The organism is Streptomyces sp. NPDC058697, from assembly GCF_042715345.1.
Classification (GTDB): Bacteria; Actinomycetota; Actinomycetes; order Streptomycetales; family Streptomycetaceae; genus Streptomyces; species Streptomyces liliifuscus.
In genome coordinates this window covers 115344-161917 of record NZ_JBHXSU010000017.1, presented here as the reverse complement: position 1 = coordinate 161917, position 46574 = coordinate 115344, and the positions used below count along the sequence as shown (strand labels likewise).

37 protein-coding genes are annotated in these 46574 nt (G+C 70.5%); 20 read left to right on the top strand and 17 right to left on the bottom strand.

The window, feature by feature from the left end; all coding sequences use genetic code 11:
- Both ACFWXQ_RS32645 and ACFWXQ_RS32640 read left to right on the top strand, forming a co-directional pair.
- Positions 1-1750 (top strand): tetratricopeptide repeat protein (locus ACFWXQ_RS32645; RefSeq protein WP_386269760.1); only part of this gene is annotated, 1750 nt, incomplete at its 5' end.
- Complete coding sequence (locus tag ACFWXQ_RS32640) at positions 1747-2121, top strand: hypothetical protein (protein ID WP_383943187.1); 375 nt, start codon at positions 1747-1749, stop codon at positions 2119-2121. The genes ACFWXQ_RS32645 and ACFWXQ_RS32640, both read left to right, overlap by 4 nt.
- A 335-nt stretch (positions 2122-2456) precedes the next feature.
- Here the strand turns inward: ACFWXQ_RS32640 and ACFWXQ_RS32635 are convergent, their stop codons facing one another.
- Positions 2457-5858: a S8 family serine peptidase gene (locus ACFWXQ_RS32635; protein ID WP_386269780.1), complete on the bottom strand. Its 3402-nt coding sequence runs from the start codon at positions 5856-5858 to the stop codon at positions 2457-2459.
- A gap of 314 nt (positions 5859-6172) precedes the next feature.
- On the opposite strand from ACFWXQ_RS32635, the gene ACFWXQ_RS32630 reads away from it, so the two are divergent.
- A complete protein-coding gene (locus tag ACFWXQ_RS32630) occupies positions 6173-9529 on the top strand; it encodes a tetratricopeptide repeat protein (RefSeq protein WP_383936521.1) in 3357 nt (1118 codons plus the stop codon).
- 98 nt (positions 9530-9627) lie between these two features.
- Here ACFWXQ_RS32630 and ACFWXQ_RS32625 read toward each other — a convergent pair whose 3' ends face one another.
- Positions 9628-10128, bottom strand: a complete 501-nt coding sequence (locus tag ACFWXQ_RS32625) for a DUF2165 domain-containing protein (protein WP_383936519.1) — start codon at positions 10126-10128, stop codon at positions 9628-9630.
- Positions 10129-10196: 68 nt separating this feature from the next.
- Positions 10197-11048 carry a hypothetical protein gene (locus tag ACFWXQ_RS32620; protein WP_383936517.1) on the bottom strand — a complete coding sequence of 284 codons (852 nt, stop codon included), beginning with the start codon at positions 11046-11048 and terminating at the stop codon, positions 10197-10199.
- 113 nt (positions 11049-11161) lie between these two features.
- Between ACFWXQ_RS32620 and ACFWXQ_RS32615 the strand changes: the two genes are divergently transcribed.
- Together ACFWXQ_RS32615 and ACFWXQ_RS32610 are read left to right on the top strand one after the other, a co-directional pair.
- Positions 11162-11947: an SDR family oxidoreductase gene (locus ACFWXQ_RS32615; protein WP_383936516.1), complete on the top strand. Its 786-nt coding sequence runs from the start codon at positions 11162-11164 to the stop codon at positions 11945-11947.
- A gap of 142 nt (positions 11948-12089) precedes the next feature.
- On the top strand, positions 12090-13634 hold the full coding sequence (locus ACFWXQ_RS32610) for a sodium:solute symporter family protein (RefSeq protein ID WP_383936514.1): 1545 nt from the start codon (positions 12090-12092) through the stop codon (positions 13632-13634).
- 114 nt (positions 13635-13748) lie between these two features.
- Here the strand turns inward: ACFWXQ_RS32610 and ACFWXQ_RS32605 are convergent, their stop codons facing one another.
- From ACFWXQ_RS32605 to ACFWXQ_RS32580, 6 genes are all read right to left on the bottom strand, one after another.
- Complete coding sequence (locus tag ACFWXQ_RS32605) at positions 13749-14675, bottom strand: CU044_5270 family protein (RefSeq protein ID WP_383936512.1); 927 nt, start codon at positions 14673-14675, stop codon at positions 13749-13751.
- Entirely contained in the window at positions 14672-15430 is a 759-nt protein-coding gene (locus tag ACFWXQ_RS32600) for an RNA polymerase sigma factor (RefSeq protein ID WP_383936511.1), read from the bottom strand. Before ACFWXQ_RS32600 ends, ACFWXQ_RS32605 begins: the two co-directional genes overlap by 4 nt.
- Before the next feature lie 74 nt (positions 15431-15504).
- Entirely contained in the window at positions 15505-16659 is a 1155-nt protein-coding gene (locus ACFWXQ_RS32595) for an ADP-ribosylglycohydrolase family protein (RefSeq protein WP_383936508.1), read from the bottom strand.
- Between the two features lie 268 nt (positions 16660-16927).
- Positions 16928-17128, bottom strand: a complete 201-nt coding sequence (locus ACFWXQ_RS32590) for a DUF397 domain-containing protein (protein ID WP_055615876.1) — start codon at positions 17126-17128, stop codon at positions 16928-16930.
- Between the two features lie 296 nt (positions 17129-17424).
- Positions 17425-18294, bottom strand: coding sequence for a helix-turn-helix domain-containing protein (locus ACFWXQ_RS32585; protein ID WP_383936506.1), 870 nt, complete (start codon positions 18292-18294; stop codon positions 17425-17427).
- A 478-nt stretch (positions 18295-18772) separates the two neighbouring features.
- Positions 18773-19528, bottom strand: a complete 756-nt coding sequence (locus tag ACFWXQ_RS32580) for a GPP34 family phosphoprotein (RefSeq protein WP_055615874.1) — start codon at positions 19526-19528, stop codon at positions 18773-18775.
- A 226-nt stretch (positions 19529-19754) separates the two neighbouring features.
- Here ACFWXQ_RS32580 and ACFWXQ_RS32575 point away from each other — a divergent pair, with 226 nt between their 5' ends.
- A complete protein-coding gene (locus ACFWXQ_RS32575) occupies positions 19755-23129 on the top strand; it encodes a D-alanyl-D-alanine carboxypeptidase (protein WP_383936505.1) in 3375 nt (1124 codons plus the stop codon).
- Between the two features lie 232 nt (positions 23130-23361).
- Positions 23362-25362, top strand: coding sequence for an MFS transporter (locus ACFWXQ_RS32570; protein WP_383936503.1), 2001 nt, complete (start codon positions 23362-23364; stop codon positions 25360-25362).
- 82 nt (positions 25363-25444) lie between these two features.
- On the opposite strand, the gene ACFWXQ_RS32565 is transcribed toward ACFWXQ_RS32570, so the two are convergent.
- From ACFWXQ_RS32565 to ACFWXQ_RS32555, 3 genes are all read right to left on the bottom strand, one after another.
- Complete coding sequence (locus ACFWXQ_RS32565) at positions 25445-26344, bottom strand: MerR family transcriptional regulator (RefSeq protein WP_383936501.1); 900 nt, start codon at positions 26342-26344, stop codon at positions 25445-25447.
- A gap of 221 nt (positions 26345-26565) precedes the next feature.
- The gene (locus tag ACFWXQ_RS32560; RefSeq protein WP_383936499.1) at positions 26566-27060 is read right to left on the bottom strand and encodes a glutathione peroxidase; all 495 of its coding nucleotides are present in this window, start codon (positions 27058-27060) and stop codon (positions 26566-26568) included.
- 9 nt (positions 27061-27069) lie between these two features.
- The gene (locus ACFWXQ_RS32555) at positions 27070-28077 is read right to left on the bottom strand and encodes a transcriptional regulator (protein WP_383936497.1); all 1008 of its coding nucleotides are present in this window, start codon (positions 28075-28077) and stop codon (positions 27070-27072) included.
- Positions 28078-28187: 110 nt separating this feature from the next.
- On the opposite strand from ACFWXQ_RS32555, the gene ACFWXQ_RS32550 reads away from it, so the two are divergent.
- Positions 28188-29372: an MFS transporter gene (locus tag ACFWXQ_RS32550; protein WP_383936528.1), complete on the top strand. Its 1185-nt coding sequence runs from the start codon at positions 28188-28190 to the stop codon at positions 29370-29372.
- On the opposite strand, the gene ACFWXQ_RS32545 is transcribed toward ACFWXQ_RS32550, so the two are convergent.
- Complete coding sequence (locus tag ACFWXQ_RS32545; protein WP_383936496.1) at positions 29350-29715, bottom strand: PH domain-containing protein; 366 nt, start codon at positions 29713-29715, stop codon at positions 29350-29352. The genes ACFWXQ_RS32550 and ACFWXQ_RS32545 overlap by 23 nt on opposite strands.
- Before the next feature lie 319 nt (positions 29716-30034).
- On the opposite strand from ACFWXQ_RS32545, the gene ACFWXQ_RS32540 reads away from it, so the two are divergent.
- Both ACFWXQ_RS32540 and ACFWXQ_RS32535 read left to right on the top strand, forming a co-directional pair.
- The gene (locus ACFWXQ_RS32540; protein ID WP_383936494.1) at positions 30035-31318 is read left to right on the top strand and encodes a GNAT family N-acetyltransferase; all 1284 of its coding nucleotides are present in this window, start codon (positions 30035-30037) and stop codon (positions 31316-31318) included.
- Positions 31319-31320: 2 nt separating this feature from the next.
- The gene (locus tag ACFWXQ_RS32535; RefSeq protein WP_383936492.1) at positions 31321-32553 is read left to right on the top strand and encodes a DegT/DnrJ/EryC1/StrS family aminotransferase; all 1233 of its coding nucleotides are present in this window, start codon (positions 31321-31323) and stop codon (positions 32551-32553) included.
- A 58-nt stretch (positions 32554-32611) separates the two neighbouring features.
- Here ACFWXQ_RS32535 and ACFWXQ_RS32530 read toward each other — a convergent pair whose 3' ends face one another.
- Complete coding sequence (locus tag ACFWXQ_RS32530) at positions 32612-32818, bottom strand: winged helix-turn-helix transcriptional regulator (protein WP_383936491.1); 207 nt, start codon at positions 32816-32818, stop codon at positions 32612-32614.
- A 14-nt stretch (positions 32819-32832) separates the two neighbouring features.
- Between ACFWXQ_RS32530 and ACFWXQ_RS32525 the strand changes: the two genes are divergently transcribed.
- Positions 32833-33075 carry a DoxX family protein gene (locus ACFWXQ_RS32525; protein ID WP_383936489.1) on the top strand — a complete coding sequence of 81 codons (243 nt, stop codon included), beginning with the start codon at positions 32833-32835 and terminating at the stop codon, positions 33073-33075.
- A 19-nt stretch (positions 33076-33094) separates the two neighbouring features.
- Here the strand turns inward: ACFWXQ_RS32525 and ACFWXQ_RS32520 are convergent, their stop codons facing one another.
- Together ACFWXQ_RS32520 and ACFWXQ_RS32515 are read right to left on the bottom strand one after the other, a co-directional pair.
- On the bottom strand, positions 33095-34333 hold the full coding sequence (locus ACFWXQ_RS32520; protein WP_383936487.1) for a M20 family metallo-hydrolase: 1239 nt from the start codon (positions 34331-34333) through the stop codon (positions 33095-33097).
- Positions 34334-34384: 51 nt separating this feature from the next.
- Positions 34385-36160 carry a thiamine pyrophosphate-dependent enzyme gene (locus tag ACFWXQ_RS32515; RefSeq protein ID WP_383936485.1) on the bottom strand — a complete coding sequence of 592 codons (1776 nt, stop codon included), beginning with the start codon at positions 36158-36160 and terminating at the stop codon, positions 34385-34387.
- Between the two features lie 380 nt (positions 36161-36540).
- On the opposite strand from ACFWXQ_RS32515, the gene ACFWXQ_RS32510 reads away from it, so the two are divergent.
- The 7 genes from ACFWXQ_RS32510 to ACFWXQ_RS32480 all read left to right on the top strand — a co-directional run bounded on the left by ACFWXQ_RS32510 (position 36541) and on the right by ACFWXQ_RS32480 (position 44120).
- Complete coding sequence (locus ACFWXQ_RS32510; protein WP_383936483.1) at positions 36541-37902, top strand: MFS transporter; 1362 nt, start codon at positions 36541-36543, stop codon at positions 37900-37902.
- A complete protein-coding gene (locus tag ACFWXQ_RS32505) occupies positions 37899-38336 on the top strand; it encodes a RidA family protein (protein WP_383936481.1) in 438 nt (145 codons plus the stop codon). Before ACFWXQ_RS32510 ends, ACFWXQ_RS32505 begins: the two co-directional genes overlap by 4 nt.
- Positions 38333-38977 carry an RraA family protein gene (locus ACFWXQ_RS32500; RefSeq protein ID WP_383936480.1) on the top strand — a complete coding sequence of 215 codons (645 nt, stop codon included), beginning with the start codon at positions 38333-38335 and terminating at the stop codon, positions 38975-38977. The genes ACFWXQ_RS32505 and ACFWXQ_RS32500 overlap by 4 nt, the downstream gene beginning before the upstream one ends.
- A 129-nt stretch (positions 38978-39106) precedes the next feature.
- Entirely contained in the window at positions 39107-40507 is a 1401-nt protein-coding gene (locus ACFWXQ_RS32495) for an NAD-dependent succinate-semialdehyde dehydrogenase (RefSeq protein ID WP_386269778.1), read from the top strand.
- Between the two features lie 42 nt (positions 40508-40549).
- Complete coding sequence (locus ACFWXQ_RS32490; protein WP_383936478.1) at positions 40550-41755, top strand: PucR family transcriptional regulator; 1206 nt, start codon at positions 40550-40552, stop codon at positions 41753-41755.
- 218 nt (positions 41756-41973) lie between these two features.
- Complete coding sequence (locus ACFWXQ_RS32485; protein WP_383936476.1) at positions 41974-43329, top strand: phosphatase PAP2 family protein; 1356 nt, start codon at positions 41974-41976, stop codon at positions 43327-43329.
- A gap of 230 nt (positions 43330-43559) precedes the next feature.
- Positions 43560-44120 carry an AAA family ATPase gene (locus tag ACFWXQ_RS32480; protein WP_383936474.1) on the top strand — a complete coding sequence of 187 codons (561 nt, stop codon included), beginning with the start codon at positions 43560-43562 and terminating at the stop codon, positions 44118-44120.
- A 361-nt stretch (positions 44121-44481) separates the two neighbouring features.
- On the opposite strand, the gene ACFWXQ_RS32475 is transcribed toward ACFWXQ_RS32480, so the two are convergent.
- Positions 44482-45066 (bottom strand): hypothetical protein, encoded by a 585-nt coding sequence (locus tag ACFWXQ_RS32475; RefSeq protein WP_383936473.1) that lies wholly within the window; start codon positions 45064-45066, stop codon positions 44482-44484.
- A gap of 421 nt (positions 45067-45487) precedes the next feature.
- Between ACFWXQ_RS32475 and ACFWXQ_RS32470 the strand changes: the two genes are divergently transcribed.
- Together ACFWXQ_RS32470 and ACFWXQ_RS32465 are read left to right on the top strand one after the other, a co-directional pair.
- A complete protein-coding gene (locus tag ACFWXQ_RS32470) occupies positions 45488-45856 on the top strand; it encodes a type II toxin-antitoxin system RelE/ParE family toxin (protein WP_383936471.1) in 369 nt (122 codons plus the stop codon).
- Entirely contained in the window at positions 45856-46179 is a 324-nt protein-coding gene (locus ACFWXQ_RS32465; RefSeq protein WP_383936469.1) for a helix-turn-helix domain-containing protein, read from the top strand. The genes ACFWXQ_RS32470 and ACFWXQ_RS32465 overlap by 1 nt, the downstream gene beginning before the upstream one ends.
- Positions 46180-46574: the final 395 nt, after the last annotated feature.

Sequence of the window (46574 nt, the reverse complement as noted above, 5' to 3'; positions counted from 1 at the left end):
GATCGCCGACATCTTCGAGCAGCGGGGCGAAGTCGACGAGGCATTGCGGATCCGCCGTGAGGTCGAACTGCCGGTGTACGAGCGGATCGGTGACACCTACTCGGTCGCGATCACCTGGGGAAAAATCGCCGACATCTTCGAGCAGCGGGGCGAAGTCGACGAGGCATTGCGGATCCGCCGTGAGGTCGAACTGCCGGTGTACGAGCGGATCGGTGACACCCACTCGGTCGCGATCACCTGGGGCCAGATCGCCGACATCCTCCAGCAGCGGGGCGAAGTCGACGAGGCATTACGGATCCGCCACGAAGTAGAACTGCCGGTGTACGAGCGGATCGGTGACACCCACGCGGTCGCGATCACCTGGGGAAAAATCGCCGACATCCTCCAGCAGCGGGGCGAAGTCGACGAGGCATTGCGGATCCGCCGCGAAGTCACCCTGCCGGTGTACGAGCGGATCGGTGACCCCCGCTCGGCCGCGATCACCTGGGGCCAGATTGCCGACATCTTCGAGCAGCGGGGCGAAGTGGACGAGGCATTGCGGATCCGCCGTGAGGTCGAACTGCCGGTGTACGAGCGGATCGGTGACACCCGCTCGGTCGCGGTCACCTGGGGCCAGATCGCCGACATCCTCCAGCGGCGGGGCGAGGTGGAGGAGGCGCTGCGGATCCGCCACGAAGTCACCCTGCCGGTGTTCGAGCGGATCGGTGACACCCACTTAGTCGCGGTCACCTGGGGAAGGATCGCCGACATCCTCCAGCGGCGGGGCGAGGTGGAGGAGGCGCTGCGGATCCGCCGCGAAGTCACCCTGCCGGTGTTCGAGCGGATCGGTGACACCCGCTCGGTCGCGGTCACCTGGGGCCAGATCGCCGACATCCTCCAGCAGCGGGGCGAGGTGGAGGAGGCGCTGCGGATCCGCCGCGAAGCCACCCTGCCGGTGTACGAGCGGATCGGTGACACCCGCTCGGTCGCGGTCACCTGGGGAAAGATTGCCGACATCTTCGAGCAGCGGGGCGAAGTGGACGAGGCATTGCGGATCCGCCGTGAGGTCGAACTGCCGGTGTTCGAGCGGATCGGTGACACCCGCTCGGTCGCGGTCACCTGGGGCCAGATCGCCGACATCCTCCAGCAGCGGGGCGAAGTCGACGAGGCATTGCGGATCCGCCGCGAAGTCACCCTGCCGGTGTACGAGCGGATCGGTGACACCCGCGAGGTCGCGGTCACCTGGGGCCAGATCGCCGACATCCTCCAGCGGCGGGGCGAAGTGGACGAGGCATTGCGGATCCGCCGCGAGGTCGAACTGCCGGTGTACGAGCGGATCGGTGACACCCGCGAGGTCGCGGTCACCTGGGGAAAGATCGCCGACATCTTCCAACAGCGGGGCGAAGCAGACGAGGCCCTCGAACTGCAGCTCAAGCGCTTGGAAGTCAATGAGCAGCTCGGCGACGTGGAAGGCATCGCGGCAGCCAACTGGGACCTTGCGCGAATCTATCTGAGTCGCCAGGATCTCGACGCGGCGATGCCGAGGCTGGTCACCTCGTTTCAGCTCCTTCTGAAGCTTCAACGGCCGGATGGCATCGCGGTCGTCGGGGCTACGTTGGGGCAACTTCTGCTGACCGCAGGTGAACGCGGGCAGGCCCGACAGGTGTTTCAGACGAGCCGAGCCGCTGCCGCCAAGATCGGCTTCGCGGACGCTGTTGACCACCTTGATGAGCTACTGAAGGCCACTGGCGACGGAAACGAGGAATCATGATCATCGAGTTTGTCGGAGCGGACGTCGAAGCCGCCGGGAAGAGCGTCGCCGCATTGACCTCGAACTGGGGCTACCAACCCGAACCAGCTCCGACAGCGGAACCGGCGAACGATCCGGACACCAAAGGCGTCGATCCCGTCGCGGTGACGTCCCTGCTCGTGTCCATTCCATCGGCCATGCTCGCGGTCGCAGACATCGCCGACCGTATTCACAAACGGCGCCGCGCCAGCGAGCTCATCGAACGCGCCCAACAGCTCGCGGCTCAGCAGACAGCAGCACGGCTCGTACGTGAAGACCGCTCTGTCGATCTTGCCACTCTCACCCCCGACCAGCTTCTGGACCTCATCGCAGACGAACCTTCAGCAACCTGACCCCAGGGAACCCAGCACGATGGCCCGGATCCGGGCCGCCCGGCCCAACGAACCCAGGACCGCGACAGTCCGCAGGAGAGGGCCGTGTGTCAAGGAAATGGAAGCGCCGCCACAACACCACCCACGCCGAGATCCGCTCCCTCGGCGATTGGTCCATGCTCACCCTCAAGGACTGACGCATCCTGCGAAAGCTCCGCTGCAGCACCAACCGAATCAACAACGTGGTGAAGGCCGTCCTCGTCCTTCACCACGCCTCAGCGTGAGGTTGGAAAATGCTCAATGGTCCGCCGGAGCGTTGAGCACCGGCGGACCATTCAGGGCACGCCGCGTTCTTGCTACTTGCCGAAGTACGCGTCGTACACCGTCACCGACGACTTGTTGCCCTGCCTGTCGGTGATGTTGGCCCGGAAGGAGATGGACTTCGCCTTCGCGGGGTTCTTCACCGTGATGCCTCGGTTCTTGACGGGCGCCTTCTTCCAGGTCGTGCCGCCGTCGTACGAGACGTACACGGCAAGCGACTTGAGGTTGTCGCCCGCCGCAGCGCCCTGGATTGTGACCGGTATGGCCGACTGCCTGTCGGCGGGGGCCCGGCCCGTCAGGTCCGTCTTTGCTGTGAAGCGGGCTGTGGAGATGGGGAGTTGGGTTCGCGCAGTTGACTTCTCCGAGCGGAACGTCCAGGTCGCGTCCACGCGGGTTGATGTGGTGGCGAGGGCGGGGGCCCTGCGGACCGACGTCGTCAGGCGGTAAGTCGCCGCGTCCGACGGGACCGTGAAGCCCTCGCCGTTGCCGTTCAGTGCGTCGGAGTTCTCCGTGAGCCTCTCGCCGTTGCGGTAGAGCGTTGTTGTAACGGCGGAGTATCTCGTCCAGCCCGCATGGCCGTCGCCGTCCGCGTGCAAGGGGAGGTCCCCGGTGATCGTGTCGCCGTCCCTGGAGATGCCCTCGGTCAGGCTGAGGCGCGGGCCAAGTACGCCTGTGTTGAAGCGTGTCCCGTATGTGGCGCCGCCCTTGAAGGTTCGGGGCTCGTCGAAGGCGTAGTACGACTCGGTGGGGGCGGTGCCCTCCTCGTCAGGGGTGCCGGACTGCTCGAAGGCGATGTCCCACTTGGTGTTGTCCAGCGTGGAGAGGTGGACCGTGCGGGTGCGGGGGAGGTCCTGCGGGTCGGTGATCGGGGAGATGCCGCCGAGTTCCGGGAAGTAACCGGCCACGTAGAGGCGGCCCTGCTTGCCCGGTGCCGACGCGCCCATGCCGACCTTGACCGTGGCCAGGTCCGCGGGGCGGAGATGCCTGCGGTAACCGGTCGCCAGCTTCCGGGTGTTGCCACCCAGCATGACGTCGTACTCGGTGTCCGTGCCCCCCTGCCACACGCCGATCCACTGCTGGTTCAGCGCGCCGGTGGTGACCTCCGGGCCCAGATGCGCCGTACGGAGGCTGTCGAACGTCTCGACGTCCACGCCGGTCTCTACGTTGTAGCCGTCACCCGCGTACCAGTACCTCGGCGCCACCCACGTCGGCTTCGCCGCGCCGTCCGGCACCGTGATGTCGACCGGCTTCGCCGCGCGCGCGTCCGCCGTCACCGTCATTTCGCCGGTGACGTCCAGCCGTGGCTGGACCAGCCAGTCCGTGCCCGCGCGGGAGTCCTCCGGGTCCTCGGAGATCGTGGTGTCGAAGAGGTAAGTGCCCTTCGGGAGGCGGACCTTGACCGTGCCCGACGCGTCGTGCGGTTCGCGGTAGCTGCCCTGCGCCGCGCCGGTGATGCCGGAGAGGAACGACCAGTAGTCGGGCGTCGGCCGCCCGTCCCGGCCCACGAACTTCAGCGTCACGTCGTACGCCTCGGCCTCCCGCTTCACCACCGCGGCGGTGCGCACGGACTGGCCGCCGTCCGTCGCCACGACGTACGCCGCATACGTGCCGTCCAGCGTTCCGCCGAGCCTCGTGTCCGTCGTCAGGCTCACCGAAGCCCTGCCGCCCGCAGGGACGGCCAGCGTCCTCGCCCCGAGCGTGAAGAAGCCGGCCGGGGCGGGCTCGCCCTCCGGGTCGGCCGCCGTCACCGCGAGGTCGAGCGTGACGTCCGTCGTACCGAGATTCCGGTACGTGATCTCCTTCGCGACCGGGGTGTCGTCGGTGTGCGGCCACTGCTGCTCGCCGAAGTTCACGGACACTGGCTCGGCGACCACCGTCTGCGCGAGGGCCCGGTCGACGGCGATTCGGCCCGAACCCTGCTGGTACGGCCGGTAGTTGGCGCCGCCGATCGTCGAGGCCGTCAGCGCGCCCTTGAGTTCGGCGTACGTCCAGTCCGGGTGCCGCTGCTTCAGGATCGCGGCGGCGCCCGCCACATGCGGGGCCGCCATCGACGTACCGGAGATCGTCAGGTAGCCCTCCGGATTCTGGCCGACCTCCTGCTCGATGACGCTCCCGGGCGCCGCCGCGGCCGTGATGTCGACGCCGGGCGCGGTGACATCCGGCTTGATACCGCCGTCGCCGACGCGCGGACCCCGGCTGGAGAACTCGGCGAGCTTGTCGTCGCCGTCCACCGCGCCCACGGTGAGCGCGGACTCCGCGCTGCCGGGGGAGCCGATGGTCTGCTCGCCGGACTCGCCGTCGTTGCCCGCAGACACGGCGAAGAGGATGCCCTTGTCGGCGGAGAGTGTGTTGATCGCCGTTTCGAGGGGGTCGAGATCGGGGGTGTCGCCGCCGCCCAGGCTGAGGTTCACGACGTCGGCGCCCTGCTCGGTGGCCCACTCGATGCCCGCGAGGATGCCGGAGTCGTCGCCGGAGCCCTCGTCGTCGAGCACCTTGCCGTTCAGCAGTTCGGCGCCCGGCGCGACGCCCTTGAAGGCCCCGGCCGACTTGGCGCCCGTACCGGCGGCGATGGACGCGACATGCGTGCCGTGGCCGTAGCGGTCGGTCGCGTCGGGGGACCGGGTGAAGTTCCTGGCGGCCACCACCTGGTCCTTCAGGTCCGGGTGGGCCGCGTCGACGCCCGTGTCGAGGACGGCGATCCGGACGCCCTTGCCGTCGTACCCGGACGCCCAGGCCTTGTCCGCGCCGATCTGGGGGACGGACTTGTCGAGGCTCGCCCTGCGCACGCCGTCCAGCCAGATGTGGGCGATGCCGGACGCGGTCCGCGCGTTGCCGCCCTGCGCGTCCGTGACCGCCGCCCACAGGCCGGCCGGGTCCCGGGTGCTGACGGCCTCGGCGTTCAGCGACTTCAGCGTGCGGCGGACCTCGGTGTCGTCCGCCGCGCGTACGTCCGCCTTCGCCGCCCTCGCCGTGCCCTGGTAGCCGACGATCACCTTCAGGCCCCGCCCGTGGGAGGCCCGGAGCGCCTTCCCGGTCAGCTCGGTGACGTCGAAGAGCCGCCGGTCGAGCCTGCCCGAGGCGATCAGACGCTGTGCGTCGGCCGGCACGACCAGCGAGTGTCCGGACCCGGACTCCGTGAGCGTGCGGAACGCGATGTGCTCGCGGCCCTCGGCGCGCTCGACGCCGAGGACCCGGCCCTTCGCGTCGACGGCGACCCGGTCACCGGTGATGAGCGTGACGCGATGCGCGACCGGCCCCTTCGAGACCGGTCCTTTCACGGCCGCGCTCGCCCCGGCCTTCGCGGTCTGCCCAACCTCCCCGGCCTCCGTAGCCTGACCCGCCGCCGTGGACCCGCCCGCCGACGCCGGGCCGGTCATGCCCGCCGTCAGCGCCACCGCGGCCGCCGCGGCGACCGTGGTGGCGTACGCCCTCTTCATCTGTCTGTTCACGTCTCCCCCTGGAGATGACAGCACTTCCCCGCGAACTCGGTTTGCAGGGACGGAAGTTGGTACCTCTGAAGGGACGTGAGTGGTCAGGCGGACAGTTGCCTCCCGGGGGGAAAGTCCATCGCGCGTACCGCTCGGTCCCGGTCGCCGGCACCTGAGAGGGACCGGCCCGCGGCTCGCTCCATCGGAAGGCGGATCACCGCAAGGACCACCCCGCCTGCCGACTCCTAGGTCATTTCCGGCAGCCTGAGCCAGACTGGGACCCGTACTGAGAACCGGACCAGAAGCGGCAAGGAGGCGGGCGGGTGGCGCAGGCAGGACCGTCGAGGCAGGAGCTGATCCAGCAGGGCAACCGCGCCGGATTCGTCGGCCGGGACACCGAACGGGCCGTGTTCCTGCGGAACTTCGACCTCCGGCCAGGCGACCCCGGACAGCGCTTCCGCTTCCACGTGCACGGCCCCGCGGGCGTCGGAAAGACCTTCCTGGTACAGGAGTTGCGGCACCTGGCACGCGAACGCGGCGCGCTCACCGCGTACGTCGACGAGCGCGCCGGAAGCGTCCCGGAGGCACTGTCGGAGATCTGCGAGCAATTCGCGGACCAGGGACGGCGGTTGAAGGACCTGGAGCGGCGGCTGACCGCGTATCAGGAGCGGCGGCACGAGGCGGAGGCGGCCGCCCTCGCCGCGCTCGCGGGCGGCCCCGCACCGGAGCCGGAGGCGGCGTCGGCCGGCAGCAGGGCCGCGGTGGGGCTGGGCCTCGCCGCCGTGGAGGCCACCCTGCCGGGCGGGGGCCTCCTCACGAGTGCCCTCCCCGCGGACCGGCTCGCGCTGGGCGCCGACCGCCTGCGGGCCGGCCTCGGCGCCCGCTTTCGCAACCCCGACGACATCGAACTCGTGACGTCACCCGAGAAGGTGCTCACGCCGATCCTGCTCCGCGAACTGCGCGCCGCCGCCACCTCCACCTCGGCCTCCGCCTTCTCCTCCTCCACCTCGGAGTGGATCGTCCTGTTCTTCGACACGTACGAGCGCACAGGCCCGTATCTCGACCCGTGGCTGCACGAGACGATCACGCGCGGCACGGCCGGCAGCGGGCTGCCCGCCACCGTCGTCGTGGTCACCGCGGGACAGCGCCCGCTGGACCCCGCCCGCTGGAGCGCCCTGGACTCGGTGGCGGACGTGCCGCTCGCGCCGTTCACCGAGACCGAGTCGCGCCGGCTGCTCGCCGGGAAGGGTGTCGTGGCCGAGCCGGTCGTCGAGGAGGTGCTGCGCCTCACGGGCGGCCTGCCCGTCCTCGTGTCGACGCTCGCGAACAAGCGCCCCGGCGCCCCGGACGCCGTGAGCGACCCGAGCGCCACCGCGGTGGAACGGTTCCTGCGGTCGGAGCCGTCCGTCCGCCGCAAGGTCGCCGGGATCTGCGCCCTGCCCCGGTGGCTGGACGCCGACGTGTTCCGGGTCCTGGTCGTCGACCGCCCGGACGACGAACTGGACGCGCTGTACGACTGGTTGACCGGACTGCCGTTCGTCGGGGAGCGCGGGGAGCGGGTGCAGTACCACGACGTCGTACGGGCGCCGATGCTGCGCATGGAGCGACGCAGGTCCCCGCGCGAGTGGGCCGGGCGGCACCGGCGGCTGGCGGAGGCGTTCGCCCGGTGGGGCGAGGACGTCGGGGCCGGCCGGGGGCCCGAGGACCTGTGGGAGGACGAGGAGTGGCGCGGGCTGCGCCTGGAGGAGACGTACCACCTGCTCTGCGCCCGGCCGCCCGCGGCGCTCGGCGAGGCTCTGCGGTCACTGGTCCTGACCTGCCGTGAGGACGCGGTCGCCGGACGTCGCTGGGCGCGGATGCTGGCGGAGGCGGGCGACGCGACGGACAACGCGGCCCTGAGGGAGTGGGGCCGGGAGCTGGGCGAGGCGCTCGCGGACGACGAGACCGGGGTGGCGGGAGCGATGGCACTGCTCGTGGCCCGGCCGGGGCTGGACACCGGCGGCCGGGCGGCGGCGCACACACTGCGGGGCAGGGAGCTGCGCCACGGCGGGGAGTACGTGCGGGCGCTGGAGGAGTACGCCCGGGCGCTCGAACTCGATCCGGAGCTGGCCTGGGCCCACTACGGCCGCGGCTTCACCCACCGGCTGATGAACGACCTCCCGGCCGCGCTGGCCGCCTTCGACCGGGCGGACGAACTGGCCCCCGACACCTGGTGGATCATCTCCGAGCGCGCGGAGGCCCATCGGCTCTCGGCCCGCTTCGAGGAGGCCGTCGCCGACTTCGACCGTGCCGTCGCCCTAGACCCGACCAACGACGAGGTCCTGACCGGGCGAGCCATCTGCCGACAGGCTCTCGGGCGGTACGACGAGGCGCTCGCCGACTTCAACCGTGCTCTGAGCATCGACGGGGAGTACGTGTGGGCGCTGGTGCGCAGGGCTCGGCTGCGCCGCACCAGAGGCGAGCTTGACGAGGCATTCGCCGATTTCGACCGCGCGGTGGACCTCGCGCCCGACGAGGCCTGGGTCGCGTCGGAGCGGGGTGACGCCTACCGGCGCGCCGACCGCTACGAGGAGGCCGTCACCGAGCTCGGCCGGGCCCTCTCCCTCGAACCGGACTACGCCTCGGCCCACGCCAGCCGCGGCCAGGCCCTCCATGAACTGGGCAGGTACCAGGAGGCGTTGGCCGACCTGGACCGTGCGGTCGAGCTGGCGCCCGACTATTCCTGGGCACTGGTGATGCGGGCCCACACGAAGCACGAACTGGGCGACCGGGAAGGCAAGTTCGAGGACCTGCGCCGAGCCGTGGACACGGACCCCCACGTCGACTGGACCAGTCACGAACTGGGCGTGGAGTACCGCAACGCAGGCCTGTACGAGGAGGCGGTCACCGTCTTCCGCCGCGTACTGGAACGCAGTCCGGACGACCACGTCACCCGGGGCAGTCTCGGCGGCACCTACCGCGCCATGAAGGAGTACGAGGAGGCCCTGCGCCACCTGGACCGTGCCCTGGAGCTGGACCCGGACTACGGATGGGCGTACGCCTCACGCGCCCGGGTCGGCCTGGCGACCGGCCGGACCGAGCGGGCGCTGGCCGACCTGGACCGGTGCGTCGAGCTGGCGACGGAGGAGGACTGGGCCCGCCGTACGGCCATCGAGCTGCTCATGCTGTGCGACCGCTGGGACGAGGCGCTGACCCGGCTGGCCGACGCCGACCGGGCGCCGACGCACGACGACGACCTGGACGACCTGCGTGTCGAGGCCCACCGGCACGCGGGGCGATGGACCGAGGCCCGCCGGCTGGCCGAGCGGATACGCGAGACGGAACCGATCTCCGGCACCTTCCAACTGGCGCTGACCGTCAGCCGATCCGAGGGACTACCGGCCGCCGACCCCTTCTGGCGAGAGCTGGCCCGGATGATCGAGGAGGGCGGCGGACTGGACGACCCGGAGCGCGCCCAGGGCCGCTGCTTCGTCGCCTGCGCCCTCGCCGACTGGCCCACCGCCGACCGGGGCCTGGCCGAGCTCCTGGCCATGCCCCCCGACTGGGACGACCTGGCGAACCTGGCCTCCATCCTCACCGACATCCTGGAAAGCCCCGGCTCGGACCGAGACCGCCTAACCGCCCTACTGGCAGAGGTCACAACGGTCCGTGACGGGATCCGAACCAACGGCGCCCAATGACGGGCGCAGCCCGTCAGGGGCGCGGGGAACTGCGCGACCAGCCACAGCGGACCGTCAGCCGCCGAACAACCCCCGACACCCCCCCCACGGAGCGACTCCTACACGTCGGCACTCCCGGCCCGCTCCACCGGCAGATGAACAACCACCAGCACAACCCCGCTCAACAAAAACACCCGCATCGCCGCATCCAGCCCGTTCCAGTCCTCCGACTGCCACATCGCAAACCACTCGCCACCAATGGCAAGAAACCCCGCTCCGAAGAGCAGCATCAGCATCAGCAACCCCAGCGTGGACGTCCGCCGCGCCCGGACAGGATCGTGGCGAAGCCACTGGACCGTGCCCAGGATCAGGACGAGCGCGGCGATCGTCTCCCACACGATGATCGCTATGTACACGGCGTCCTGGAGCCCCTTGGACTCGACGGCCCGCCACATCAGGTCGTCGTCCTTGAAGGTGGTGTCCATGGCCAGGACGTGCTGGACGAACTGCTGGTTGGTGCCGAAGTCGGTGATGTTCCCGAACGCCACGAGCGTGATGTAGAGCGCGACCGTGCCGGTGAGCAGGGTCGCGGTGAGCGGAAGCGCGCGTGCTGCGGCCATTCTTCAAGTCCCCTTTCGCGTAGGTGTGTTGGTCAACCGCGAGGGACCTGCGGGTATGCCGCGGCGGGTCACCGCAAGCGGTCGACGTACCGATCCGTACCCGGCACCGTCGGAATGAAGGGCGCCACCAGCTCGACGCGCCCCAGCCCTGTTTCGGCCACGGGAGTGTCCAGCCTCGTGAAGTACGGATCCCAGCACTCCCGCGGATCCGCCTCCAGGAACCACAGCAGCGTCAGCCGCGTGTCGACGCCCTCGACCTGCTTCACGTACGTCATGCGGTCGCCGGGGAGCGGGGTCGGGCGGAAGACCGTGACCATGGCGGCGGGGGAGCCGGCGAGGCGTTTGGGCAGGTGGCGGGAGCGGAGCCACTCCAGCAACTCGGCCCGCTGCGCGGGGGATTCGGCGTCGATCACTTCCACCACCAGGCCCGCGTACGGGTGGTCGAGGGCGTGGAAGTCGCGCGGCCCGGCCGCCCCGTCCCGGTAGACCGTGGCCTCGTGGTCCTGGAAGGCGGTGAAGACGTGCGTGCGGTCCTGGTAGACCCGGCCGTCCCGATTCAGCCGTTTGTTGATGCCGACGGTCCACTTCATGTGGTCGTCGTAGCGGCCGTCGGTGACCCAGTACGTCGAGATGTAGCAGCCGGCGGTGACAGGCTGGGCGACCGCCGACTTCTCGGGGTAACGCAGGAGTTGGAGGTCCCGGGTGGCGACCCAGCGCCGGCCCGCGTACATCCACGGCATGGCCATCGCGCCCGCGTAGTAGTGGTCGTCCTCGTACCAGCGGTTGTACGCGTACTCGTGGCCCGGATGCGGCTCCACCATCGTGATCAGGGCATGGCCGGGGTGGACTCCGTACGGGCCGACGCCGGCCAGTTCCGCGTACACCTCGCTACGGGTGTCGTTCGGCGTGTCATCGAGCATGGCACTCCCCATCCTTCCTCCGGCCTTCCTTCCTCGTCCGGCCTTCCTTCCTCCTCCGGACGGACCTACTCTGACGGACCGTCAGATCAACCGCCAGAGCCGGGAGGCCTGCAATGTCACTGCTCCAGGGCAAGACCGTCGTCGTCTCGGGGGTCGGGGCCGGGCTCGGTCACCAGGTCGCGGCGGCCGTCGTGCGGGACGGCGGGAACGCCGTGCTCGGCGCCCGTACCGAGGCCAATCTCGCCAAGTCCGCCGCCGAGCTCGACCCGGACGGCGCGCACACGGCGTACCGGGCCACCGACATCACCGACGAGGGCCAGTGCGAGGCGCTCGCCGCCCTGGCGAAGGAGCGGTTCGGGCGGATCGACGCCGTCGTCCATGTGGCCGCGTGGGACAGCTACTTCGGCGGTCTGGAGGACGCCGACTTCGCCACCTGGCAGTCCGTCCTCGACGTGAACCTGCTCGGCACACTGCGGATGACCCGCGCCTGTCTGCCCGCGCTGAAGGAGCACGGCGGGTCCGTCGTCGTGATCGGCACGCAGTCGTCCGTCGCCGCCCCGTCCCAGGTGCGGCAGGCGGCGTACGCGGCCTCGAAGGGCGCGCTGACCAGCGCGATGTACTCCATGGCCCGGGAACTGGGCCAGCACCGGATCCGGGTGAACACCGTGCTGCCGGGCTGGATGTGGGGGCCGCCCGTGGAGGCGTACGTGAAGTTCACCGCGCACACCGACGGCGTGCCGGAGGCCGAGGTGCTGGAGCGGCTCACGTCCCGGATGGCGCTGCCGGAGCTGGCCACGGACTCGGACGTGGCGGACGCGGCCGCGTTCCTGGCGTCGGACCGGGCGCGCTCGATCACCGGGCAGTCGTTGCTGGTCAACGCGGGGGAGCTGATGCGGTAACCCGATCCGACCCTGTTCATGGACATGAACCGAGGTCAGTGAGCAGAACTATTTTACCTCCTCTTGACAGTACGGGCTGTTGTCGCAGTCATGCCATCGAACCCACGATGAGCGGGCGTCACACGACCCTGGGAGGGGGCATATGAACGGTCTCGACTGGGCCGTGCTCATCGGCTACTTCGGTGTGATGGTCGCGATCGGTGTCTGGTCCCACAAACGGGTCGACAACGTCAGCGACTTCTTCACGGCCGGCGGCAAGATGCCGTGGTGGCTGTCGGGCATCTCCCATCACATGTCCGGCTACAGCGCGGTGATGTTCACCGGCTACGCCGCCATCGCCTATACGTACGGCATCACTTCCTATGTCACCTGGTCCTTCCCCATCGCCATCGGCATCGCGATCGGCGCGAAGCTGTTCGCGCCCCGGCTCAACCGGGTGCGCTCACGGCTGCACGTGGCCTCGCCGCTGGAGTATCTGAAGAACCGCTACAACCTGCCCACCCAGCAGGCGCTCGCCTGGTCCGGTGTGCTGCTGAAGATCGTGGACGTGGGCGCCAAGTGGGCTGCCATCGCGACCCTGTTGTCCGTCTTCACCGGTGTCTCGCTCAACATGGGCATCCTGATCACCGGCGCCGTGACGGCCGTCTACTGCACGGTCGGCGGGCTCTGGGCCGACGCGCTCACCGAACTGGGCCAGTTCATCATCCAGTTCATCGCCGGTATCGCGATGCTCGTCGCGGTCATGGCCGAGCTGAACGGCTTCAGCACGCTGTGGAGCGTCTGGGACGAGCCCGCGCTCGACGGGCACACCAAGCCGCTGGCCGGCCCGTACATGATGGTCTTCCTGATCGCCTATCTCTTCATCAAGACCTTCGAGTACAACGGCGGCATGTGGAACCAGGCCCAGCGCTACATGGCCACGGACTCCGCGAAGTCCGCCACGCGCTCGGCCACCCTGTCCGCCGTGCTGTGGCTGGTCTGGCCGCTCGTGCTGTTCTTCCCCATGTGGGTCGCGCCGCTGATCATCAAGACGGACGTGCCGGCCGACTCGTACGCGCTGATGGCCGAACAGCTGTTGCCGCACGGGCTGTTGGGGCTGGTCATCGTCGGGTTCTTCTCCCACACGATGGCGATGTGCTCGTCCGACGCCAACGCGATCGCGGCCGTCGTCACGCGCGACATCATGCCCGCCGTCTCGCACAAGGTGCGCGAGTGGGACACCCGGATGGGGCTGCTGGCCGCGCGCTGGGCCACGCTGCTCTTCCTCGGGCTTTCGATGGCCATCGCGACGCAGGTCAACTCCGGCTTCTTCGACGACATCATCACCGTCGTCATCAAGTGGGTCGCGGGGCTCATGGGCCCGATCGCGATCCCGCTGATGCTGGGCCTGCTGCCCTGGTTCCGCAAGAGCGGGCCGACGGCCGCGCTGATCAGCTGGGGGCTCGGCCTCTTCACCTTCTGGCTGGTCAACTACCCGATCAGCTGGAACGTCGACGGCGGCGTACCCCTGCAGTACCAGGTGTCGATCCCGCTCGCGGTCTCGCTCGTCCTCTACATCCTCATCGGGTACGTGAAACCGGAGGACACGCCTGAACGGGACGCGCTCATCGAGAAGATCAACAACGACGACCCCGGCTCGACGTCCACCGCGGTACCGGCTCCCGCTGGGGCATCGGGCGTGGAGTGAATTCCGTACGGTGGTAGGGCAGTTGGGCGCATGAGGCAGGGCGACCGTTCCCTTGGGAGCGGTCGCCCTTCTCGTCGGGCCCTCGGGCCGTCGGGCGTTCGCACTGACGGATCGTCAACTCCTCGGCGTGTCACCGATCTTGTCGACGACTCCGGCACCGAGCAGGGCCACCTCGTCGGAGCCGAGGTAGTTGAGGGACTTCCTGTCGAAGACCCACACGTCGCGGTCGTCGCGATCCTTGAAGCTCAGGCCGATACCCGGGCGTCCCGCGAGGTCCTTGGCGTTCTCGACCACCCTGACGCCCGGGATCTTCGCGGCGGCGCGGTAGAGGGCCGCGTCCACCTCGGGGAGGAGGGTGGCGGTGTCGAGCATGTCGCCGATCGCCTCCAGCGCGGACTCCTCCCGGCTCTGCCCCTCGCCCGCGGCGTCCGCGTAGATCTTCTTCAGCAGCCGGTCGGGGTCGGTGGGCAGTGCCTCCAGCTCGCGGTACGTGGTGACGTTCGGGTCGGGGGACAGCCTCATGTCGGCCGGGGCGCCCTTGGGGGTCCGCTCCCCCGGGAGGTTCGGGCCCGACAGCACCGTGGTCCGGGCCAGTCCGGAGCGCTTGCCGTCGACGGCGGTCCAGTCCGTCCGGCGGAAGACCTGGGTGCCCATCTCCTCCATGTCCATGGAGCCCTGGACGCTGATGTAGACGTACTGGCCGTCGCGGACGGCCACGGGCTTCTTCGCGGCGGCGACCGTGGCGATGCGGTTCAGGAGGTCGACGGCCTCCTGGTCGGTGGTGGGGGCGTCCGGTCCGCCGGTGGCGGTGACCACGGCCGCGGCGACGGCGGCGACGGCGGTCGCGGCGGCGAGTGGTACGGCGAACCGGCGGCGGGCGGCGGTCCTCGGCCGCGCGGTGGCCGCGGTGGCCGTGACGGCGTCCGGGGTGAGCTCTCGCATCAGATGGTCCTTCATCAGGTCATGGCGGTCGCTCGACAGGACCGGCTCACCCGGGCTCGGCAGCAGCCTCGCCAGTTCCTCGCGCTCTTCGGGCCTCATCGGTGCTTCTCCTGTGTCGACCGGGCCGCTTCCGGGCGGCTGCTGGGGACCTGTCCGGTACGGGGATGGGGTCTCGGTTTTTCTTCCAGGCCTTCTTCCGGGCCTTCTTCCGGGGCGGCCCGCTTCGGCCCCCGCCCGGACCCGCGGCGGGTCAACTCCGCCTCCGCCAGGCGCCGCAGCCGCTGCCGGGCACGGGCGAGCCGCGACCGTACGGTGCTCGCCGGCACCCCGAGGGCCTCACCGGCGGCCGCGTAGCTCAGCTCCGACCAGACGCACAGCACGAACACCTCGCGCTCGGACCTGCGCAGCCGCTTCAGCGCGAGCCGGGCCGCCGCGAGCCGCTCGGTGTCCTCCAGGCGCCCGACCAGCTCGTCCGCGAAGTCCGGCACGATGTCGTGGTCCGCCGTACTCGCGTGGAGGCGGCCGAGCGCGGCACCGTGCCGCCGCGTGGTCCGCCGCGTGTTCCGCAGCACGTTGGTGGCGACGCCGTAGAGCCAGGGCCGCAGCCCGTCGCCCCCGGGGGGTTCGGGGTCGGCCGGGGCGCCGTCCTCCTCCGGGGGCCCGGCATCGGGTCTCAGCCTCTCCCGCAGACGCCACGCCTCCAGGAAGGTCAGCGAGACCACGTCCTCCGCGGTGGTGCGATCTCCGGACAGGCGGGCGGCGTAGCTGTAGACGGCCCGCGCGTGCGCGGTGAACAGCTCGGCGAACGCCTCCGGGTCACCGGCCCGTATCCGGGCACGTAGGGAAAGTTCCACGACCAGCCCTGTCCGCCCGGCGGTCCTCGTCCCTGTGGCGCCGGTCACATGGGTGTGTGTGGGGGGGGCGGTGGTCAGCCCGCGGGGACCGGGGTGGCGCCCGCCAGGGCCGCGTAGCCGCGCGGGTAGCGGGCGAGCCAGCCAGGGGAGGAGCCCGCCGGGCCGTGCAGGGCCGGGCCCTGGGTCATCTCCATCGCGAAGTCGTCCGCGAGGACGAGCATGGTGGGGCGGCCCTCCAACTCGGCCAGCCAGGACGGCGGGAGGGCCGTCTCGCCGTGCAGCGAGCCGAGCAGGGCGCCCGTGAGCGCGCCGGTGGCAGCCGAGTCGCCGCCGTGGTTCACCGACAGGCAGAGACCGTGGCGGGTGTCCTCGCCCACCAGGGCGCAGTAGACGGCGACCGAGAGCAGCCCCTCCGCCGTACCGGCCCCGGCCAGGTCCTCGACCCGGGCCGGAGTGGGCATGCCCTGCCGTACGGCCCCCAGCGCCTGCTGCAGCGCGTCCGAGACGGGCTGGTGCCCCGGGCGCCCGGCCAGCAGCTGCAGGGCCCGCTGGACGGCCGCGTCGAGGCTCTCACCGCGCGCCAGACCGTGCACGACGACGGCGTACGCCCCCGCCGACAGGTAGGCCGTCGGATGCCCGTGGGTCTGTGCCGCGCACTCCACCGCGAGCTGCATCACCAGCTGCGGTTCCCATCCGACGAGCAGCCCGAAGGGCGCGGAGCGGACCGCCGCCTCGGGGCCCCGCTCGTCGGGGTTCTTGGGGGCGTCGAGCGTCCCCATCATCTCGTCGCCGAGCCCCACCAGACAGGCGCGCGCGGGCTCACGCCGGGCGTACAGCCACTCCTCGCGGGCCAGCCAGCCGTCCTCCTTGCGCCGCTCGTCCGGGCCCCAGTCGCGCTGTGTGGCGGCCCACCGGAGATATGCCCGGTGCAGGTCCGTCGGCGGATGCCAGGCTCCGGTGTCGCGGCGCACCTGGGCCCTTATCAGCCCGTCCATGGAGAACAGCGTCAGCTGCGTGAGATGGGAGACGGCTCCGCGTCTGCCGTGCCCGAAGGCCAGATCGGTGAGCCCCTGAGCCCCGTGCGCCTCGCGGATCCCGTCCATCGCCAGACCCGCGACGGGCGAGCCCAGCGTGTCCCCGACGGCCGCGCCGAGGAGCGTGCCACGCACCCGGCTGCGGAAGTCCTGCTGTTCGGCACGGCCCCAGACGGCACCGGCTGTCGCACCCACCGAGGCCTCCTACAGATCCCGATCCGATCCCGTGCCGATTCCGTCGGAACGGCCGACAGTCCAGCACTGTAATCGAACGGGAACGGTCGGTTGAAGGTCGGAGCGGTTTGTGAGCAGTGGGAGAGCTGATCACATTTGGAGGTCTTGAAAGACGGGAAATCCGGAAAAAGGCCGAGCCCCCTCGGCCAGGACGGCGGGCCGGTCGAGAGGGCTCTTACGTGGTGCTTGTGAAGTTGTTGATGCGGTTGTTGATGCAGTTGCGGTGAGGTCAGACGGTGCCCCGGCTCACCTCTGCCACGAAGGCGTTCCACGAGCCGGCCGCGAAGGCCAGCGTCGGGCCCTCGTGGACCTTGGAGTCGCGGACGGCCAGCGCCGTCAGGACGGGGGACTTGACCTCGACGCACGCGCCGTTGCCCTGGGAGTACGAGGACTTCGTCCACGTATCCGTGGCGCCTTGCTTGATTGCCATGTTCGCTCCGGTAGCCAGTTGCTGAGTTGCTGTCACCGCACTGCGGGTTCGTTCCGGAACCCACTGTTCGGATTGCGCCAAGGTTGTTGCTTCTTGGCGTGATCGACGCTACTCGCCAACATCGGCTTACGAAGCGACTATTCACTCGACCGGGTGGCATATACCAGTGGAGTCTTCCGCTGAGATACCGCGAGGGTGTATGGTCCGGCGCCCTCTTGCCGGGGGTGGTGGAAATCGGCCCAACACCGCCTCGCGCGCCGCCCGGTGACGCCCTGTCCCACGGGTGACGCCCTGCCTCAGGACAGCGCTTCGGTGGCGTAGTCCTTGGCGACGTCCGCGATGAACTCCCGGGACTGGTCCGCGTTCAGGGCCTGCGCCCGCAGGTGCTCGTACATGACGCTGTACTTCTGGACGTCGTTCGCCTTCTCCAGGTACAGGTCGCTGGTGACGCCCTCGATGTAGACCACGCTGGAGTCGGCCGCGTCCGGGAACTCCAGGATCGCGTACTGCCCGCTGACCCCGGGATGGGCGCCCATCGTGAACGGAATGACCTGGACCGTCACATGCGGCACGTGGGACATCTCGACGAGATGCTCCAACTGCTCGATCATCACCTGCTTGTTGCCGACGGTCCGGCGCAGCGCGGCCTCGTCGAGCACGGCCCACAGCCGCAGCGGGTTCTCCAGGTCGGAGATACGTTCCTGTCGCCGCAGCCGTACCTGTACGCGCTTCTCGATGTCGCCGGGGGCCGCCTCCGGGAGCGCGCCCTGGATCAGGGACTCCGCGTACGGACGGGTCTGCAGCAGGCCCGGGACGACCAGCGGGTCGTACACGCGCAGGCTCGCCGCGTCCGTCTCCAGACCGATGTAGACGCTGTACGGGATGTCGCCGAAGGAGTGCCACCAGCCCTGCTGGCGCGAGTCCTTGGCCATTTGCATCAGCGAGTCGACGATCCGGACGTCCTCGACCTCGTACACCCCGCACAGATCTCGGACGTCGCGCTGGCTGATGCTGCGCCGCCCGTTCTCCAGGCGGCTGATCTTCGACTGCGAGACAAGCAGCCGCTCGGCCACTTCTTCTGCCGTCATGCCCTTGAGCTCGCGGAGCCGGCGCAGCTCCTGGCCCAACCGGCGTCGCCTGACGGTGGGATTGACATTGGACGCCACGGGACGTGCACCTCCGGCTGCGTACTGTCTGTACTTTGCGTATCTGCTGTTGAGCAGATTGCCACCAAGGTGCTTGCTACCGCTGGGAAACAGCGGATATGCCGTGCGTACCCGCCACTTGTCGCCACCTCGCGCCACCTTGCGTGGAAGAGTGGTGAGAAGTGTGATGAGGCGCGCGGTTGTACGTGGAGATACAGGACGTTGCGATACAAGCGACTTGGCGGTACATGCGATGACATGCGGACGCGCGGGGCGGCGGGCCGTGTCGTCGTCCGGACGTACGGCCCACCGCCCCGCGCGGCCCAGCGGCTCCCGAACCGGGTCTTGGGGACGTCGGTGCGGCGCTGACGTGCGTGGCGCGCGGCGGGTGCCGCGTGCTGCACGGTGGGTGCTGCGGTTGTCGGGTCCTGCTGGTCCTACGGGTGCTGCTGGTCCTGCTGTGCTGCGGTCGTGCCGGCGGGTGCCGTGGGACTGCGGCTCAGTGAGCCACGGCACGCGCCATCGAACCGCGGCGCGGTTGCATCGGGACGCCCCTGGCGGGCTCCGGTGCGGGCCTTGCTCCGGGGGCGGCCTGACGGCCGGCCGGTGCCGGGCTGCGGCGTGGCTGAGCGGCCACACCGTTCTGGACGTCCATCACGGCGTGCGCCACGAGGCCGCCCATGGGGTCGTGCCTGATCAGGTCCCGGAGGCGGGAGCGAGACGAACGCCCTTCGTTCCCCGGGTAGAGGTGCTTGCCCAGGCCGACGGCGTGCGCCAGCGCGGCCAGCGCGGCGGTCCGCGGGTCCGGCGGTACGCCGGTGCGGATCGCGCTGTCCAGCCGGGCCCTGATCTCCCGGCTGATCTCCGTGTCCGTCGCCTGATAGCGAGTCGTCGGAAGCACCCCGCACATCTGTCCCGCCACGGCATGCACCATGCCGCACCGCTCCAGATGCGAGAGATATGTCTGGCGCAGCCCCAGTCGGGGTCCGCCGATCCAGTTCACAGCGCGTACTGGAGCACCCCGCCTGCGGAGTAGTTCCAGCGCACAGTCCAAGGTCGGATCTCCGGTCGGCCGTGGTGCCACCACGGCGATACGATCCCCGTCTGGGGCTATCCGTCCGGCCAGCGCCAGCTCCACTAGCTGCGCTCCGGCCAGACCTAGGTCGAGCGACTGCGGCTGTGCGGTGGTACCCGTGGTCGGGTCCAGCGCCAGCAGCAGAAGCTCCTCCGGAAGTGTTCTGCGGCTCCTGCCCATCCATGCCTCCCCGCGTGGATGAATGACAGGGTGACCCCTCTCACATTGGTCTGTCGAGAGTGCGTGACCGGAATGTAGTGGAACCGATAGGTATGTCGTTCTCGTCTACCACGGGGGTTAAGCCCGCACACAGGACACTGGTACATGGTTCGGACACGGGATGTCCGGGCGTGTGTGCATGACTTGGCGGGTTCATGGTTCGGTTGGCCGCACTGAGTTGTGGCGCATGGAGGAGGCACCGGTGGCGGGCGAGTCCCCCGACAGGTCGAAGCAGCACGAGTCGTCGGCAGAACCGACGTCGGGGAGCAAGGCTCCGGTTCCGGATCCGCGGCTGGCGGTCGCCAGGGAGGCCGTGACCGCGGCTGCCCGGGTGGACACGGCCACGGCGGTGTTCTCGACGAAGCGCTCCGCGGGTTCGGCGGGGTCGGAGGGGTCCGCCGCCGGGAGTTCCCAGGGGAGTGACGGTTCTGCGGACCGTGAGTCCGCCGGTGATGGCCCCGCCAAGGGCACCGAGGGCGGTGACGCGCGTCTGCGGGACGTGGTGGCCGCATGGGTCGCGACCACGGACGACGAGGCCCCTGAGGCCGCCTCTGCCGCCGATGGCCCCGATGGCGCGGAAGTTGCCGCTGCCGCGCAGAGGCCCGACGGCCCGGAACCGGCCACGTCGAATTCGACCGGTTCGAACGGGGGCGACGAATCGGCCGGTTCGACTGGTTCGGCCGGTTCGGCCGGGGGTGACGCGGAGGGGTCCGACGGTCCGGAACCGGCCACGTCGGATTCGGCCGGTTCGGCCGGGGGTGACGCGGAGGGTGCCGCTGGTAGCGGTGACTCGGACGGTGAGGATGAGTCCGGGGCGGAGGACGGCGCGGCAGCGTCCGAGGCCGACGACGCCCTCGCAGACGATGACGCCGAGCGGGAGGGCGCCGCTGCCGCGGGGGCCCCGGCCGAGTCTGAAGCCGACGCCGAGACCGATGGCGACGACGTGACGCCCGCTGGTGGCGCCGACACCGACGCCGAGCGGGAGCCCGAGGGCGAGTCGCAGAGCGAGACGGCAGACGAGACGAAGGGCCGGCCGACGGCTGGTGCCGATGCGAAGGCGGACGCAGCGCCCGAGGGCGAAGGTTCCGCCGACGGTGACGCGGGCGCGCAGGTGGCCACCGGGTCCGAGGCCGGTGCTGCTCGCGATGCGGGCGAAGCCGGTGACGAAGTCCCCGCCGAGGCCAAGGCCGACGCCGTGACTGAGCCAGGTGCTGCCTCCGACGTGGACGAACCCGCTGACGAAGCTCCCGCCGGGGCCAGGGCTGACGCCGCGAAGGCCGATGCCGTGCCTGGAGCTGGTGCTGCTCGCGATGCGGGCGAACCCGCTGACGGAGCCCTCGCCGAGGTCAAGGTTGACGCCATGCCTGGGACCGGTGCTGCCTCCGACGTGGACGAACCCGCTGACGAGGTCCCCGCCGGGGCCAAGGCCGACGCCGTGAAGGCCGACTCCGAGCCTGGGACCGGTGCCGCCTCCGACGCGGGCGAACCCGCTGACGAAGTTCCCGCCGGGGCCAAGGCTGACGCCGCGAAGGCCGACGCCGTGCCTGGAGCTGGTGCTGCTCGCGACGCGGGCGAAGCCGGTGACGGAGCCCTCGCCAAGGCCGACGCCGTTCCTGAGGCTGGTGCTGCCTCCGACGTGGACGAACCCGCTGACGGAGCCCCCGCCGAGGCCAAGGCCGGTGCTGTCGCCGATGCGGGCGAAGCCGCAGGTGAAGGCTCCAGGGAAGGTGGCGCCGGCGCCGAGTCCGGTGCGGTTGCCTCCGGTGATCGTGACGCCGGGGCGGACGCGGACTCCGACGACGGCCCCAAGCCTCCCGTCGACCAGCCCACCGCCATCTTCAAGATGCCGGCGCGTGCCGTGGATCAGCCCACCACCATGCTCAAGTGGGGCGGCGCCAAGCCGGGTGCCGGGACCGACGAGAAGCCCACGACCGAGCCGGCAGCCGGACCGGCAGCCGGACCGGATGCCGGAGCGGACAAGGGCACGGCAACCGCCCCCGGCAAGGGCACCGAGCCCAGCAAGGATGCCGAGTCCGACAAGGGTGCCGAGCCCGGCAAGAGTGGCGACCCCAGCAAGGGTGCCGAAGGCAAACCCGCTCCGGCCTGGGCCGCGAAGCCCTCCGCTCCCGTCGAGCCGGAGGCTGAGCGCACCAGTAAGTTCGTGGCTCTCAAGCCGCTGGACGAGCCCGCGCGGCCGCCGGTTCCGCCGGCCGCCGAGACGGCCGCCATTCCTCAGGTCGGTCCCGAGCGGACGACCCAGCAACCCCTGCCGCCGAAGCCCCCGTTGGACCTGCTGGCGGAGCTGACGAACACGCCGCCGCCCCGGCAGACCCCGGTGCGGACCGTCGTGCGGCGGGTCAAGATCTGGACCCCGCTGGTGCTGCTGCTGGCCGTGGTGTTTGCAGTCGTACAGGCCGTACGCCCGCTGCCCACCCCCACGCTCGCGCTGACGGCCGACGAGTCGTACGCCTTCGAGGGGAACAAGGTCTCCCTCCCGTGGCCCGGCGAGGGCCAGGGCTGGATGGACGTGAACGGCATCGGCACCGTCGACAGGTTCGGCGAGCAGAAGCCGGTCGCCATCGGCTCGGTCGCCAAGGCCATGACGGCGTACGTGATCCTCAAGGAGCACCCGCTGAAGCCCGGCGAGGACGGCGCGCAGATCCCCGTCGACGCGAAGGCGGAGACGGAGGGCGGCTACGACGCGCAGGGCGAGTCGACGCTCAACACCGTCAAGGAGGGCGACACCCTCACCGAGAAGGACGCCATCGCGGCCATCATGATCCCCTCCGCGAACAACATCGCCCGGCTGCTTGCCCGTTGGGACTCGAACGGTTCCGAGGAGGCGTTCGTCAAGAAGATGAACGACGCCGCCAAGGACCTCGGGATGACCGACACGACGTACACCGACCCCTCGGGCCTGAAGGAGACCACCGTCTCCACCGCCGAGGACCAGGTGAAGCTCGGCAACGAACTGGTGCGGATGCAGGCGCTGGTGGACATCACCAAGCTGCCGACCTGGGTGGACCCGTCCGGCAAGAAGTGGGACAACTACAACCGCCTCGTGCCGTACAACAACGCCATCGGCATCAAGACCGGCTCCACCACCAAGGCCGGCGGCAACCTGCTGTTCGCCGCCACCCAGGAGGTCGGCGGCGAGAACGTCATCGTCGTCGGCGCGGTCCTCGGCCAGCACAAGCCGCCGATCATCGACACGGTCAACGCGGTCAGCAAGGAGGCGATGATCGCCGCCCAGGAGGCGCTGACCTCGCAGAAGATCCTGAAGAAGGGCGACGTCGTGGGGTACGTGGACGACGGGCTCGGCGGTCGCACGCCGGTCGTCGCCACGAAGGACGTCTCCGCGGTGGGCTGGGCCGGACAGACCGTCAAGCTGAAGCTGAGCGAGGACGGCACGGCCATCCCGCACACGGCGAAGGCGGGAACCAAGGTCGGCTCGCTGAGCGTCGGTGACGGCACGAGCGGCAACGCGGTCGAGGTGCCGGTGGCGCTCAAGTCGGACCTCGTCGAGCCGGGCTACGGGTCCAAGCTCACCCGCGTGAGCTGACGGACAGACGGACAGACGGACAGGCGTACGGACATACGGACGTACGGACTGCAGGGCCGCGGCGGCTTGGGGGCGTAACGCTCCCAAGCCGTGCCGAAACGGTCGTACGCCACCGACGGAGTACCGCCCCGGCGCTCCGGGCCGGGGTGCGTGCTAGCGTCGCGAGAAGGGCAGGTCGCCCGCCGCGGGGCCCGGCCGAGAGCGAAACAACGGGACACGGGAGTGCCTTCACGTGGCGACAGCGGAGCCGACGCACGCCGACGACGCCGAGCCGGGCCAAGAAGCCGGCCAGCGAATACGGCTGCGCACGCGGCACGTTGAACTCCCCGAACCGGACGACACCTCCGACCCCTCCGGGTCGGCCGAGGCTCCGGAGACCTCCGGGTCCGCCGAACTCCCCGACGTCTCCGCGCCGCCCGAACACCCCGAGAGCGGCACGGACTCAGACCGCGGCGAGCAGTGCGCGGACCCCGACGGCGTTCACGGGACCACCCGTCTGCACCGCTTCCTGCGGCACCCCGCGACCCTCGCCACCGCACTCTCCGGCATCCTCCACGTCATCTGGTTCTTCACGTTCGCGAACAGTGGGGGCGACCTCGCGGCGCAGGACGCGTGGGCCGAGTTCGTCGGGCGGAACCCGGGTTCGGCGTACAACCTGGCCTGGTACGGCGGGATGCACCCGGTGTCGTACAGCGTGGTGTCGCCGTATCTGATGGCCGTGCTCGGCGTGCGTACGACGCTGATGATCGCGGGGACGATCTCCGCCGGGCTGCTCACGCTGATCCTGATGCGCACCAGGGCCGTACGGAACCCGGTGTGGCCGTCCCTCGCCGGAGTGTTCGCGCTGCTGTGCAACGCGGCCTCGGGACGCGTGACCTTCGGCCTCGGCATGGTGTTCGCGCTCGGCGCGACCGCCGTCGTCTTCTGCTGGCCGTACCGCTGGCGCTACAAACGCTGGGCCAAGGCCCTGTGCGCCGCCCCCCTCGCCGCGCTCGCGACCGCCGCGTCACCCGTGGCCGGACTCTTCGTGGGTTTCGTCGCGGTGGCGCTCTTCCTGCAGAAGCGCCGCCCGGGCGCGTACGCGCTGGGCCTCGCGCCCGCCGCCGTCGTGGGCGTCTCCGCCTGGCTGTTCCCCTTCTCCGGTACGCAGCCGATGCTGTTCGCCTCGGTCCTGCTGCCCTTCTCGTACTCGGTGTTCGTCTTCCTCCTCGTCCCCAAGGAGTGGAAGACGGTCCGGATCACGGCGGCGGTGTACGGCCTCTCCGTCCTCCTGGTCTGGCTGATCAGCTCGCAGATCGGCTCCAACATCAGCCGCCTGCCCATGCTCCTGGCAGGGGTCGTGCTGATCGCCGCGCTGCCCTTCACGGTGCCGCGCTCGCGCAAGTGGTACGCGATCCTCGTGACCTTCGTGGGCATGAACGCCTGGATCGGCTTCAAGGCCGTGGACGACATAGTGCATACGACGCCCGCGGCCTCCTGGGCCCGCGAACTGGCCCCGCTGGTCAACCAGCTCCAGGTGGCCGGCGCCGAGAAGGGCCGCGTCGAGGTCGTACCGGCCCGCTCCCACCGGGAGGCATCCGCCCTCGCCCCGTACGTCAACCTCGCCCGCGGCTGGAACCGGCAGGCGGACATGGAGCGCAACCCCCTCTTCTACGACGACACCCTCAACTCCGCGAACTACCACGAGTGGCTGCGGCGCTGGGCCGTCCACTTCGTCGTCGTCCCCAAGGGCGAGCCCGACGGCGACGGCGGTGAGCGCGAGCGGGAGCTCGTGCAGCGCGGGATGCCGTATCTCAAGCAGGTCTGGGGCGATGCCAACTGGCAGCTCTTCCAGGTCACCGACCCCACCCCGATGGCCGACCCGCCCGCCGTCGTCGACCGGGCCGAGCAGGGTGAGCTGACCATCGAGGTGAAGCGGGCGGGGCGGGTGCTCATCCGGATCCCGTACTCGCCGTGGCTGGGGCTCGTCGACGCGGATGGCAAGGGCGTGAAGCCGCCTCAGGAGACCGAGGAGTCGAAGCGGCTGCGGGAGGACGACGGTGAGATGCCGAAGGCGTACGAGAACGTCAATGGGTGTCTGATGGAGACGGAGGAGGATGTCAACGGGGACAAGTGGACTGAGCTTCTTGCTCCGCGGGCCGGTACGTATCGGTTGGCTGCGCCTTATCAACTGCCTCGGGGCACGGGGTGTCCTGAGGAGATGAGGGACGCCGTCCGCGGGAGTGGTGGGTAGGGCTTCCGCGGGTTCGTTGTCGGGTGCGGGTTCGTTGTGGCTGGTCGCGCAGTTCCCCGCGCCCCTGACGGGGCGCCCGTCGTCAGCCCGGCTGGATCGGGAAGGCGATGTCGCACACCTCGTCCTCCGGGCCCGACGTGTCCCAATCCGTGAAGTAGATCTCTCGGCAGGGGCCTGCGTAGGTGTGGCCTTGTTCGGTCAGCCAGGCCTCTACTGCCTCGTAGGCCGCGTGGATCTGGGGGTTGGCGACCTGGGCCTTGGTGATGCGGGTGTAGGCGAGGCGGTGGGCGGGTTCGAGGCGGGCCGTTGTGTTCCAGGCGCGGGCGTGCCCCGCCGCCCAGGTGCGGGCGGCCTCCGCGTCGGCCACGGGGACGCAGGACTCCACGGGGCCGTCGCTCTCCTGCGAGACCTCGGAGTGGTACACGACGAACGGGGCGCCCGTCGTGCCGCCGCACTCCTCCGCGGCCGCCTCCAGCCGGCCCAGCGACGCCGGGATCCAGACGGGCAGCTCCTCCACGAGGGTGTGCCGCTTCTCGGTGATGACCCACTGCTCCGGTACGTCCACGGTGTGGACCTCGAATGTCGCGTACAACTCGGAACTCCTTCCGGAAAGCCGTCCACGGAGGTAGTGCGCGAGTGTCCGCTGCCCGGCGAGGCGTTCCTCGACGTCCGCCCAGTAGGCGGTCACGAGGTCCGCGGCCGCCTGCCCGTCGGTCTCCTGGCGCTCGACGACCTCGGCGATCCGGGCTAGCGGCATGTCGAGTCCGCGCAGCAGGGAGACCAGGCGGGCCCGTTCGACCTGGGCGGCGCGGTAGTAGCGGTAGCCGGTCGTGTCGTCGACGTGCGCGGGGCGCAGCAGGCCCAGCCGGTCGTACAGCCGCAGTGCCTTCGGCGAGAGCCGCGCACGGGCGGCGAACGCGCCGATCGTGAGCAGGCCCTCGGCCGGGGGCGACGCGCTGGTCGTGTCGGTCACGGGTTCCACGGACCCATCCTCCGTCACCGGGCGCCTGCCGCCCGGCGGGGAGGACGCTGCTCCTTGCCCCAGGGACAAGGTCAACCGACGGGAGCCGCGGTATCGGGCGCCGGCAGCCGACGCGAGCCGCCGCACCGGGCGCCGGTAACCGACGCGAGCCGCCGCACCGGGCGCCGGTAACCGACGCGAGCCGCTGTACCGGGCGCAGGCCACCGACGCGAGCCGTCGTGTCAGGCGACCAGTGCCTCCACGGCCGCCACCACCTCGGCCGACTCCGGTTCGGTCTGTGGGGAGAAGCGGGCGGCCACCGTGCCGTCCCGGCCGATCAGGAACTTCTCGAAGTTCCAGCGGATGTCACCGCTGTGGCCCTCGCCGTCCGCGAAACCGGTGAGCCGCTCGTACAGCGCGTGCCGCTCGTCACCGTTCACGTCGACCTTCTCGGTCATCGGGAAGGTCACGCCGTACGTCGCCGAGCAGAACTCCGCGATCTCCTCGGACGTGCCGGGCTCCTGGCCCATGAACTGGTTGCAGGGCACCCCGAGCACGGTGAAGCCCTGCGCGGCGTACCGCTCCTGCAGTCGCTCCAGGCCCCCGTACTGAGGGGTGAGCCCGCACTTGGAGGCCACGTTGACGATGAGCACGGCCTGGCCCTTGTACTGGCCGAGGTCCGCGGAACCGCCCTGCAGGGCATCGATGTCGACGTCGAGAACTGAGTCAGTAGTCATAAACGGATGCTAACTCCGCTCCGAAGGGTCACGGGCGGCGCCCCGGTCCCCCTGGGCCCCGACGAGAACCTCGCCCGCGGGGGTGCGGTAGTAGAGGACCGACCGCCCGGAGCGGCGCCGCTCCACCAGCCGGGCGTCCAAGAGGACTCTTAGGTGGCGGCCGACCGAGCCGAGCCCCTGGCCGGTGACGGCCACCACCTGGCTCGTGCTCATGGGGGAGCCGAGCAGGACGAGAACGCCCGCCCGCCCCGCCCCGAGCAGCCGGCTGAGGCTCTCGGGGGCGCCCGCGGCCGTCGGCCCGGTGTCCGCGAGCGCGCCCGAGCACGGGTACACGACCGCGTACCGGTCGGGCTCCTCCCACGACACCCAGCCCTGCCGCTGCGGTGTCACGGGTACGAAGAGGAGCTCGGCGCCCGAGATCTCGCGGGGCGGGTACTCGTGGAGGTTGATCTGCAGCCGGTTCTCGCCGAGCCAGCGCATGCCCGGCCGCATCGAGTCCAGGGCCGCCGCCCAGCCGCCCTGGCTCAACTGGGCGATGCGGGCGACGACATCGGCTTCCAGCACGCGACGGCGACGGGGCCAGTAGGGGCGTACGGCCTCGGTCCAGACGTGGGTGAGCAGGTCGGCGGCGCGGCCGGGGAGGTCGTCGCGGTCCTGGAGGATGCGGGGGAGCGGGCCGCGCAGGGCCACGGAGAGGTGGGCGCGGGCGGCCTCGGGGGACGTTCCGCGCACTCGGGCGACCTCGGTTTCGAAGTCCTCCTCGCCGCGCGGGGTGGGCGTGAGAAAGTCGGCGATCCACTCGGGTCCGAGTCCGGCCCGGACGAGGGCGGCGGTGACGGGATCGGCGGCCAGCCGCCGTTCGTGGTCCGGCAGATGGGCCTGCAGCCAGGTCCGCTCGCCCGGGTGCGTGGCCGTCCCCGCCCGCAGCGCCTTCAGACAGGCGAAGGTCTCGGCGAGCGGCGAGAGCACGAAGCGGCTGCCCGCGAGGGTGTCGGCGTTGACCTGCCACCAGCCCATGTCGGCGGCCTCCCCGGCAGCTGTCCTGTCGTCCGCTGCGCCGTCCGTTTCGCGCAGGCGCGAAACTCTACCGGCCGCTCCGGCCCCGGTCCGAGACTCCGGGCATGCCCATGACGTCGTACCGGTCCCTCTTCCGTACCCCCGAGTTCACCCCTCTCTTCCTGGCCTCCTCGGCGCAGGTGGCCGCCCAGACGATGAGCGGTCTGGCGCTCGGCACGCTGGTCTACCGGGCCACGGACTCGCCGCTGCTGTCGGCCCTGAGCATGTTCGGTCCGTCCCTGGCCCAGGTGCTGGGCGCGACCACGCTCCTGTCGGCGGCCGACCGGCTGCCGCCCCGGGCCACGCTGACGGGCACCGCGCTGGCGTTCGCGGCGGGTACGGCGGCACTGGCGGCCCCGCTGCCCCTGTGGGGGATCTTCGCCCTGATCCTCGTACTGGGCCTGGTGGCGTCCCTGGGCGGCGGGGTCCGCTGGGGCCTCCTGAACGAGATCCTGCGCGAGGACGGCTACATCCTCGGCCGCTCGGTCTTCAACATGGCGAACGGGATCACGCAGGTCGCGGGGTTCGCGACGGGAGGCGTACTCATCGCGTTCCTGTCCCCGCGCGGCACGCTCCTCACCGCGGCGGCCCTGTACGTGACGGCCGCCGTGGTGTCCCGCCTCGCCCTGACCGCCCGCCCGCCGAGAACCACGGGCCGCCCCTCTGTGCGCGAGACCCGGCGCACGAACGCGGCCCTGCTCGCCTCCGGCCCCCGCCGCCATCTGTTCCTGGCCCTGTGGATCCCCAACGGCCTGATCGTCGGCTGCGAGTCCCTCTATGTCTCGTACGCTCCCGGCCACGCGGGCCTGCTCTTCGCCTGCGCGGCCCTGGGCATGCTGGCGGGGGATGTCACGGTGGCCCGCTTCGTGCCGCCCCGCCTGCGCCCGCGACTTGGGGTTCCGCTGCTTCTGCTGCTGGCCGCCCCGTACGTCTTCTTCGTTCTGCGCCCGGGGCCTGCCCTGGCGGCGGTCCTCGCCGCCGTGGCCTCGGCCGGTTTCGCGGCGAGCCTCCTGCAACAGGAGCGCCTCATGGCCGTGACCCAGCCCGAACTGTCCGGCCACGCACTGGGGTTGCACTCCTCCGGAATGCTGACGATGCAGGGAGTGGGAGCGGCCCTGGCGGGCGCGACGGCCCAACTGACGTCACCGGGCACGGCGATGACGGTGATGGCGCTGGTGTCGATCGCCGTGACGGTGAGCCTGGCGCCGGGGCTGCGTCCCGGGCCTCGCGTGGCTAGCGCGCCACGAACTGCGTGAGGACCGCCTGCACTTCGTAGATGTCCACGCCCTTGGTGAAGGTCTTCTCGATCGGCGCCGGGGTGCCGGAGATCCAGATCTTCAGCTCGGCGTCGAGGTCGAAATGGCCCGCGGTCTCCACCGAGAAGTGGGTGATGCTGCGGTAGGGGACGGAGTGGTACTCCGTCTTCTTGCCGGTGATGCCCTGCTTGTCGACCAGGATGAGACGGCGGTCGGTGAAGAGGATCGTGTCGCGTATCAGCAGGTACGCCGCGTACACCTGCTCGTCCTGCCCGAGCAGTCGCGCGTAGTCGTGCTGCGCCTTCGCCGGATCGATGGTGTGCGCGTTTCCGAACAGCGCCATGGTGAGCCCCCGTTGGATGTGTGGAACCGGATGTGTGGACCGGACGTGCGGACCGGGACGTGCGGACCGGATCGTGATGTCACAAGATCCTCTCACTGTAGGGCAATCAGGGCACGCGTTCACCTGAGGCGGGCGGCGGCCGGCGGCGGCTCGTCCCGGAGGCGGACCGGGGCAGTCCGATCTGTACGATTCCATTACCCACACCACCCTTGACAGCGTGCGTGCTGTTTCGCGACGTTTGAGCCCCGCCGAACAGTTCGAGGCGGGGCGGGACGCGGAGAGCGCGTCATGGGGGAATGGGGGGCTGCCCGTGCGATCCATGAGCACCATCACGATCCACAGACCCGAGGAACTGAGCCTGCCACTGCGCCGGGCCTGGCACCGCGCGATGGACGAGTCACCGGACTACGCGAACCCTTTCCTGGCACCGGAGTTCGCGGCGGGGATCGGCCGGCACCGCGGCGGGGCGCGGGTGGCGGTCCTCCACGAGGGCCAGGAGGCCGTCGGCTTCCTCCCGTACGAGCGCAGCGCCTTAGGGGTGGGCCGGGCCATCGGGCTCGGTCTCTCCGACGCCCAGGCCCTCGTGCACCGGCCCGGCGTCGCCTGGGACACCCGGGAACTGCTGCGGGCCTGCGGTCTTTCCGTCTTCGAGTTCGACCACCTCGTCGAGGAGCAGAAACCTTTTGGGCCCTACGTCACGGGGACGTTCGCCTCACCCGCCATCGACCTGAAGGACGGCGACTGCGCGAGCTACGCGGAGTGGCTGCGCGGCGCGTACCCGGGGCTGGCCAAGACGACGCTGAAGAAGGAACGGCGGCTGGCGCGCGACCTGGGCGAGATGCGGTTCGTCTTCGACGAGCGCGATCCGGGAGCGCTGCGCACGCTCATGCGGTGGAAGTCCGCCCAGTACCGCAGGACGGGACGGATGGACCGGTTCGCGCGGCCGTGGATAGTCGAGCTGGTGGAGCAGCTGTTCCAGGTCCGCGAGGAGCACTTCACCGGTGTGCTGTCCGTGGTGTACGCGGGGGACCGGCCCGTGGCCGCGCACTTCGGGCCCAGGTCGCGCACGGTGTTCGCGCCGTGGTTCACCGCGTACGACCCCGACCTCCAGTACTACTCGCCCGGCCTGATCATGCACCTGCGCATGGCCGAGGCCGCCGGCCGGGACGGTGTGCGGCTCATGGACCTGGGGCGCGGCGACAAGGAGTGGAAGGACTGGCTCAAGACCCGCGAACTGCGCGTGGGCGAGGGCTTCGCGGTCCGCCCCCACCCGGTGGCCACGGCACACCGGCTGTGGCGCAGGCCGGTACGCGGGCTGCGGAACACGGTCCTGGCCCATCCACGGCTGCGGGAACCGGCCGACCGGCTGCTGAAGACGGTCGGCACGCTGCGTACGACGGGCCGCATGGGCTCCGGCGCGGGCATGGGCGCGGGCATGGGCTCCGGCGCCGGCCCTCGACGGAACGCGGACGGGCAGCGGGGCGTGAGCGCGCAGGGCACCGCGAACCCGCCGGGGAACGCGAACGCCAACTCGCAGCGGAATGCGAACGTACAGGGCACCGTGAGCGCGCGGGGCAATGCGGCCCCGCGGCGGGAGAGGTGACGATGCCGTACGGATCGCGGCTCGCCGCGACGATGGCACGTCGACTCGGACGGGAGTGCGTCTACACGCCCTCGGCACGTCTGGCCCTGTACCTGGCACTGCGGCGCTGGTGCCGGCCTGGCGGGCGGGTGCTGATGTCACCGGTGAACGACGACGTGATCCTCTTCGTCGTCCTCGCGGCCGGACTGCGCCCGGTGATGGCCCCCGTGTCGGTCTGGGACGGCAACATCGACCCGGCCGCCGTACCCGAGTCCACCTGGCGCGGCGTGGACGCCGTCCTCACCACGAACCTGTACGGCATGCCGGACCGGGTCGTCGAACTACGCCTGCGCTGCGAGGAGTTGGGGATACCCCTGATCGAGGACGCCGCGCACGCGATCGGCACGCACCTGGACGGGCAGCCGATCGGGACGTTCGGAACGGCGGCGGCCTTCAGCCTCTCCAAGCACGTGGCGGCGATGGCGGGCGGCTTCCTGGCCGTGGAGGACGCGCGCACCCGCCGGGAGCTGGAGCTGCTGCGGGACGACCTCCTGGTCCCGGGCCGCCTGGCCGGCGACCTGGCAACTGCCCTGCGTCCACTGGCGCGTTCGGCCGTCCGCACGCTGCACCTGGTGCGCCCGGCCTGGCGGACGATGCAGCGCCTCGGCCTCCTCGAACGCGACGACTTCCGCATGGCCCTGCACGCACCCCGGCTCTCCGTCAGCGCACTCCGGGCGCCGAGCCTGACCGCGTACGAGCCATGGATACGCGTCGACCTCCACGACTTCCGGACCCGCCACGGAACCCTGGTGCGGGGCCAGTTGAAGCTTCGCATGGCGCTGCTCGACGAGAACCTCACGCGTCGCCGGGCGGGCGTCAGCGTCCTCTCCGGTACGGCCTGGGCCTCGCCGGCACTCCGCGACCGCGCGGCACGGGGCGGCCCGCTGCCCCTCTTCCGGGTCCCGCTCCTGGTCCACGACCGTGACGCCCTCGTGGAGCGCCTGGTGGGACACGGAGTGGTCGCGGGCTACATCTACGATCCCCCGCTCGACGACTACGCGGGCGCGGAGTTCGCCGAACCGTCCCCCGACCCGTCGTCCGCCCGCTGGTTCGCCTCCCACGTCCTGCCCGCCGATCCGCTCCAGGCCCGCACCCTCACCGCCGCCCTCACGAGAGAACGGACGAGGACCGCCCACCCGCCGGCCCCGACCCCCGCAGTCCCGGACGCCACACCACCGGCGCCGCTCGGCCAGTGAACGGCCCCTGAGCGCCTTTCAGCAGCCCGAGTGACTCCGGCCCACCGCGGCCGGGGTCTCAGGGACGCCCCGTGTCGTACGCCCTCTGGTTCCGCTCGATGTCCGGGTTGTTGTCGACGGCCCACTCGGCCAGCGCCACGGCGGGCTCGATCAAGGTCCGCCCCATCGGGGTGAGTTCGTACTCCACGCGGGGCGGGACCTCGGCGTACGCCGTGCGGGACACGAGGCCGTCGCGCTCCAGGTGCCGGACCGTGCGGGTGAGCATGCGGTGTGCCTTTTGTGAGGGTCTCGATAGTCACCGACCATGTGCCTGCTTACAAGGAGCGGCTGGCGCCCATGATGGGCTGGGTGGACACGGTTCCCATGGGGGCCGTCCGGGCCATCGGGACCGTCGAGATCCTCGGCGCCGCCGGCCTCCTACTGCCGCCGCTCACCGGGACGGCCCCCGCCCTCGCGATACTCGCCGCCCTCGGCTTCCTCGTACTCCAGATCCTGGCGGCCTGGCTGGCGACGGCGTGGTGAGTCCGTGATCGGTCCGGGCTCAGTCCAGCGCGCCCGACATGAGCCGGTGGACCACCTCGGTCAGCAGGTCGGTGCCCGCGCTGATGTCGGTGTCGGCCGTCGACTCGCCCTCGTTGTGGGAGATTCCCTCGACGCTGGGGACGAAGAGCATGATCGAGGGTGCGATGTCTTTCATGTTCACGGAGTCGTGGCCCGCGATGGTCATCATGGTCTGGTGGCTGAGGCCCAGCTCGTCGGCCGCCCGGGCCGCGAGTTCGACCCCGGCCGCCGGGAAGGCCGCCACGCCCCAGCCGTGTGTCTGGACCTGCTCGACGGTGACCGAGGCACGCTCCTCGATGCCGGGGATCGACTCGGCCATTTTCTTGGCCGCCGCGTCGAGCAGGGCCTCGTCGGGGGAGCGCAGGTCGACGTGCATGCGTACCTCGCGGGCGACCACCACGGGGGAGTTGGGCAGGACGGTCATCTCGCTGACCGAGGTGTGCAGCGGTGTGTCGGTGCTCTGCTCGGCCAGTTCGCGCACGGCCACGACCAGGAGTGAGGCGCCGAGGAGGGCGTCACGGCGGTCCGCCATGATCGTGGACCCGGTGTGCGACTGCTCGCCACGGACCACGACCTGGTACTTGCGGGCCGCCCAAGTGGAGTCCACCAGGCCGATGTTGAGCCCCTTGTTCTCCAGGTCGCGGCCCTGCTCGATGTGGATCTCGGCGTACGCCGCCACGTCCGGGCCGGGATAGTCGCCGATCGTGCCGATCTCGCGGAGGGCGGTCTCGACCGTGGTCCCCGTGGGGTCGGTGGTCGTGAGCGCTGTCCGGGCCGGGAGCTTGCCCGTGAAGACCGCGCTGCCCATCATGCTCGGCTTGAAGCGGGAGCCCTCCTCGTTGAACCAGTTGACGACGGCCACGTTGTGGCGCGGCGTCCCGTCCGAGTCGCCGTACCGCTGGACGGCCCGGTGTGCCGCGTGGGCCGAGGCGAGGACGCCGTACGCCCCGTCGTAGCGGCCGCCGAGCGGCTGGCTGTCCAGGTGGGAGCCGGTGAGGACGTACGGGGCTCCGGGGGTGACGGTGAAGAGGCCGAACTGGTTGCCCACCGCGTCGTAGCGGACCTCGGCGCCGCGGGCGGTGAGCCACTGGTGCAGCCAGGCGCGCTGTTCTCCGTCGGCGGCGGTGGCGGCCTGGCGCTCGACTCCGCCGGCCGGGGTGGCGCCGAACGCCGAGAGGGTCGCGAAGTCCTTCAGGAGGGTGGCGTCGGGGGTGCTCATGATCACGTCCTGTCGGTTTGTGAGAGAAGAGAAGAGAGGGGGGAGGGGGGCTCAGACGGGCGTGGTCGCCGGTGCGCGGACCGTCGGGTCCTGGATCAGGTGCAGCACGGCCGGGAGGCCGCTCGCGCGGGCCCGCCGGAACGCCTCGCGGAAGTCGCGGTCCGAGGTCACGGTCTCGCCGTACGCGCCGTACGAGCGGGCCCATGCCGCGAAGTCCGGGTTGGTCAGCCGGGTGCCCGACGGGCGGCCCGGATAGGCGCCCTCCTGGTGCTCGCGGATCGTCGCGTAGCAGCCGTTGTCGACGACCAGGGCGACGAAGACGGCGCCGTGACCCACCGCGGTGGCCAGCTCCTGGCCGTTCATCAGGAAGCAGCCGTCGCCCGCGACGGACACGACCTCGCGGCCGGGGAAGGCAAGCGAGGCGGCGACGGCGGCCGGTATGCCCACGCCCATGGCGCCGTTGCGGGGCGCGACGAGTGAGGCCGGGCTGCGGTGCGGAAGGTAGCGGGCCGGCCAGAGGGCGTGGTTTCCGGCGCCGTAGGTGATGACGGCGTCGGGGGCGAGTTCTTCGCGCAGTACGGCCATGACCGCGGTGAGGTCGACATAGGCGTCGTCGCCCGAGTCGTCCGAGGCCGTCGGCTCGGGCGTGGGAGTCGTGAAGCGGGTGTGCGCCTCCCTGGCGGACACGAACCACTCGACGTCCGTGTCGGGCGCCGCGGACACGGTGACCAGGTCGAGGACGAAGGTCGGCGCGTGGGCCGAGACGAACTGGTCGATGCGGCCGCAGTGGCCCCGCGCCTCGCCGGGCAGGACGAGCACCGTCTCGGAGTCGAGGCCGCGGGTGTACCCGTCGCTGAGCACGTCGCCGCGCGGAGCGCCGAGGAAGACCGTGAGGTCCGCCTCGTCCAGCAGCCGGGCCGCGTGATCGGCGCGGCCGTACCCGAGCGAGCCGACGTAGGCGCCTGTGCCTGTGCCGGTGCATTCGAGCTCCTGCCCAAGGCGCTGGTCAGGGCGCTCGGCAAGCCCCTGCTCAACGCCCTGCTCAAGGCCCTGTTCGAGGTCATGCGGGACCGCGTCGTAGGCACGGAAGTCGGCGAGCACCGGGATCGAGTGCCGTGTCGCCCAGCGCATGAGTTCCTGGCCGCTCTCCGCGGTCCACTCCTCGCCGCCGACCACGACGAGGGGCCGCCGCGCGCGCTCGAACCGGCGCACCAGCTCCTTCAGCTCCGCCTCGGCGGCCCGCGGCCGGGGCACCGCGAGCGGCCGGACCACGCCGGAGGGGCCCGCGGGCAGGGTGAGGACGTCCTCGGGAAGGCCGATCACCACGGGACCGGGCCGACCGCTCCGCGCCACGTGGACGCTCTCCGCGACGACACGGGCGGCCGCGGTCGGGTCGTCCAGCATGACGACCTTCTTCGCCGTGCTGCCGAACCACCCGGTGAGGTCGAACTCCTGGAACGCCTCCCGGCCGCGGTCGGCCACCGGGATCAGCCCGACGAAGAGGATCATCGGCGTCGCGTCCTGGTACGCGGTGTGCACGGCGATGAAGGCGTTCGCGGCGCCCGGACCCCGGGTGACCATCGCCACCCCGGGCAGCCCGGTCAGCCGGCCCTCCGCCAGCGCCATGAAGCCCGCACCGCCCTCGTGCCGGGTCACCACCGTCGAGACCGGCGAGTCGTGCAGGCCGTCGAGGACGTCGAGAAAGGACTCACCGGGAACGCCGTACACCCGCCGTACGCCCTCGCGCTCCAGCTGCGCGACGATCAGATGGCCGGCGGAGAGGGGGCGCTCCGTGGGTTCGGCGGGCTCGGTTGCGACGTTCGCCATCGGGGTCTGTTCCTTCTCTTGAGGCCGCGGTTGCCCGGCCAGTGTTGCCTCGGAGGCGTCGGGAAACACGGGGCAAAGGCCCCCGGATACGGGCGCCCCGGTGTGCAGATGAACAGAGCCGGGCAGGCGGCCGGAGTCCGAGCCCCGCCTGTTGCGCCACCCCACCCCCATGTCCGTAACAAGAAGTTTTCATCCGGGGTTCGAAGCCCGACGTGGCCCATTGGTCATGTGCACAGTCGACGGCCCGTGGCGGTGTGCTTCTGCTTCTTGTGGCCGGCGAAGAGGTCGTTGCACGGTGGGCCGACCCGATGGCGCCCGCACAGTCCCCAGACGATTCCTCGGCTCAGACCTCAGACCTCAGAACCCAGACCGGAGTCCCCATGACCGCTCCCGCTTCCCCGCCGACCCCGGACAGCCGGCTCGACGCGACGAAGATGCGCAGGATCTCCCTCGCCAGCATGGTCGGCACCACGGTTGAGTGGTACGACCTGTTCCTGTTCGGCACCGCTTCCGCGCTGGTCTTCGGCAAGGTGTTCTTCCCCGAGTTCGGCGGTGCCGTCGGCACGATCCTGTCGTTCCTCACCTTCGCCTCCGCCTACCTGGCGCGCATGGTGGGCGCGGTGCTCTTCGGGCACTTCGGCGACCGTCTCGGCCGCAAGTCCATGCTGCTGATCTCCCTGACGGCGATGGGCGTGGCCACCTTCTGCATCGGCCTCGTCCCCGGCTACGACACCCTCGGTGTGGCCGCGCCCCTCCTGCTGCTGGGCCTGCGGGTGGTGCAGGGCCTCGCGCTCGGGGGCGAGTGGGGCGGTGCCGTACTGATGACCGTCGAGCACGCACCGGAGAACCGGCGCGGGTTCTTCGGTTCCATGGTCCAGATCGGCGTACCGATCGGGACGCTGCTCGCCAACGGGGCGTTCCTGGTGGTGGCCTCCACGACGAGCACCGAGGCGCTGTACTCGTGGGGCTGGCGGATCCCATTCCTGGCCTCGGCGATCCTCGTCGGGATCGGCTTCTACATCCGGCTGCACATCGAGGAGACGCCGTCCTTCCAGGCGGTCAGGCAGGAGGGGGCCAAGGCGAGGATCCCGTTCTTCGCCCTGATGGCCCGGTACTGGCGCCAGGTGCTGCTGGGCGGTGTCGCGACCCTCTCCACCGGGTCGACCTTCACCCTGATGGTGGCCTCCGGCGTCAGCTACGGCACCAACGACCTGGGGCACTCGAAGAACCTGATGCTGTGGGCGGTCATGGTGTCCTGCGCCGTCGCGTTCCTGGCCATCCCGTACTTCGGCCGGCTGTCCGACCGCGTCGGCCGCAAGCCCGTCATCTACGCGGGCATCGCGGCGGAGGCCGTACTCGCCTTCCCGTTCTTCTGGCTCCTCGACACCGGATCGGCGCCGCTGGTCTTCGTGGCCTACGCGCTGATGATGCTCGCGTTCTCCGCCAACTACGGCCCCATCGCGACCTTCCTCGCCGAACTCTTCGGCACTCGCGTGCGGTACTCGGGCCTCTCGGTCTCCTACATGCTGTCGGGCCTGCTGGGCTCCGCGGCGACCCCGGCCGTCACCGCGTGGCTGCTGACGGCCACCGGGAGCAGCTCCTCGATCGCCTGGTACGTACTCGGCGCGGCGACCGTGTCCCTGCTGGCCCTGCTCCTCCTCGCGGAGACCCGCTTCGGCGACATCGACGAGCCGGGCCTGCAGTCCACGCCCGCCGCGCGTCCGGTCAAGGCCGTCGTATGAGCACGGGTACGGGCACGGGTGCGGGCACTGCTGTAGGCACAGGCACCGGCGGGATCACGCGGATCGGCTCGGCGCCCGGCGTTCCGGCCGCCGTGGGTCCGTACGTCCAGGCGACGTCCGCCGGCGGTTTCGTCTTCACCACCGGACAGATACCCGCCGCTCCGGGCCGGTCGACCGGCACCTTCGAGGACGACGTGCACGCGACGCTCCGCAACCTCGAAGCCGTGCTCCACGCGGCGGGCTCCGATCTCGACCACGTCGTCAAGGTCAACACCTACCTCAGCTCACCGGACCAACTCGCGCCCTACAACGAGGCGTACGAGGCATTCTTCGCCGACCGCAGGCCCGCGAGGACGACTGTGTGCGTGGGGCTGTGGGGCGTGTCCCTGGAGATCGACTGTGTCGCGGTGGTCAGGACGGAGGCCGCGCGGTGAAGGCCCCCGCCCAGGCCGGACCCGTACACGCGGAGCTGCTGGAGCGCCTCGGGCGCGTCGACCTCCCCACCCTCGGCCACTTCCTCGAAGAGGGCTTCGTGGACCCGGCCGTACGGCGGCTGGGGCAGCCGCGCCGGATGGCCGGTACGGCCGCCACCCTCGCCCTCGACGCTCCGGACGCCGCCGCGGTGAACCGGGCGCTCGTCGCGCTGCGCCCCGGCGAGGTGCTGGTCGTCGACATGGGCGGCGACCACAGCCACGCGCCGGTCGGCGCCGTCACGATCGCGGCGGCCCGGGCGCGTGGGGCCGCGGGTGTCGTCGTCGACGGAGTGGTGACCGACGTGGACGCGCTCACCGATCCGCACTCCGGCCTGCCCGTCCACGCCCGGGGCACCACCTGCCTGACCACCAAGCGGCTGGACGGCGGGGGAGGGCGGCACCAGGTGCCCGTGGACATCGGCGGTGTCCGCGTCGCGCCGGGCGACCTCGTCCTCGGCGACGCCAACGGAGTGATCGCCCTGCCACCGGCCGCGCTGGCCGCCGTGGTGCGGCAGGCGGAACTGTCGGACGCGGCCGAGCCGGACCTCCTCGCGCGGATCCGGGCGGGCGAGGACCTCCGGACGCTGCTCCACCTCGGCTGACCGAGAACCAGACCCCAGCAAGGGAAGAAGCACGTGACGGAACACGAGACGGACCACGCGACGGAAACCAAGACGGACCACGCGACGGAAACCGAGACGGACCACGCGACGGAAACCAAGACGGAACGCGTGACGGAGTACAAGATCGTCGACCCGGCCACCAACACCCTCGTGCGGCGGTATCCGACGTCGGACGACGCCGCCGTCGACCGCGCGGTCGCGGCCGCCGCGGACGAGTTCGCCGAGTGGCGCCGACGCCCCGTCAAGGAGCGCGCCGACCTCGTCCTCGCCGTGTCCCGGGAGTTCGAGAACCGGCGCGAGGAGCTGGCCGCGATCATCACCCGAGAGATGGGCAAGACCACCCGCGAGGCACTGGGCGAGGTGGACCTGTCGGCGGCGATCTTCGCGTACTACGCGGAGCACGGCCCCGACTTCGCCGCGGACCGGCGGCTCGACATCCGCGGTGGCGACGAGGTGGTCGTACGGTCCGAGCCGCTCGGCGCGCTGCTCGGCGTGATGCCGTGGAACTACCCGTACTACCAGGTCGCCCGCTTCGCGGCCCCGAACCTCGTCCTCGGCAACACGGTCGTCCTCAAGCACGCCCCGAGCTGCCCCGAGTCGGCGCAGGCCATCGAGGACATGATGAGGGCGGCGGGGCTCCCGACGGGCGCGTACGTCAACGTGTACGCCACCAACGAGCAGGTCGCCCGCGTCATCGCGGACCCGCGGGTCCAGGGCGTCTCGCTCACGGGCTCGGAGCGGGCCGGGCGCGCGGTGGGCGAGATCGCGGGCCGCCACCTGAAGAAGTACGTCCTCGAACTCGGCGGCTCCGACCCCTTCGTCGTCCTGCCCGACGCCGACCTGGAGGCCGCCGTCGGCGCGGCCGTCGAGGGCCGGATGGGCAACGCGGGCCAGGCGTGCACCGCCTCGAAGCGGTTCATCGTGGTCGACTCCGTCCACGACCGCTTCCTGGCCGCCTTCACCGACGCGGTGCGGGCCCTGACCGTCGGAGACCCCACCGACGACGGCGTCTCCTTCGGCCCCCTCTCCTCCGAGGAGGCCGCCCGGACGGTGATTGCGCAGGTGGAGGACGCGGTGGAGCGGGGCGCGACGGCGGTCACCGGAGGCGGGCGGCCGGCCCGCGAGGGCGCCTTCGTCGAACCGACCGTCCTCACCGGTGTGACCCCCGGCATGCGCGCGTACCAGGAGGAGATCTTCGGACCGGTCGCGGTCGTCCACCGCGTCCCCGACACCGCGGCGGCGATCCGCCTCGCCAACGACACCCCGTACGGCCTCGGCAGTGTCGTTTTCGGCCGTGACATCGCCGCCGCGAAGGCGGTCGCCGACGCGCTCGACGTCGGCATGGTCTCGATCAACGGCCCCTCCGGCACCCAGGAGGACCTCCCCTTCGGAGGGGTCAAACTGTCCGGCGTGGGGCGGGAGTTGGGCGCGTACGGAATGGCCGAGTTCGTCAACCGGAAGGTCGTACGCGTACGGGGAGAGGCGGGACGGGCAGGCCGGGCGGGCTGACCCCGGGGTTCTGCCAGGTGAGGACGAGGCACGATGGAGCCCATGCGTACCCCGCCTCCGACCTCGCACTCGCCGCACTCGGCCCTGCCGCCGCCGGACCCGCACGTCGTCGCTCTGGCGCGCCAGTGTCTGGAGGAGATCGACAGCCTGGTCGACGAGTGGGCCGAGTACGTGGGGCCGGTCCGGGCCTCCTACTCGGAGATGGTGTCGCCGCAGGAGTTCCGCGACAGCGCCTGGCAGGCGTTCGAGCTCCTGCTGCGTACCGTCGCGCAGCTGCCGGTGCCTGAGCATGTCGCCGGTGTATCCGGGCGGGTCGGTGAACAGCGCGCCCGGCAGGGCGTTCCGCTGGACGCGCTGCTGCAGGCCGCCCGTGTGGACTTCCGGGTCGTCTGGGCCGCGCTGGTGAGGCGCGCGGGGGACGAGGGCAGGGCGCAGCTGGTCACCTCCGCCTACTACGTGTGGGAGGCGGTCGAGCACCACGTCACCGGCATCATGACCGCCTACCAGCGCACCGTGCTGGAGATGGGGCGGCGCACGGAGGACGAGCGGAGGCTGTGGTTCGGTCGGCTCCTGGACAGCGGCGGCCGCAATCCCACCGTGGTGCAGGACGCCGCGCGGGCTCTCGGGTTCCAGGCGTCCGGGCAGTTCCTGTGCGCGGTCGCGCCCGGTGGCGGTGAGGCGTCGCTGCGCGGAGTCGCGAACGCGCTCCGCGTCCTCGGTGCGCCGCTGCAGCAGCAGGCGGTCGCCTCGGACATGGTCCTGGTCGTCCAGCTGGGCTCCCGGCTGACCGGGGAAGCGGTGCTGGCACAGCTGGAGGGGACGCCGTGCGGTGTCTCCTCCGTGGTGGCCGGGCTCACCGAGGTGCCGCGTGCGGTGACGCTGGCGACCGCCACGGCCCGGGTGCTGCCGGGCGACGCCACGCAGCCGCATCGGCTGGAGGACAGCTGGCTCGACGTCCTGGTCCACCGGGCCGGGGACCTCGGCCACGATCTGGCGGCCGACGTGCTCGGCGGGCTGCGCACGGGAGTTCCCCCGGCGGAGGCGGACCGGCTGCTGGAGACCGTCCAGGTCCACCTGTCGGGCAGCGGTTCCATCGCCGACACGGCCGCAGCCCTGTACTGCCACCGCAACACGATCCAGCAGCGCCTCAACCGCTTCGCCGAACTCACCGGCCGCGACCCCAGGCGCCCGGAGGACGCGGCCCTGGTCGTCCTGGCCCTCAGCGCGTACCGCCTCCAACAGATGTGACGAGGCAAGGACGAGGCCGGAACCCGGAGCGTGATCTTTCCGTCTTCCCTCGTCGGGCGGGCTGTTCTTCATGAGGGAGGACGCGGCCCCGACGGGAAGGCGGCGACCGGACCTCACTCCGCCCGCTGATCAAAATCAAAATCTATTAAATCGGCTGAAAATTGAGACACATAACCTGGCGTGATTCTGCGCGCGCAAGAAGCAGAATCACGCTCTCCATGCCGCGTGGGCCACGGGCGGGACTCTGGGCCGCGGCGGGTGCCGTGGGCCTCGGATTCCTCGTGGCGCTGGAGATAGCCGCACGTCACTACGGCCAGCCGGGGCCGATGACCAATCAGGCGCGGGAGGTGATCTTCGCTCCCAAATCCGGCTTTCTGCTGTACGCCGGTATGGCGTTGATGATGGTGGTCCTCACCTGGCGGCAGCGGTTCATCGCGGTCGGCGCCGCGATCGGTGTCGACATCGCCCTCGCGGCGGTCCGGTGGGCGGTGGACGCCAAGGTGACCGACGGCCACCCGTTCGGCAACGGCGCGTTGTGGGTGATGCTGGGCTGCGCGGTCATCGCCGTCACGAGTCGCACCGGCCAGGAACGCGTCCTGCTGCTGAAGGGCGTCGGGATGGGCCTGCTGCTGGTGGCCGGCCGCAAGACTGGCGACACCTGGCTGCTCATCACCTCCAAGACCCGCCCGGGGGTGCTCGACCAGTACGTGGCGACCGCCGATCACGCGCTGGGCAACCCGTCGTGGCTGGTGGGCCGGATCGTCGAGGCCACCGGCCCGGTCGGCTCCAACCTCCTCAACATCGTCTACGGCCAGCTCGCGGTGGCCGCGGTCGTCGTCGCGCTGTACCAACTGCGCCACGTGGCGGCCGAGCGCCGCTTCCCGCGCCACCATCTGGTGCGTACGTTTCTGGTGATCGGCCTCCTCGGGCCCGCCACCTACCTGGTCTTCCCGGTGGTCGGACCGGTCTTCGCCTACGGCACCGGTGTCGAGCACTGGTCGTCGGTCGGCCTGTGGCCGGAAGCGCCGCCCAGCGGACAGTGGGCGGTGGCCGACCTGTGGCCGCAGACTCTGCCGCCGATCAGCACGCCGCATCCCATGCCGTTCGACGCGATCACCCCACGGAACTGCATGCCCAGCCTGCACACGGCGTGGGCCACCGCGATCTACATCCACTCCCGGAATGCGCCGCGGACTCTGCGATTCGCGGGCACGTTCTGGCTGGTGGCCACGCTCGGCGCAACGCTGGGATTCGGCTACCACTACGGCGTGGATCTCATCGCAGGCGTGGTGTTCACGCTCACGGTCGAGGCGGCGCTGCGCTCGTCCGACCGCGGCTGGGACCGAGCGGGGCTCCAACTGGCCGCCTACGGCACGACCGTCTTCGCCGCGCTCCTGGTGTCGTACCGCTTCCTGCCGCTGGAGATGGCCAGGCATCCGTGGGTGTTCGGCCCCCTTCTCCTGCTGGCAATGACCTCTGTGATCTACGGATACGCAAGGACCGCCGCACTGTGGGAGCCGAGCCCCACACCGTCGCGACAACCGAAACCGGAGCCGCAAGCTGAACTGGTTTGAGTGGTGGGTGGTGGGTGGCGGGTGAGGGGTGTCGGATGACGGGTGGCGGACGGTGGACGGTGGACGGTGGGTGAGGGGTGGCGGGTGAGCGGTCAGCCGGTCGTTCGGGCGACCCGTCGCCGGCCGAATCTCCAGAAGGCGACCCTCGGATACGGCGAATGAGTTGTACGGGTTCCGGCGGGAATGCCCGCTGAAGCGCTGAGCGTCCGTATCGCTGAAAACTCAGTTCCATGGTTCGACTCGGCTGCGTCAGCATGTGCGGCGTTGATGATTCTGAGGCGCTGTGGAGGAATCCGGTGGACGCGGGACACGAGCCGAGCCTGATTCTGCTGTGCGGACTTCCTGGTTCAGGGAAGACGACACTGGCCAAGCGCCTTGCGAACGAGATTCCGGCTGTGCGTCTGTGTCCGGACGAATGGATGGCGGATCTCGGCATCGACTTGTTCGACGCGCAGACGCGCGACCGGCTGGAGAGGCGGTTCTCCCAGCATGCCCAGGAGCTGTTGAAGCTCGGCCGGAGCGTGATCCTGGAGTTCGGCTTCTGGTCACGCTCGGAGCGGGATGAGAAGCGTCTCGGTGCGCGCGCACTCGGCGTCTCCGTCGAACTGCACTACCTTGCGGCGCCGATCGACGAACTGTGCCGCCGCCTCGATGCCCGCAACAGGGCGGGCGAGCGGGGGACGGCCCGGATCACTCGCGAGATGCTCGAGCCGTACGCAGAGCTCTTCGAAGCCCCGACCGGCGCCGAACTCGACCTGTTCGACGAACCGCCGCCGGGGCGGAGGGGATGACTGGGACCGTCTGGTTCTGCCACACGAGTAGCGACGCCGGTTGACCTTCGCCTTCGCTTCACTGGGAGACATGGAACTTCAGTGGCTGGGCCCGTGGGACGCAAGCCGCCACCAGGCCGACACGGCATCGGCGCGGGGTGAGTGTTCCTGGGCGGCACCGTGCCCCGAACCCGCAAAGTGGAGCGTGCTTGTCACGGACTCCGGTGGCGAAAGCTGGTGGGCTGTCTGCGCGGAGCACGCGGCCGCATCCACGGTGTTGTCCACCGGTAAGTCGGCCTACTAGCGGGCGACTTCTCGTCCGGCCGGCTGGCCCAGAACCACCGGCCATGCCGACCGACGCCTCGGGTTGCTTGTGTTGCCTTCAGGAGCGTTGCGCGTTCTGCAGCCGTTCGACTTGCCGGTTGACCAGATCGGTGGGGAAGGACGCACTGCCGCCGATGTTCAGCTTTCGGAACGTCACGATGGTGTTCCCGGCCCGCACCACGGTGAACTGCTCGTTGCGGTCCCCTGGGTACTCGGAGCCCATGGGGATGGTCTCCCGGAATCGCACGCCCTCGTCCCCAACTCCCGGGGCCTGTTCCGTCGTCAGCGTGGCCTTGAACTTCCCCACCCAGCCTGTGCCCTCGTACGAGCGGCAGGAGCCGAGTGCCTGCTTGAGCTGTGTGAAGGCCTGCTGCGCCTTCCCGTCTTCGTAGGCGGCAAGCGTCGAGCCGCCACCCCAGATGTCCCCCTTCCAGTTGAAGATCTGGAGGACGACGGTGGACGCGCGCTTCCCGCTCCGGATGTCGAGCATGGTCTGGCAAGCGGGATCGGACACCGGCGGGAAAGAGCGCTGATCCTCTTTCGGCTGGGGGTCCTGCACCGGTATACCCGCCTCGTGCACCCCCGTGACCTCGCCTTCCTTGAAGGTGAGCGTCCGCAACTGTGCCCGCGTCAGAGGTGCCACGGCGACCTTGGCCGATGCGGTCGCCCGCGGGGCCACTGAGTCCGGTGGCGCATCTGAACGCGCGGAACACCCGGAAGCCACCAGGACCCCGGCAACCACAGTTCCGAATAACGACAAAGGCCGCAACGCACGGACGATCACGGATGCCCCCCAAGGACAATGAGAATGAGAATGCGGACGCTGACGGTAGCGGTGCTGGATCATCCATGACGAGGGAATTCCTGGCCGAGCCAGACGTTCCGCCGAAGCGGTGGCTTGGCGGAAGCCAGGACAACGGGCACGACGTGGACTCGGTGGCTCGCTCCGACGGAGGTGTCCTCGCTGCACGAGGCCGGGCTCTCGCCGGTCTGGTTGGGGCGGTGCAGCTCCGAGGTCCGTGGCGGCTTGCGTTATACATTCGGAGATATATACCGTTGACTGCATGGCGGCGCGGTGGGAGATCGAGATCGAACCCGAGGTACGGGATTGGCTGGAGCTGCTTCCGTTCCGCTTCTACCGGCGGGTCGAGGACAAGACGGACCGACTGCTGGACGAGCCGACGACCCTCGGTGAGCCGTACTCGCGGCACCTGGGTGGCAAGCTACGTGAGCTCCGCTTCGAGTTGGACGGCGAAGCCGTACGCATTCCGTATTGGCTCGCGCCAGGCCAACGGATCGTGCTGCTGACGGTCTTCCGTAAGACGAGGATGCGTGAGGCGGCGGAAGTCGAGCGTGCGCATCAGGCCCAGAAGGTCTGCGAGGCCGAGCATGACCATGCCCAGCACACGTACGAGCGGCGCAAGGAGAGCTGATGAATCACAGTACGTGGAGGACGCGCCGGACCCGGCAGCTTGCGGGTGAGGAGGTGGAGTACGACCAGGAGTACTTCGACGCGCGGCTGGCCGGCGATCTCGGGCAGGCGGTCTACAACCGTCGGACCGAACTCGGCTTGTCCCAGGTGGAGCTGGCAGGGCGGGCTGGGATGACTCAGCCCCAGGTTTCTCGGATGGAGGGCGGCGACACCGTGCCGACTCTCCCGCTGCTGCGGCGCTTGGCCAAGGCCCTGGAAGGCACGCTGAACCTGACCATCGACGAAGGCGACTCGCATGTCACCTTCACCCCGCACGCCGCCTGAGCCTTTGGGAGGCGGCCTGCCGACCATGAATCCCAAAGGGCACCTACGAAAGTCCGTAGGTGCCCTTCTTCTGTGCCCCCGGCAGGATTCGAACCTGCGACAACCGCTTTAGGAGATTTCCCTGGGTGGAGCTGTGACCTGCGGAGATGCGCGCCACGAGGTGTCCGACCTGGGAAACACTCCTCAGTAGTTCTCACTTGTTCACGGTGCTTCCTGTTGCCGTGTGTGCTGAATACGTGCCGGTGGATGTTGTCCGATGAGGGCACGTGTTGCTCACGGGAGCCGACGAGTGGTCGGAGTGGGCTACGGGCGGTGTCTTGTCAGACCGTCTCGATTCGCACGGAGTGTTCCGCGAGGAGTTGGCCCATGTCGTCGGTGATGCGGAGGCGGGACAG

Excerpts from the sequence above, each read along its gene's own strand:
- ACFWXQ_RS32640 (WP_383943187.1), top strand. The coding sequence starts at position 1,747 with ATGATCATCGAGTTTGTCGGAGCGGACGTCGAAGCCGCCGGGAAGAGC.
- ACFWXQ_RS32635 (WP_386269780.1), bottom strand. The coding sequence starts at position 5,858 with ATGAAGAGGGCGTACGCCACCACGGTCGCCGCGGCGGCCGCGGTGGCG.
- ACFWXQ_RS32625 (WP_383936519.1), bottom strand. The coding sequence starts at position 10,128 with ATGGCCGCAGCACGCGCGCTTCCGCTCACCGCGACCCTGCTCACCGGC.
- ACFWXQ_RS32620 (WP_383936517.1), bottom strand. The coding sequence starts at position 11,048 with ATGCTCGATGACACGCCGAACGACACCCGTAGCGAGGTGTACGCGGAA.
- ACFWXQ_RS32615 (WP_383936516.1), top strand. The coding sequence starts at position 11,162 with ATGTCACTGCTCCAGGGCAAGACCGTCGTCGTCTCGGGGGTCGGGGCC.
- ACFWXQ_RS32610 (WP_383936514.1), top strand. The coding sequence starts at position 12,090 with ATGAACGGTCTCGACTGGGCCGTGCTCATCGGCTACTTCGGTGTGATG.
- ACFWXQ_RS32605 (WP_383936512.1), bottom strand. The coding sequence starts at position 14,675 with ATGAGGCCCGAAGAGCGCGAGGAACTGGCGAGGCTGCTGCCGAGCCCG.
- ACFWXQ_RS32590 (WP_055615876.1), bottom strand. The coding sequence starts at position 17,128 with ATGGCAATCAAGCAAGGCGCCACGGATACGTGGACGAAGTCCTCGTAC.
- ACFWXQ_RS32580 (WP_055615874.1), bottom strand. The coding sequence starts at position 19,528 with ATGGGCAGGAGCCGCAGAACACTTCCGGAGGAGCTTCTGCTGCTGGCG.
- ACFWXQ_RS32575 (WP_383936505.1), top strand. The coding sequence starts at position 19,755 with ATGGAGGAGGCACCGGTGGCGGGCGAGTCCCCCGACAGGTCGAAGCAG.
- ACFWXQ_RS32560 (WP_383936499.1), bottom strand. The coding sequence starts at position 27,060 with ATGACTACTGACTCAGTTCTCGACGTCGACATCGATGCCCTGCAGGGC.
- ACFWXQ_RS32555 (WP_383936497.1), bottom strand. The coding sequence starts at position 28,077 with ATGGGCTGGTGGCAGGTCAACGCCGACACCCTCGCGGGCAGCCGCTTC.
- ACFWXQ_RS32550 (WP_383936528.1), top strand. The coding sequence starts at position 28,188 with ATGACGTCGTACCGGTCCCTCTTCCGTACCCCCGAGTTCACCCCTCTC.
- ACFWXQ_RS32545 (WP_383936496.1), bottom strand. The coding sequence starts at position 29,715 with ATGGCGCTGTTCGGAAACGCGCACACCATCGATCCGGCGAAGGCGCAG.
- ACFWXQ_RS32540 (WP_383936494.1), top strand. The coding sequence starts at position 30,035 with ATGAGCACCATCACGATCCACAGACCCGAGGAACTGAGCCTGCCACTG.
- ACFWXQ_RS32535 (WP_383936492.1), top strand. The coding sequence starts at position 31,321 with ATGCCGTACGGATCGCGGCTCGCCGCGACGATGGCACGTCGACTCGGA.
- ACFWXQ_RS32530 (WP_383936491.1), bottom strand. The coding sequence starts at position 32,818 with ATGCTCACCCGCACGGTCCGGCACCTGGAGCGCGACGGCCTCGTGTCC.
- ACFWXQ_RS32520 (WP_383936487.1), bottom strand. The coding sequence starts at position 34,333 with ATGAGCACCCCCGACGCCACCCTCCTGAAGGACTTCGCGACCCTCTCG.
- ACFWXQ_RS32515 (WP_383936485.1), bottom strand. The coding sequence starts at position 36,160 with ATGGCGAACGTCGCAACCGAGCCCGCCGAACCCACGGAGCGCCCCCTC.
- ACFWXQ_RS32510 (WP_383936483.1), top strand. The coding sequence starts at position 36,541 with ATGACCGCTCCCGCTTCCCCGCCGACCCCGGACAGCCGGCTCGACGCG.
- ACFWXQ_RS32505 (WP_383936481.1), top strand. The coding sequence starts at position 37,899 with ATGAGCACGGGTACGGGCACGGGTGCGGGCACTGCTGTAGGCACAGGC.
- ACFWXQ_RS32490 (WP_383936478.1), top strand. The coding sequence starts at position 40,550 with ATGCGTACCCCGCCTCCGACCTCGCACTCGCCGCACTCGGCCCTGCCG.
- ACFWXQ_RS32485 (WP_383936476.1), top strand. The coding sequence starts at position 41,974 with ATGCCGCGTGGGCCACGGGCGGGACTCTGGGCCGCGGCGGGTGCCGTG.
- ACFWXQ_RS32480 (WP_383936474.1), top strand. The coding sequence starts at position 43,560 with ATGGTTCGACTCGGCTGCGTCAGCATGTGCGGCGTTGATGATTCTGAG.
- ACFWXQ_RS32470 (WP_383936471.1), top strand. The coding sequence starts at position 45,488 with ATGGCGGCGCGGTGGGAGATCGAGATCGAACCCGAGGTACGGGATTGG.
- ACFWXQ_RS32465 (WP_383936469.1), top strand. The coding sequence starts at position 45,856 with ATGAATCACAGTACGTGGAGGACGCGCCGGACCCGGCAGCTTGCGGGT.